The 44,058-nt window shown below is 58.5% G+C and carries 37 protein-coding genes and 1 pseudogene; 25 read left to right on the top strand and 13 right to left on the bottom strand.

What is annotated here, in order from left to right; translation table 11 throughout:
• From AUK77_RS07555 to AUK77_RS07540, 4 genes and pseudogenes are all read left to right on the top strand, one after another.
• Nucleotides 1–244: hypothetical protein (locus tag AUK77_RS07555; protein ID WP_296127793.1), on the top strand; the 244-nt coding region annotated here is incomplete at its 5' end.
• A gap of 470 nt (nucleotides 245–714) precedes the next feature.
• Nucleotides 715–1,491: pseudogene (locus tag AUK77_RS07550) on the top strand (radical SAM protein); the annotation flags it as partial.
• A 73-nt stretch (nucleotides 1,492–1,564) separates the two neighbouring features.
• A complete protein-coding gene (locus AUK77_RS07545; RefSeq protein WP_296127791.1) occupies nucleotides 1,565–2,167 on the top strand; it encodes a DUF4823 domain-containing protein in 603 nt (200 codons plus the stop codon).
• 3 nt (nucleotides 2,168–2,170) lie between these two features.
• On the top strand, nucleotides 2,171–2,737 hold the full coding sequence (locus tag AUK77_RS07540) for a DUF1285 domain-containing protein (RefSeq protein ID WP_296127789.1): 567 nt from the start codon (nucleotides 2,171–2,173) through the stop codon (nucleotides 2,735–2,737).
• 103 nt (nucleotides 2,738–2,840) lie between these two features.
• Here the strand turns inward: AUK77_RS07540 and AUK77_RS07535 are convergent, their stop codons facing one another.
• Nucleotides 2,841–4,505, bottom strand: coding sequence for an electron transfer flavoprotein-ubiquinone oxidoreductase (locus AUK77_RS07535; RefSeq protein WP_296127787.1), 1,665 nt, complete (start codon nucleotides 4,503–4,505; stop codon nucleotides 2,841–2,843).
• 320 nt (nucleotides 4,506–4,825) lie between these two features.
• Here AUK77_RS07535 and AUK77_RS07530 point away from each other — a divergent pair, with 320 nt between their 5' ends.
• From AUK77_RS07530 to AUK77_RS07485, 10 genes are all read left to right on the top strand, one after another.
• Nucleotides 4,826–5,575 carry an electron transfer flavoprotein subunit beta/FixA family protein gene (locus tag AUK77_RS07530; RefSeq protein WP_108486317.1) on the top strand — a complete coding sequence of 250 codons (750 nt, stop codon included), beginning with the start codon at nucleotides 4,826–4,828 and terminating at the stop codon, nucleotides 5,573–5,575.
• On the top strand, nucleotides 5,576–6,505 hold the full coding sequence (locus tag AUK77_RS07525) for an FAD-binding protein (protein ID WP_296127785.1): 930 nt from the start codon (nucleotides 5,576–5,578) through the stop codon (nucleotides 6,503–6,505).
• Between the two features lie 331 nt (nucleotides 6,506–6,836).
• On the top strand, nucleotides 6,837–7,664 hold the full coding sequence (locus AUK77_RS07520; RefSeq protein WP_296127782.1) for a transporter substrate-binding domain-containing protein: 828 nt from the start codon (nucleotides 6,837–6,839) through the stop codon (nucleotides 7,662–7,664).
• A gap of 30 nt (nucleotides 7,665–7,694) precedes the next feature.
• A complete protein-coding gene (locus AUK77_RS07515; RefSeq protein WP_296127794.1) occupies nucleotides 7,695–8,030 on the top strand; it encodes a DUF4398 domain-containing protein in 336 nt (111 codons plus the stop codon).
• A complete protein-coding gene (locus tag AUK77_RS07510) occupies nucleotides 8,027–8,839 on the top strand; it encodes an OmpA family protein (RefSeq protein WP_296127781.1) in 813 nt (270 codons plus the stop codon). The genes AUK77_RS07515 and AUK77_RS07510 overlap by 4 nt, the downstream gene beginning before the upstream one ends.
• Nucleotides 8,840–9,032: 193 nt before the next feature.
• Complete coding sequence (locus AUK77_RS07505; RefSeq protein ID WP_296127780.1) at nucleotides 9,033–10,472, top strand: PLP-dependent aminotransferase family protein; 1,440 nt, start codon at nucleotides 9,033–9,035, stop codon at nucleotides 10,470–10,472.
• A gap of 78 nt (nucleotides 10,473–10,550) precedes the next feature.
• Nucleotides 10,551–12,278 carry a VWA domain-containing protein gene (locus tag AUK77_RS07500; RefSeq protein ID WP_296127779.1) on the top strand — a complete coding sequence of 576 codons (1,728 nt, stop codon included), beginning with the start codon at nucleotides 10,551–10,553 and terminating at the stop codon, nucleotides 12,276–12,278.
• Nucleotides 12,279–12,857 carry an RNA polymerase sigma factor gene (locus tag AUK77_RS07495; RefSeq protein WP_296127778.1) on the top strand — a complete coding sequence of 193 codons (579 nt, stop codon included), beginning with the start codon at nucleotides 12,279–12,281 and terminating at the stop codon, nucleotides 12,855–12,857.
• Nucleotides 12,854–13,558: a hypothetical protein gene (locus AUK77_RS07490; protein WP_296127777.1), complete on the top strand. Its 705-nt coding sequence runs from the start codon at nucleotides 12,854–12,856 to the stop codon at nucleotides 13,556–13,558. The genes AUK77_RS07495 and AUK77_RS07490 overlap by 4 nt, the downstream gene beginning before the upstream one ends.
• 114 nt (nucleotides 13,559–13,672) lie before the next feature.
• On the top strand, nucleotides 13,673–14,152 hold the full coding sequence (locus AUK77_RS07485; protein WP_296127776.1) for a hypothetical protein: 480 nt from the start codon (nucleotides 13,673–13,675) through the stop codon (nucleotides 14,150–14,152).
• Nucleotides 14,153–14,182: 30 nt separating this feature from the next.
• Here the strand turns inward: AUK77_RS07485 and AUK77_RS07480 are convergent, their stop codons facing one another.
• The 8 genes from AUK77_RS07480 to AUK77_RS07445 all read right to left on the bottom strand — a co-directional run bounded on the left by AUK77_RS07480 (nucleotide 14,183) and on the right by AUK77_RS07445 (nucleotide 25,745).
• On the bottom strand, nucleotides 14,183–16,009 hold the full coding sequence (locus AUK77_RS07480; protein ID WP_296127775.1) for a long-chain-acyl-CoA synthetase: 1,827 nt from the start codon (nucleotides 16,007–16,009) through the stop codon (nucleotides 14,183–14,185).
• Between the two features lie 109 nt (nucleotides 16,010–16,118).
• Nucleotides 16,119–16,937, bottom strand: coding sequence for an NAD(P)-dependent oxidoreductase (locus tag AUK77_RS07475; protein WP_296127774.1), 819 nt, complete (start codon nucleotides 16,935–16,937; stop codon nucleotides 16,119–16,121).
• Between the two features lie 112 nt (nucleotides 16,938–17,049).
• Nucleotides 17,050–19,038 carry an acetyl/propionyl/methylcrotonyl-CoA carboxylase subunit alpha gene (locus AUK77_RS07470; RefSeq protein WP_296127773.1) on the bottom strand — a complete coding sequence of 663 codons (1,989 nt, stop codon included), beginning with the start codon at nucleotides 19,036–19,038 and terminating at the stop codon, nucleotides 17,050–17,052.
• A gap of 159 nt (nucleotides 19,039–19,197) precedes the next feature.
• A complete protein-coding gene (locus AUK77_RS07465) occupies nucleotides 19,198–19,995 on the bottom strand; it encodes an enoyl-CoA hydratase-related protein (protein WP_296127772.1) in 798 nt (265 codons plus the stop codon).
• A gap of 199 nt (nucleotides 19,996–20,194) precedes the next feature.
• On the bottom strand, nucleotides 20,195–21,352 hold the full coding sequence (atuD, locus tag AUK77_RS07460) for a citronellyl-CoA dehydrogenase (RefSeq protein WP_296127771.1): 1,158 nt from the start codon (nucleotides 21,350–21,352) through the stop codon (nucleotides 20,195–20,197).
• Between the two features lie 106 nt (nucleotides 21,353–21,458).
• Nucleotides 21,459–23,075, bottom strand: a complete 1,617-nt coding sequence (gene atuC / locus AUK77_RS07455) for a geranyl-CoA carboxylase subunit beta (RefSeq protein ID WP_296127770.1) — start codon at nucleotides 23,073–23,075, stop codon at nucleotides 21,459–21,461.
• Between the two features lie 4 nt (nucleotides 23,076–23,079).
• Complete coding sequence (locus tag AUK77_RS07450; protein WP_296127767.1) at nucleotides 23,080–23,943, bottom strand: SDR family oxidoreductase; 864 nt, start codon at nucleotides 23,941–23,943, stop codon at nucleotides 23,080–23,082.
• Between the two features lie 2 nt (nucleotides 23,944–23,945).
• Complete coding sequence (locus tag AUK77_RS07445; protein WP_296127764.1) at nucleotides 23,946–25,745, bottom strand: acyclic terpene utilization AtuA family protein; 1,800 nt, start codon at nucleotides 25,743–25,745, stop codon at nucleotides 23,946–23,948.
• Between the two features lie 213 nt (nucleotides 25,746–25,958).
• Between AUK77_RS07445 and AUK77_RS07440 the strand changes: the two genes are divergently transcribed.
• Both AUK77_RS07440 and AUK77_RS07435 read left to right on the top strand, forming a co-directional pair.
• On the top strand, nucleotides 25,959–26,582 hold the full coding sequence (locus AUK77_RS07440) for a TetR/AcrR family transcriptional regulator (RefSeq protein ID WP_296127763.1): 624 nt from the start codon (nucleotides 25,959–25,961) through the stop codon (nucleotides 26,580–26,582).
• Between the two features lie 85 nt (nucleotides 26,583–26,667).
• Nucleotides 26,668–27,450 carry a transporter substrate-binding domain-containing protein gene (locus AUK77_RS07435; RefSeq protein ID WP_296127760.1) on the top strand — a complete coding sequence of 261 codons (783 nt, stop codon included), beginning with the start codon at nucleotides 26,668–26,670 and terminating at the stop codon, nucleotides 27,448–27,450.
• An 8-nt stretch (nucleotides 27,451–27,458) separates the two neighbouring features.
• Here the strand turns inward: AUK77_RS07435 and AUK77_RS07430 are convergent, their stop codons facing one another.
• Entirely contained in the window at nucleotides 27,459–28,238 is a 780-nt protein-coding gene (locus AUK77_RS07430; protein ID WP_296127757.1) for a CPBP family intramembrane glutamic endopeptidase, read from the bottom strand.
• Nucleotides 28,225–28,389 (bottom strand): DUF2897 family protein, encoded by a 165-nt coding sequence (locus AUK77_RS07425; RefSeq protein ID WP_296127754.1) that lies wholly within the window; start codon nucleotides 28,387–28,389, stop codon nucleotides 28,225–28,227. The genes AUK77_RS07430 and AUK77_RS07425 overlap by 14 nt, the downstream gene beginning before the upstream one ends.
• A gap of 173 nt (nucleotides 28,390–28,562) precedes the next feature.
• Between AUK77_RS07425 and AUK77_RS07420 the strand changes: the two genes are divergently transcribed.
• Nucleotides 28,563–29,867 carry an ATP-binding protein gene (locus AUK77_RS07420; protein WP_296127751.1) on the top strand — a complete coding sequence of 435 codons (1,305 nt, stop codon included), beginning with the start codon at nucleotides 28,563–28,565 and terminating at the stop codon, nucleotides 29,865–29,867.
• Nucleotide 29,868: 1 nt separating this feature from the next.
• The gene (locus tag AUK77_RS07415; protein ID WP_296127749.1) at nucleotides 29,869–30,780 is read left to right on the top strand and encodes a response regulator; all 912 of its coding nucleotides are present in this window, start codon (nucleotides 29,869–29,871) and stop codon (nucleotides 30,778–30,780) included.
• Between the two features lie 170 nt (nucleotides 30,781–30,950).
• Here the strand turns inward: AUK77_RS07415 and AUK77_RS07410 are convergent, their stop codons facing one another.
• Nucleotides 30,951–32,297 (bottom strand): class II 3-deoxy-7-phosphoheptulonate synthase, encoded by a 1,347-nt coding sequence (locus AUK77_RS07410; RefSeq protein ID WP_296127747.1) that lies wholly within the window; start codon nucleotides 32,295–32,297, stop codon nucleotides 30,951–30,953.
• A gap of 279 nt (nucleotides 32,298–32,576) precedes the next feature.
• Between AUK77_RS07410 and AUK77_RS07405 the strand changes: the two genes are divergently transcribed.
• The 7 genes from AUK77_RS07405 (at nucleotide 32,577) to AUK77_RS07375 (ending at nucleotide 42,795) form a co-directional block, all read left to right on the top strand.
• Nucleotides 32,577–34,832 (top strand): AAA family ATPase, encoded by a 2,256-nt coding sequence (locus AUK77_RS07405; RefSeq protein ID WP_296127745.1) that lies wholly within the window; start codon nucleotides 32,577–32,579, stop codon nucleotides 34,830–34,832.
• Nucleotides 34,833–34,920: 88 nt separating this feature from the next.
• Complete coding sequence (locus AUK77_RS07400) at nucleotides 34,921–36,186, top strand: site-specific integrase (protein ID WP_296127741.1); 1,266 nt, start codon at nucleotides 34,921–34,923, stop codon at nucleotides 36,184–36,186.
• Complete coding sequence (locus AUK77_RS07395; RefSeq protein ID WP_296127738.1) at nucleotides 36,183–37,778, top strand: site-specific integrase; 1,596 nt, start codon at nucleotides 36,183–36,185, stop codon at nucleotides 37,776–37,778. Before AUK77_RS07400 ends, AUK77_RS07395 begins: the two co-directional genes overlap by 4 nt.
• Nucleotides 37,775–40,003 carry a hypothetical protein gene (locus AUK77_RS07390; protein ID WP_296127735.1) on the top strand — a complete coding sequence of 743 codons (2,229 nt, stop codon included), beginning with the start codon at nucleotides 37,775–37,777 and terminating at the stop codon, nucleotides 40,001–40,003. The genes AUK77_RS07395 and AUK77_RS07390 overlap by 4 nt, the downstream gene beginning before the upstream one ends.
• A 2-nt stretch (nucleotides 40,004–40,005) precedes the next feature.
• Nucleotides 40,006–40,404: a hypothetical protein gene (locus AUK77_RS07385; protein ID WP_296127733.1), complete on the top strand. Its 399-nt coding sequence runs from the start codon at nucleotides 40,006–40,008 to the stop codon at nucleotides 40,402–40,404.
• Between the two features lie 768 nt (nucleotides 40,405–41,172).
• Nucleotides 41,173–42,159, top strand: coding sequence for an ImmA/IrrE family metallo-endopeptidase (locus AUK77_RS07380; protein WP_296127731.1), 987 nt, complete (start codon nucleotides 41,173–41,175; stop codon nucleotides 42,157–42,159).
• Nucleotides 42,160–42,795, top strand: a complete 636-nt coding sequence (locus AUK77_RS07375) for a hypothetical protein (protein WP_296127728.1) — start codon at nucleotides 42,160–42,162, stop codon at nucleotides 42,793–42,795.
• Between the two features lie 255 nt (nucleotides 42,796–43,050).
• On the opposite strand, the gene AUK77_RS07370 is transcribed toward AUK77_RS07375, so the two are convergent.
• On the bottom strand, nucleotides 43,051–43,875 hold the full coding sequence (locus AUK77_RS07370; protein WP_296127726.1) for an inositol monophosphatase family protein: 825 nt from the start codon (nucleotides 43,873–43,875) through the stop codon (nucleotides 43,051–43,053).
• Between the last annotated feature and the right edge of the window lie 183 nt (nucleotides 43,876–44,058).

The raw sequence follows: 44,058 nt of genomic DNA, 5'->3' as shown, positions 1-44,058 counted from the left end.
CGAAGATCAATTTACGCCCACGCAAACGCCTGGGCTGGAAGACACCGTACGAAGTGTATGCAGGGGTGAGCGTTGCACTTATGGGTTGAATTCAGGATTTAAAAAGCAGATCATTATTTCAACGCATGATGAAAACTTCTTCGGCCTCCTCCAGCGAAAAATACCGGCGGAGATCGTTGGATCAAAATTCTTGCAGCTTGAAAAATTTGGCGTAGTGGTACCCGTAGAACCCTTCCTCAATTAGCGTTTGATTACAGAAGGGACGGCCTCGTCCCTTCTTCAAATGCCATTGCCTTGACGTTGATACCCAAGGCAGGCGATGTCAGTGTCACCAGTAGCCATTTAGGCACGGATTTAGTGCTGTTTTTCCCGATAGATTTATCTGAGTGAATGAGTCGTTCCCTCTTTCCTAGACACATGTCTAATGTCCGCTTCTGGCCGACCTGCGCCTGTCATTACCGGCAGAGAACGGCCAGAAGTGATCGGTTATGACCGGCAGAAACCGATCCCAATCGGCCAGTGACGACTGAGTGCCGAAAGCTATTAGGAAGGACGATCCGCTAGAAAGATGATACTGGCGTTAATTATATGACTATATTTTTAGGAGTATCTCTAAGTACACGACATAAAAATCATCCTAAATAAAAGCCATACGAATCAATGCAAGCCGCGTGATTAGTAACTATTTAGGATGATATGTGGGTAACTACCGCAGAAATGTACACCCAGCCGCAAAAGAAATTCCGCGCCCGCGATGAGGCGCAGGTGCTCGAAGAAATCCGCCTGACGGGCGAGCGCATGATTGTCCAGCGCGTCTTTCTGGCCGACGGTGATGCGTTGGTGATGCCCACGCGGCGGGTATTGACCATCCTCCAGGCGATTCGCCAGCACATGCCGGAAGTCGAGCGCGTATCGAGTTACTGCCTGCCGCGTAACCTGGCCAAGAAATCGGTGGCTGAGCTCAAGGAGCTGGCCGATGCCGGTCTGCGCATGGCTTATGTGGGGTGTGAGTCGGGCGACGATGAGGTGCTGGCGCTGGTCAATAAGGGTGAAACCTACGCGTCCAGCCTCAGTGCGCTGGATAAGCTCGGCGAGGCCGGTATAACACGCTCGGTGATGATCCTCAACGGTCTGGGCGGCACGGCATTGAGCGAGCAACACGCAGATAACTCGGCGCGGCTGATGAATGCATCACAACCAGAATTCCTTTCGACCCTGGTGGTGAGTTTTCCCACGGGCGAGGCGCGCTTTCGTCAGGGTTTTGCCGATTTCGAACCGTTGAACCAGCACCAACTGTTTGTCGAGGTTGAGCGTCTATTACAGGGGCTTGAGCTGCGTGACACGGTCTTTCGCAGCGATCACGCGTCCAACTACCTGGTTCTCAAGGGCAACTTAGGGGCTGATAAAACGCGACTCTTGGCACAGGTCAGGCAGGCTATCGAGCAGCCGCAGCAGGCTCATTTACGTCAGGAATGGCAGCGCGGTTTATGAACGGCTGTGTGGCGTGAAAGCTGCATTAGGGCTTTATCTGCCGGTTATCTGTCGCCGGCTGTGGGGAGGCACGATGCGTGGTGTGTTTTTGTTAATGGTTGCGGCGCTGCTCAGTGGCTGCATGAAAGCCAGTGATCTGGCCGATGGGGCGCTGTATCAGTTGGGCGATGTTGGCGTGCTCGATCACAGCGATACCCGCCGAGCCAGTCCTTGGCGTTTGCAGGCGGACTCCTTCATTTATATCGCCCAGGGGCACTTCGTGCCGCCGGGTGGCGCGTATCCAAGGCCCAATGTAGTGGCGGAGGAGGCGTATAAAGGCTTTGTCGAGTACTTCCCCTTGGTACGTCGCGCCAAAGCTCCGCTGGGGCTGGATGAGTCGCTGGCTGAGGCACGCGCAGCGGGCGCGCATTACTTGCTGTACAGCCGTTTTGCTTATGCCGATGACCGTATCGGCACGGTTGAAGAGTGGGAAGATCAGGAAGCGCTGGATCGTCTCGGCACTGATCGTGCGGTGATTCAGTTGATGCTGATTGAAACCAATACCCGTTTTCTCGTTGATACCGCGCGTATTCGTAGTCGCGGGGGCTTTTTGACGCTGTATGACGCTAAGCCGGATGACCTGATCGCGCCGGCGTTGCATGATTACGCCAGACGATTATTGGGCCTGGGGCATTGAGTGATGACGGATACCAATAAAGCGGGTGACCTGCTAGCGCAGATCCCGAAAGCTGAGGGTAAAGGGCTGCCGCCTGTGCATTTATGGCACCCGGCCTTCTGCGGCGATATCGACATGCGTATCGCGCGTGACGGCACCTGGTACTACATGGGTACGCCGATTGGCCGTAAGCCGATGGTTAAATTGTTCTCCACCATCATTCGCCGTGACGGCGACAAATATGTCTTGGTGACGCCGGTGGAAATGGTCGGCATCCAGGTCGACGATGCGCCTTTCGTGGCGGTCAGCCTGCAAGTGGAGGGGCAGGGCGAGCAGCAGTTGTTGCGCTTTACCAGCAATGTCGAAGAAGAAATCGTCGCGGGGGCTGAGCATCCCATCCGTGTGGCGATTGATCCGCAATCCGCTGAGCCTGCGCCGTATGTGCATGTGCGCAGTAACCTAGAGGCGCTTATCCATCGCAACGTGTTTTACCAGTTGGTTGAACTGGCTGTGACCCGCGAGATCGACGGGCAGAACTGGCTGGGTGTCTGGAGTGGCGGGGTGTTTTTCCCGATTGGTCTGGAGCCTTAACAACTCAGCCGCTCGTCGCAAGGCATAAGCAGCAAGCAGGTTTTAGGTCGATGACTTGTCGCTGATAACAAAAAGGCTCCCGAGGGAGCCTTTGTTTTGCGACTTACATGTTGGGGTAGTTAGGCCCGCCTGTGCCTTCCGGCGCTACCCAGGTGATGTTCTGGGAAGGGTCTTTGATGTCACAGGTTTTACAGTGCACGCAGTTCTGCGCGTTGATCTGGAACTTCTGCTCACCGTCTTCCTTGGTGACGATTTCATACACGCCAGCCGGGCAGTAGCGCTGCGCTGGTTCATCGTACAGCGGCAGGTTTTTGCCCAGCGGAATGCTCGCGTCGGTGAGCTTCAGGTGGCAGGGTTGTTCCTCTTCATGGTTGGTGTTGGAGAGGAATACCGAGCTGAGCTTGTCGAAGCTGAGTTTGCCATCGGGTTTCGGGTAAGCAATCTTCTGCGCTTCAGCGGCCGGCTTCAAGCAAGCGTAATCCGGCTTGGTGTCGTGCAGGGTGAAGGGCAGTTTGCCGCCGAAAATGTTCTGATCCAGCCAGTTGAAGCCAGCACCCATCAGCGGGCCGAACTTGTGCATCGCCGGGGCGAAGTTACGGGTGGTGAACAGTTCTTCGTACAACCAGCTGGCCTTGAACCCATCGACGTAACCGGTCAACTGATCGCCGCCTTCTTTACCCGCGAACAGGGCGTCTGCCACGGCTTCAGCCGCGAGCATGCCGGATTTCATCGCAGTGTGGCTGCCTTTGATCTTGGCTACGTTCATGGTGCCTAGGTCGCAACCAATCAGCGCGCCACCGTTGAAGACCATCTTCGGCAGCGAATTCAGGCCGCCTTTAGCCAATGCGCGGGCTCCGTAAGCGACACGCTTGCCGCCTTCCAGGTACTGAGCAATCACTGGGTGATGCTTATAACGCTGGAACTCATCAAACGGCGACAGGTGCGGGTTGCTGTAGGACAGGTCAACGATCAGGCCGACAACCACCTGGTTGTTTTCCAGGTGATAAAGGAAGGAGCCGCCGGTGTTTTCTTTGGCGACGAGATCCAGTGGCCAGCCGGCGGTGTGCACCACCAGGCCTTGCTCGTGCTTGGCTGGGTCGATATCCCAGATTTCCTTGATGCCGATGCCGTAATGCTGGGCGTCAGCTTCGGAGTCCAGGCCGAATTGCTTGATCAGTTGCTTGCCGATGTGGCCACGGCAGCCTTCAGCGAACAGGGTGTATTTGGCACGCAGTTCCATGCCGGGGGTGTAGTAACCCTCTTTCGGGTGACCTTCACGGTCAACGCCCAAGTCGCCAGTCAGAATGCCGTATACCGCACCGTTTTCGTTGATCAGTGCTTCTTGAGCAGCGAAGCCTGGGTAGATTTCTACGCCCAGATTCTCGGCTTGCTGGGCCAGCCAGCGGCACAGGTTGCCCAGCGAAATGATGTAGTTGCCATGGTTGTGCATGGTCTTGGGTACAAAGAAGTCCGGAACCTTGGTGGCTTTTTCGGCATTCTTCAGTACGTAGATGTCGTCGCGCTTGACCGGTGTGTTGAGCGGAGCACCCAGTTCTTTCCAGTCGGGGAACAGCTCGTTCAGTGCACGAGGTTCGAATACCGCGCCGGAAAGGATGTGCGCGCCGACTTCGGAGCCTTTTTCGACCACGCAAACGCTGATCTCTTTGCCCGCTTCAGCGGCTTTCTGTTTCAGTCGGCAGGCGGCGGACAGACCGGAAGGGCCAGCGCCGACGATGACGACGTCGAATTCCATAAACTCGCGTTCCACAGGCTATCTCCTACTCAAGGCTCTCTAATTTTATTTGACGATCAGGCTCGTTCCGTGAGCGATGCTGGCGCATTATATCTAGACCCTGCATTCGGTCCAATACAAACGTTTGTTTGAATTTTCTGTAGGGCTGTTAGAATCTTACTACATCGCTGACGATTGGCCGCTTCGTTGTATTGACCAGTCTAGGTCGTGCGGTCAAGATACGGTCGGTTTTGTGTCTGCCGTTACAGGTTGACTTCCGGTTCCGGCCGGTCTGCAGTTCCCGCCATGTTCGCTTCTGGCGACATTCTTATTCACCGGAGAGTAACGAGGAATCCATGAAGGTTCTTGTAGCTGTCAAACGAGTGGTCGACTACAACGTCAAAGTTCGCGTCAAAGCGGACAACAGCGGCGTTGATCTTGCCAACGTCAAGATGTCGATGAACCCTTTCTGCGAAATCGCCGTGGAAGAAGCTGTACGCCTGAAAGAAAAAGGCGTGGCGAGCGAGATCGTTGTCGTCACCATCGGCCCGGCCACTGCTCAAGAGCAGCTGCGTACGGCGCTGGCGCTGGGTGCTGACCGCGCCATCCTGGTTGAGTCAGCCGATGAGCTGAACTCGCTGGCTGTGGCCAAACTGCTCAAGGCAGTAGTCGATAAAGAGCAGCCTCAGCTGGTCATTATGGGCAAGCAAGCTATCGACAGCGACAACAATCAGACTGGCCAGATGCTGGGCGCACTGACTGGTTTCGGTCAGGGCACCTTCGCTTCCAAAGTTGAAGTGGCTGGTGACAAGGTTAACGTAACCCGCGAAATCGACGGCGGTCTGCAGACTGTTGCGTTGAGCCTGCCGGCTATCGTGACCACTGACCTGCGTCTGAACGAGCCGCGTTATGCGTCGCTGCCGAACATCATGAAAGCCAAGAAGAAGCCGCTGGAAACCGTTACTCCGGCTGATCTGGGCGTTTCTACCGCTTCCACCGTCAAAACCCTGAAAGTCGAAGCGCCTGCTACCCGCAGCGCCGGCATCAAGGTCAAGTCTGTGGCTGAACTGGTCGAGAAATTGAAGAACGAGGCGAAGGTAATCTAAATGACTATCCTGGTTATCGCTGAACACACCAATGCCGCCCTGGCTCCTGCCACGCTGAATACTGTGGCTGCTGCTGCGAAGATCGGTGGTGACATCCACGTTCTGGTTGCAGGTTCCGCTTGCGGCGCTGCCGCTGATGCTGCTGCCAAAATTGCTGGCGTTGCTAAAGTGCTGGTTGCTGACAACGCAGCCTTCGCTCACCAGCTGCCGGAAAACGTTGCGCCGCTGGTAGCTGAGCTGGGCAAGGGCTACAGCCACATCCTGGCTGCTGCTACCAGCAACGGTAAGAACATTCTGCCGCGCGTTGCTGCTGCGCTGGACGTTGATCAGATCTCGGAAATCATCGCTGTCGAAAGCGCTGATACCTTCAAGCGTCCGATCTACGCCGGTAACGCCATTGCCACCGTGCAGTCTTCCGCTGCCGTTAAAGTCATCACCGTGCGTGCCACTGGTTTTGATCCTGTTGCTGCTGAAGGCGGCTCTGCTGCTGTTGAAGCAGTCGGCGGCGCAGCTGATGCGGGCAAATCGACCTTCGTCGGTGAAGAACTGGCCAAGTCCGACCGTCCAGAACTGACCGCTGCCAAAATCGTCGTTTCCGGCGGTCGTGGCATGCAGAACGGCGACAACTTCAAGCACCTCTACGCACTGGCTGACAAGCTCGGCGCAGGCGTTGGCGCTTCGCGCGCTGCCGTTGACGCAGGCTTCGTACCTAACGATATGCAGGTCGGTCAGACCGGTAAAATCGTTGCACCACAGCTGTACATCGCTGTTGGTATCTCCGGCGCGATCCAGCACTTGGCTGGTATGAAAGACTCCAAAGTGATCGTTGCGATCAACAAGGACGAAGAAGCGCCGATCTTCCAGGTAGCTGATTACGGCTTGGTTGCTGACCTGTTTGAAGCAGTACCTGAGCTGGAAAAGCTGGTGTAAACCAGTTTTAAGCTCGTAAAAACCCGCTCATTGAGCGGGTTTTTTTATGCTTGGAATTTGGCAGTCAAACACTAATCAAGGCGTGTTGGCGCTCAGATAATCAACTCGGTGCGCTTGTGCGCAATGACAAGCCGCGCCAACGTCATCTGGACAATGAGTGTTAATATCTCCTGCAGGATTTCTGGCTGTATGCCAAATCACTTAGGTACTCCGCGAGTGTTAATGACCGTCTTGTGTCACAGTCAGCATTAGCGCCTGACAGTCCGACGAAGAGCCATTTTTCCGCGTTAACGTGCGTCCGCCCATCCAAGGTTAAGTCGAGAATTCGCCCATGCTTGAGCGTGTTTTATCCCGTTTGCTGTTGCCACTGTTTTGTCTGCTACTTATTCCCGGTTTTGCCTCGGCTGCGGGCAAGTGCGAACGGCTGGTGGCGACCGGCAATCCCGAATACCCACCCTATTTGTGGCGTGATCCAAAGAACCCCCAGCAATTAATCGGTGCTAACGCGGATTTGTTGCAGCACCTGGCCAAAGAGCTGGGTGTGGTCGTGGATATCATCTATACCGGCCCTTGGTCGCGCGCGCAGGATGAAGCCCGCACCGGGCGTGTTGATTTAATCGCGGGGGCTTTTCTGACCCTGCCGCGACTGGAAACCATGGATTATGTTCACCCTGCGTTCTACATCACCCCAAGTGTGGTGTGGGTGCACCGAGGGGCGGAATTTCCCTATGCGGGTTGGGATGACCTGCGCAGCCGTACCGGCGATACGCTGGTCAATAACAGTTTTGGTCAGCAGTTTGATGCTTATGCCAAGAGCCAGTTGACCCTGGAAGGTGTGTCCAGCCTCACTCAGGCTTTCCAGAAGCTGTTGCTGGGTCGCACTGACTACGTGCTGTACGAGCGTTATCCGGGCCAGGCGTTGGCCGACAGCCTGGGCTTGCAGGATGACCTGTTGGTGCTGGACCCGCCTATTTCAAGCGAAGGGTTGCACCTGACCGTGTCGCACAATTCAGCCTGTAACGATGCCTGGCTGCGTGGGCGGCTGGCCAAAGCCATGAACGAAGCACTGGCTGCTGATTTGCCGAGCGTCTTGCTCGAACGCAATGTGCAGCGCTGGAAAGATCAACAACTCACGCCTGCCACTGACGTGCAGCAGTAGGGACAATCCGTGAACTACCGACTTATCTGTATGGCCTTGTTGCCGCTCCTTCTCAGTGCTTGTGCCTCTGACCCGGTGCCTGATGAACAACTGCGCCTGACTGAACAAGCGCTCAGCCAGGCGCAAGCTGTGGGTGTCTCTCCTGAGCATTCAGCTTCATTGCGTCTAGCCCAGGAAAAGCTCGCGTTGGCCCAAGCGGCGATGCAGGACGAGGATTTTAAGCGGGCGCGGGTGTATGCCGAACAGGCCGAGTTGGACGCGCGCCTTGCCGAGGCCGAACACCTGACCGCCAAAAGCCAGCAACAATTGGTTGAGTTAAACAATGTGATCAATCGGCTGCGTAAACAGCTGGGGGGCTTGCAATGAGCCCTCTACAGTCCGGCGCTTGTCTTGCCCTGGCCACGCTGCTGCTAACGGGCTGCGCGTCCAGTAATCACCCCGCTGATCAAGCCCTGCAGGCCGCCCATGGCTCCTTTCAGAAAGCCCGAGAGGACGCCGACATCTTGCGCAGCGCACCCAAAGACCTGATTCGTGCGGGCGAGTCATTGGCCCGTGCAGATCGCTTGGCGAGCTATTGGGGTAGCAAAGAAGATGTCGCGCATTTTGCTTACCTGAGCCTGCAATACAGCTCCATTGCCCAGCAGAAGACTCAGCTCAATCTGAACCATGAGCGTGTTGCGAAACTCGAACTGGAGCGCCAGCGTTTGCAGTTAGCGCTGCGTGAGGCCAAGTTGCTGAGTGTGCAAGATCAAAGCAATTGGCTCGAAGAACAAATGGTCAGCCTTGCCACTACGCAAAGCGAGCGCGGTCTGGTCATGACCTTGGGTGATGTGTTGTTTGATGCCGGCCATGCGGACCTCAAAGCGTCGGCCAATCGCACCGTGTTGAAGTTGGTGCAGTTCCTTCAACTCAACCCACGACGCACCGTGCGTATCGAGGGTTATACCGATAGCCGGGGCGATGCACAGGAAAACCTCGAACTGTCCCGCGCTCGTGCGCAAGCCGTGGCCGATGTGCTGATTGACTTGGGGATTGATGCCAAGCGCATTGATATCAAGGGCTATGGCGAGAGCTTCCCGGTCACCGAGAATGCTTCTGCCAAAGGCCGTGCACAGAACCGTCGGGTGGAAATCGTGTTTTCCGACGAGCAAGGCAACCTCGGTTCGCCGCGCTAAGCCGTTTCAGCCAAGCCCCGGTTCGCCGGGGCTTTTTATTGCCTGCTGTTTAGCGGGTTGGTGATTTGGCCGCGCCGGATGAGACGATTCAGCCGCACACGGGCACTGTATTGGCCACAATTAAATAAACTGTGCCGGTGCAATTTCGTTGCTGTGGGCTACTGTAACGGTTCAGTCAGGCAGGAACGTGGTTATGACCAATCTGTTGCTTTATCAGCGCATTGCCCAACAACTGGCGGAAGATATTCGTCGCGGTGTGTATCAGCCCGGTGAGCGTGTGCCGTCTGTGCGCAAGATGAGTGCGCAGTTAAATGTCAGCCATGCCACGGTGCTGCAGGCTTACGCCAATCTGGAAGATCAAGGGCTGATCCGCGCCCGGCCGCAGTCCGGTTTCTATGTGCACCAGACGCCGGCCCTGACCGCGCCGACGCCGGATATTGCCCGTGTTGAGCGCCCAGGTCTGGTGACGCGCAGCAGCATCATCAATCAGGTGCTCACCGAGTCGCGCCGTGAGGGCGTCTTCCCTCTTGGTGCGGCGGTGCCGCATGTTGATTACTTACCGGTGCGTGCTTTGCACCAGCAGTTGGCCAAGGTCACGCGTTTTCACAGCGCCCGTGCCTTCAGCTACATGTTCAGCCCTGGCTTTGAGCCATTGCGCCGTCAGGTGGCGATTCGCATGCGCGATGCCGGTGTGGTGGTGGACCCCAGCGAAGTGGTGATCACCCACGGCTGTGTCGACGCCTTGCAGATGAGTCTGCGCGTACTGACCAAGCCGGGTGATTTGATCGCGGCCGAATCACCGACTTACTACGGCTTGCTGCAACTGGCTGATTTGCTTGGCCTGAAAGTGATCGAAATTCCCAGCGACCCAACCACCGGCATCAGCCTGGAAGCCTTGCAGTTGGCGGCCAACCAATGGCCGATCAAGGCGCTGGTGCTGACTGCGCGGCTGAGCAACCCACTGGGCGGCACCATCCCTGAAGAGCGCCAGCGCCAGTTGCTGCGCTTGGCCGGTGACTACGACATACAGATTGTTGAAGACGATATTTACGGCGAGTTGATGTTTGAGCAAGGCCCGACCAAAGCGCTCAAGTCTTATGACCGCGACGGCCGAGTGGTGTATTGCTCCAGCTTTTCCAAAACGCTGTCGCCGGGGGTGCGCATCGGCTGGATTATCGCCGGTAAGTATCAGGACGAAATCCAGCGCTTGCAGACGTTCACGACCCATTCAGCGTGCAGCGTCACGCAGATGGCGGTGGCGGCGTATCTGGAGAACGGTGGTTATGACCGCCACCTGCGCTTTATCCGCCAGGAATACCGCAAGAACCTCAGCGCGTTCCAGCTGGCGGTGCAGCAGTTCTTCCCCGAGGGCACGCAGATGACCCGGCCCAAGGGCGGCTTTATTCTGTGGGTCAGCCTGCCGGCACGGGTCAACACCAAAGACTTGCACATGCGCGCATTGCAGCAAGGCATCAGCATCGCGCCGGGGCTGATTTTCAGTAATACCGAGCAGTTCAACCACTGCATCCGCTTGAACTGCGGCATCCCATGGAACCGCGAAGCCGAACGTGCGCTCATGACCCTCGGCATGCTGGCTGCGCAGTTGTGTCAGGAAAGCGCGTCGAATTTTTAACCCTTGCTTAACCCGATGGGTGTGAGTGCTGCGTCTACCTGAGCGAATGACTTGTTTGTCCGCTCAGGAGATGCCGCCATGCCCGTTCGTCCCCCCTTTAATTCCCGTCCGCTGTTGGCTGGCTTGGCGGCGACTGTGCTCGTCGCGTTGGGTGCCTGCAGTGCCGCAAAGTCCGAAGCGCCGGCGGCGGATAACGCTGCACCCACCTTGAGCGATCAAACGGCTGAGCGCGCGCAATTACATGAGCATCTGGCAGCCGCGCCAGTGGCTGAACCGGCTAAACGGGCTGCGCTCGGCCGCGTAGCCTCGCCCCATAGCGTCTATGCGCTGATGCCCATGCCCGCTGATGCCTGGCCAGCGGGCTACCGCGATGAGAACCGCGAGCAGTATCAGAAACTGGCGGATAACCCTGTGCATGCCGTGGCCGAGATGCCGGTATCGACCTTTAGCATTGATGTGGACACCGGCAGCTACGCCAATGTGCGGCGCTTGCTCAATGGCGGGCAACTGCCGCCGCCGGGTGCCGTACGCCTGGAAGAGCTGGTCAATTACTTCCCTTATGCCTATCCGCTGCCCAAGGGTGATGTGCCGTTCGGCGTGCACAGCGAATTGGCCATTACGCCGTGGAACCCGCATAGCCGCCTTTTGCGTATCGCCATCAAGGCGTCGGATCTGCGCGTCGAGGCGTTACCAGCCGCTAACTTGGTGTTTCTCGTCGATGTCTCCGGTTCGATGGATCGCCGCGAAGGCCTGCCCATGGTGCAAAGCACCCTGAAGCTGTTGGTCGAGCAACTGCGCGCTCAGGACAGCGTATCGCTGGTGGTGTATGCCGGCTCATCCAGCGTGGTGCTGGAGCCGACTGCTGGCAGTGAGAAAGCCAAGATTCGTGCCGCCATTGATCAGCTCACGGCGGGTGGCTCCACAGCCGGTGAGTCAGGCATTCAACTGGCCTACCAGCAGGCGCAGCAGGGCTTTATTGAAGGCGGCATCAACCGCATCCTGCTGGCCACTGACGGTGACTTCAACGTAGGCATCAGCGACTTCGACAGCCTTAAGCAACTGGCTGCCGATAAGCGCAAAACCGGTATTTCCCTGACCACCTTGGGCTTTGGCACCGACAACTACAACGAGCAATTGATGGAGCAGTTGGCCGATGCTGGCGATGGTAATTACGCCTACATCGACACCCTGCGCGAAGCCCGCAAGGTGTTGGTCGATCAGCTCAGTTCGACCCTGGCGACGGTCGCCAGTGACGTGAAAATTCAGGTCGAGTTCAACCCGGCGCAGGTTAGCGAGTACCGCCTGCTTGGGTATGAGAACCGCGCGCTCAAGCGTGAGGATTTCAGCAACGACAAAGTCGACGCCGGCGAAATCGGCGCAGGCCACACAGTCACCGCGCTCTATGAAGTGGTGCCGGTGGGCGGCAAGGGCTGGCTGGAGCCGCTGCGCTATCAAGCGGCGGTCAAGGGTGCGAAGCAGGACGGCGAACTGGCTTGGCTGCGAATCCGCTACAAAACACCGGGGCAGGGCGTTAGCCAGTTGCTGGAGCAAGCGATTCAGTCCGGCGATGTACCGACCATCGATCGTGCCAGTGAAGATTTGCGCTTTGCCGCAGCTGTGGCGGCCTTTGCTCAACAGCTTAAAGGCGCGACCTACACCGGCCGCTTTAGCCTGGCCGACAGTGCCGAGTTGGCGCGCACGGCCAAGGGGGAAGACCGCTTTGGTTTAGGCAGCGAGTTTGTGCAACTGGTGGAACTGGCGCAGAGCCTGCACACTTCGGCAGACCGTGAACGCAGGGCTGACTAATTGAACTTACCCGTGAACGACGACGCCGTTTTGTTACGGCGTTATCGCCAAGGCGATGCGGCCGCTTTTGCGCAGTTGTATGAGCGCCATCGCTTGGGCCTGTTTCGTTTTTTGCTCGGCTTGTGTGGCGATCACGCGCTGGCCGAGGAGGTGTTTCAGGACACCTGGATGAGCCTGATCCGCAGCCAAAGTGAACAGCGCGAGGCGGTGCTGTTTAAAACCTGGCTGTACCAGATTGGCCGTAACCGCCTGATCGATGCCTGGCGCAAGCACGGTCGGCATCAGGCTGAGCATGCTGAGTACGACGAACAGCTGCATGCCGTGCCCGACACGCAGCCCGGCCCTGAGCAGCAGCTTAGATTGAGTCGCGATCAGCAGCGCTTGCAGGCCGCCCTGGCGGACTTGCCGGCTGAGCAGCGCGAGGTGTTTCTGCTGCGCGCCCATGGCGATCTGGAACTGGCTGAGATTGCCGAGCTGACCCAGATGCCTGCTGAAACCGTGAAAAGCCGTTTGCGCTATGCCCTGCAGAAGTTACGTCGGCTGCTGGCTGACCCGGCCGCCGAGGAGTTGTCCGTATGAATCACGATCAACCTAAGCTCGATGAGCAGGAACAGCAGATGCTGGCGCATTTTCGTCAGCACAGTGGCGGCGAGCCCAGTGCACAACTGGATGCGCAGATTCTTGCGGCAGCCCATGCGGCCGTGGCGCAGGTGAGCAAAACGCAGGCCGCGCCCGGTTGGGCGGCGCGTGTACAGCACGGGTTGTTTGGCGCAGGTCGCCAACGCTGGTCGGTGGCGTTGGCGGGTGTGGCCTGCCTGGGCATTGGTGTGAGCCTGACCTGGCGCACGTTCGAGCAGGCACCGGATGCCTTTGATGCGGTGCCCCAGGCAGCGCCCATGGCACCGGCGGCGGCCCGCATGCATGCGCCGGTCATGCTGATGCCTGCGCCGGTGGAAGAGGCCGCTGTGTTGGCTGATGAGCCACCTGCGCACCTTTACAGCGGCGAAAGCGAACGGGCGGATAAGAAGCGCTTATCCGTAGTCGCGCCCCAGATATCCGCCGAGCCCGCGTCAGACGTTCAGGCTCCAGCCGCTGCTCAGGCTCCAGCGCCAACCACGATTAACGCAGAAGCGAACCTGCTACCTGAGTTGCAACGGCTGCTTAGGTTGCGCCGCGAGGGCGCGCGCGATGAAGCCAATGCGCTGCTGTTGCAGCTGATGGATGAACACCCGCATGTGGATATCGAGGCGCAGTTGCGCCTTTTACAGCCGCCCGAATAGGTGAGCGTGGCCACGCGCGAGTGGGCGGCGGCAACCTGCGGCATACATTGCCCGCTTGCCAGCCGCCATCAGCGCCGCCAGCATAGCGGCTTATTGGTTGGTATTTGAGTTGCTATGAGTCGTATCCGATGTTTCGCGCTGCTGTTGATCCTTTTCACCCTTGCCGCGTGCGAAAAAAATCCACCTGCCGCACCGCCTGCCCGTGTTGACCCGCCTGCGCAGCAGCCTGCCGCGCCTGTTGAAGAAACGTCGCCAGTAGATACGCCTGTGAGTGTGGACAGTGTGCCGCCTGCTGAACCGCCGCCCGCTAAAAAGCCCGCGCCCCAAGCTCCGGCCAAATCGCCTGCGCCAGCCGTTAAAAATACCCCACCTGCGCCGCTGGACTTAAGCTTGCACACCCACGTCTTCGATCCTTTGCAACCGTTGGAGCCTCTGCTCGACCTATCGACGCCGTTTTTGCCACCGTTGTTTGAGGAAAAGACCGAGCCCAGCAGCCCGTTTCAGTTGCACGGCAAGTTGATTACCAATGAGCGCGACGACGATTACTTCGAGTCGATTGAAGGGGCGCAGTTGCAGTTTGAGTTCCGGCAGTAGCAGGCGACTCTGGCCGCCTGCTCCGGCAGATCAGAAGCGATACGCCTGCTGGTTGATGGCGCTGAACAGCGTGTGATCAAGCGCGGTGAAGTGCTTGTCGCCGGGTAGACGAACCCACAGCGCTTCTGCAACTGCGCTTGGGTTGTAGGCGGTCTGCTTCAAATCGGCTTTTTTGTATTTGAAGGTGCCGGTGGTTTCCACCTCGCTGATCAGACGGATAAACACCGGCGCGGCATACTCCGGTAACTCGGCTTCCAGGTGCGCAGCCAGCGCGTAGGTATTCAGCTGGGTGCCCTCGCTCAGGCGCAGCGCTGCCATGCCGCAGCGGCCATTGGTACCGGGGATTTCCACGCCATACACCACCGCATCCTCAACGCCGGGGAGCGCGCCGAGGACGTTTTCCACTTCGGTGGTGGAGACGTTTTCGCCCTTCCAACGGAAGGTGTCGCCGAGCCGATCGACGAACTGTGCGTGCTTGCAGCCAATGTCGCGCATCAGGTCGCCGGTGTTAAACCAGGCATCGCCCTGTTTGAACACGTTGCGCAGAATCGCCGCCTCGCTTTTCGCCGGGTCGGTGTAGCCGTCGAAAGGCCACTTGGCGCTGATCTCGCTGATCAGCAAACCCGGTTCGCCTTTTTTGGCTTTTTGCAGAAAGCCTTTCTTGCCCCGAATGGCCTGATCGTTGTCCAGGTCGTAGCGCACGATGGCATAGGTGGCCGGAGTGAAACCGACGGTGTTGTCGAAGTTGAAGACGTTGGTAAAGCCGATGTTGCCCTCGCTAGAGGCATAGAACTCGGTGATTTGCTCAATCCCGAAACGCGCCTTGAACTCGCCCCAGATTGATGGCCGCAGGCCGTTACCGATCATGCAGCGCAGGCTGTTATTGCGCTCGGCGGCGCATTCGGGCTGGTTGAGCAGGTAGCGGCACAGTTCGCCGATGTAGCCGAAGCAGGTGGCCTGATAGCGCTGCACATCCGGCCAGAAGGCACTGGCGGAGAACTTGCGGCGCAAGGCGATAGCCGCCCCTCCGGCCAGGGCCGCGCTCCAGCAGACGGTGACGGCATTGTTGTGGTAGCAGGGCAGCGTCAGGTACAGCACGTCCTGATTGTTCAGGGTTAGGCCGGAATGGCCGAAGCCGCCGTAGGCTTTGATCCACTTGCCGTGGCTCATGATCGAGGCCTTGGGCAGGCCGGTGGTGCCGGAGGTGTAGATCAAAAAGCATGGGTCTTTCATCTGCACGCGCGAACTGTCGGGCAGGTTGTCACTGGCTTGCTTGCGCGCCAACTGCATCAGGTTGCCCCAGCCTGCCGGGGCGTTGCCTGCGTCTTGCAGGCAGTCTTGGTCGGCAATCCAGTGGCGCGGGGTGTCCGGTTTATCCAACAGGGCCGCGACGTCATCGAAGGCATTCAGCAGTTCGCTGCCGACCACGATACATCCCGGTTTGACCAGGTTGAGGCTGTGCGCCAGCACCTTGCCGCGCTGACTGGTGTTGACCAACGCGCCGACTGCGCCCAGCTTGCTCAGCGCAGCCAGAATGGCGAGTAGTTCCAGGCGGTTTTCCAGAATCACCGCGACCACGCTGCCATGGCGCACGCCTTCAGCCTTGAAGGCCCAGGCCAGGCGGTTGGCCCAAGTGTTGAACTGGTTGTAAGTCAGGCGACGGGTTTCATCCAGCAGCGCCGGCCGCTCGCCGTGTACCAGCGCGGCACGTTCCAGCGCCCAGGCCAGCGACAGCTGTTTTTCCCGGTTGCGAATACCGGCGTAATACAGCCCACGCAACATGCGCGGTACACGCGGCAGGTGCTGGGGCAGGCGGGTGAGAAAACGCAGCGGGGAAATCAGGTCGGCTTGACTCATGGCACTCGCGCTTCAAGGGGAATAGGGCGCGAAGACTCTAGAGCGCCCCAGTGCTCCCCGCTATGGCCCTGGTGCAGCAGGCGGCAGGCAGATCGGCAAATGAGCGGTGCTAATCGACAAACAAGTCAGTCATCAGCTTACCGGCAGGGTCGTAGCGGTAATGCTCAAAGTCGCTGACGCCATGCTCGCGCAGGATTTCTTCGTCGATCAGCAGACGCCCGCTGATGCTGCGTTCACTGCTGGACAGGATGGCGTGGGCAGCGTCAGCCATGACCGCTGGCAGCCGTGCCGCTTTCATCACCGCCGGGCCGCCGGCCTCGAACTCAATGGCGGCGGTGGCGATCACCGTTTTTGGCCACAGAGAATTCACGCTGATGCCGTACTTTTTGAACTCTTCGTGCATACCCAGGGTGAGCATGCTCATGCCGTATTTGGTGGTGGTGTAAGGGCCGTAGTGGGCGAACCATTTAGGGTCCAGGTTAAGCGGTGGCGACAGGCTGAGGATGTGCCCTTGGCTGTTTTTTAGGTAGGGCAGGGCCGCCTGGCTGCAGACCATCACCGCGCGGGTGTTGATCTGGAACATCAGGTCGAAGCGTTTGGGATCGAGCTTTTCCACGCCCACCAGCTTGATCGCACCCGCGTTGTTGATCAGCGCATCGATGCCGCCGAAATACTCGGCCGCTTGCGCCATGGCAGCCTTGATCGCGTGCTCATCACGCACATCAACCTGCAGGGCCAGGGCTTTGCCGCCAGCTTGCTCGACTTCGGCGGCCACCGAGTGAATGGTGCCGGGTAGCTTGGCGTGCGGCTCGGCACTTTTCGCCGCAATCACGATATTGGCCCCATCGCGCGCAGCGCGCAGGGCGATCTCCCGGCCGATGCCGCGGCTGGCACCGGTGATAAACAGGGTTTTGCCATGCAGTGACATGGGCGTGCTCCGTGTCTTGTTGTTATTCGCTTGAGGTGTGATGTGTAGGTTGGTGTTGAGTGCAACGAAGCCCAACGTTGGGCTTCGCAGGCTCAGCGCCAACCTACGGTTCTCAAATTTCGCTGGCTTCGATTTCCACCAACAGTTGGCGGTTTTTCACTTGATCGCCACGGCTGACGCCAATGCGGCGGACCACGCCGTTGATGCTGGCTTTCAGCGGATGCTCCATCTTCATCGCCTCCAGCACCACCAGCAGTTGGCCTTTGCTAACCGTGTCGCCTTCCTCAACCAGCACCTCGACAATTGCACCGTCCATGGGCGCTTTGACGCTGCCTGAACCGGCCCCGGCGGCGCTGCTGACCGGTTGGTGGGTGATGTCGGTGAAGTACAGGTTGCCCGCGTGGCCGTACAGCCAGATGTGTTCGCCATCCAGGTGATAGGCCAGACGCTGGCGAATGCCATCGCGCTCAACGGTGGCCCAGCGGCCGTCAGTGGCGAGCAACCTGAGGCTGACCTGTTGTTCGCCCACAGTGGCCAACAGGCTTGGCTGCGGGCCCTCTGTGCGCACGTCCAGCTCAACCGTCAGTGATTGTTCGCCGTGCTTGAGGACAAAGTGCCACGGCGCGCTGCCGGCATTGCGCCAGCCGGCCAGCCCCGGCTGATGGGCGCGGGCGTTGGCCGATTGCTGGAACAGCAATGCGGCAGCAACAGCCAGTTCGCCGACGGCAGGCGGCTGCGGCGACAGGCTTGGGTCGCTGGCAAAGTGCTCGGCGATAAACGCGGTGGTGGCGTTGCCTGCGGCAAATTCAGGGTGGCTGAGCAGGTTGGCGAGAAAGCGCTGGTTGCCGTTCACGCCCAGCAGCACGCAATCCTCGACAGCACGCACCAGCTTGCGCCGGGCTTCTTCGCGGGTGGCACCGTAGGCAATCACCTTGGCCAGCATGGGGTCGTAGAACGGGCTGACCACCTGGCCTTCAAGCAGGCCATGGTCGATGCGGATGCCGTCACGCAGCGCCGGTTCCCAGCGCAACGCGGTGCCGGTTTGCGGCAGGAAGTTATGGGCGGCGTCTTCGGCGTACAGGCGCACTTCCATGGCGTGGCCGGTCAGGCGAATTTCGTCTTGTTTGAGTGGCAGTGGCTGGCCTTCAGCGACGCGAATTTGCCAGGCGACCAGGTCTTGCCCGGTGATCAGTTCGGTGACCGGGTGTTCCACTTGCAGGCGGGTGTTCATCTCCAGAAAGAAGAATTCGCCGCTCTGATCGAGCAGAAACTCGACGGTGCCAGCGCCGACATAGTTGACCGAGGCAGCGGCCTTGACCGCCGCTTCGCCCATGGCTTGGCGCAGCTCGGGCGTCATCACCGGGCAGGGCGCTTCCTCAACCACTTTCTGGTGGCGGCGTTGCACCGAGCAGTCACGCTCGCCCAAATAGACGATGTGGCCGTGCTGGTCGCCAAACACCTGAATTTCCACATGGCGCGGCTGGATCACCGCACGCTCAAGGATCAGCTCACCGCTGCCAAAGGCGTTCTGCGCCTCCGAGCGCGCCGTGCGAATTTGCGCCAGCAACTCGCTGGATGCATGGACCAGACGCATGCCACGACCGCCGCCACCGGCGCTGGCCTTGATCATCAGCGGGTAGCCGATGCGCTCGGCCTCGCGGCTCAGGGTGTCGTCATCCTGAGCCGCCCCTTCGTAGCCGGGAATGCACGGCACGCCGGCTTCGAGCATGGCAATTTTCGACAGGCGCTTGCTGCCCATCAGGTGAATCGCTTCCACGGTCGGGCCGATAAACACGATGCCGGCGGCTTCGCAGGCGCGGGCGAAGTCGGCGTTTTCCGAGAGAAAGCCGTAGCCGGGGTGGATCGCATCCGCGCCGGTTTGCTGCGCGGCGCTAATGATGTTGTCGATCACCAGGTAGGACTGGTTGACCTGCGCCGGGCCGATGCAGACCGCCTCATCGGCAACGTGCACGTGGCGCGCATCGCTGTCGGCTGCGGAGTAAACAGCCACGGTGCGATAACCGAGGTCTTGGGCGGTGCGCATCACCCGGCAGGCGATTTCCCCACGGTTGGCGATCAGAATCTTATTGAAGGCGGGCATCTGGGTGCTCCTGCTTATGCGTAGCCCGGATGCAATCCGGGGTTGAGTTTCCCGGATTTCATCCGGGCTACGGTCTCGGGTTACGTAGCGTGGATCACGCTTTATCGATCCACCGTGCGGTGTTTCGGTGGATGTAAAAAACGACATCCACCCTGCGATCTACTGCGCCCACTTTGGTGGGCGTTTTTGCATAAAGGCCATGGTGCCTTCGATGCCTTCGGCTCCGGTGACGGCGGCGGCAAACTGCTCGGCGGCGCGGTCCAGCAGCGGGCCGAGGGCTTCGTGTTCAGCCGCCAGCAGCAGGGCTTTGGTTTGTGCGTTGGCCTGCGGCGCGCACTGGCGTACTTGGCTCAGCACCTGGTGCAAGCGGGCGTCGAGGTGCTCGCTGTCGACTTCGCTGAAATGCACCAGGCCCAGCCGTTCGGCCTCGCTGCCATTGAAGCGGGCGGCGGTCAGGGCCAGGCGGCGGGTCTGGGTCAGGCCGATGCGCTTGACCACAAAGGGCGCGATTTGCGCCGGGAGAATGCCCAGCGTGGTTTCTGGCAGGCCGAATTTGGCGTCCTGCTGGCAGAGGGCGATATCCGACACGCAGGCCAGGCCGAAGCCGCCGCCCAGCACCGCGCCTTCCAGCACGGCAATCAGCACCTGGGGTGCATGCTGCGCTTCTTCCAGCAAGCTGCCGAAGGCGCGATTAAGGGTGCGGTAGGCCTCAGCGCCAGCGGCGCGTGCACCGGCCATGTCCTTGATGTCGCCGCCGGCGCAGAAGTGCCCACCGGCCCCGCGCAGCACAATGGCGCGCACACTGGCGTCATGGCGCACACTTTCCAGTACCGCGCGCAGTTCCCCGACCATGGCCAGGCTCATCGCATTGCGGCTGTCCGGGCGGTTGAGGGTGACGTGCAGCACACCGGCGTCGAGGTTCAGCAGCAGGGTTTGGCAATCGGATAGAGCGGACATCAGGTAATCCTCTTACATGGCGCTGGATACGCAGGTCGTAGGGTGGGACGCGTTTTACCGACCCAACGAGCGGTGCCACGGTGGACGTAAACAGCGACGTCCACCCTACGGTTTCCGGTCTTAGCCCTTCTTGATGGCCTGCCATCCCTGGCGGCCACCCTCCGGGCCGTCGCTGTGCGACGTTAAAAATAGCTCCCGGCTATTTTTTCTTGCCCGGCAGAATGCCCATCAGCTTGCAGATAATGCCCAGCATGATTTCGTCGGCACCGCCGCCGATGCTCACCAGGCGCACGTCGCGGTAGGCACGTGACACCGGGTTGTCCCACATAAAGCCCATACCGCCCCAATATTGCAGGCAGCTGTCGGTCACTTCCCGGCCCAGACGACCGGCCTTGAGCTTGGCCATGGAGGCCAGGTTGGTCACGTCGCGGCCACGCACGTATTGCTCGGTGGCTTGGTAGACCAGGGCGCGCAGGCACTCGATTTCGGTCTGCAGCTCGGCCATGCGGAAGTGAATGACCTGGTTGTCGATCAGCGCATTGCCAAAGGTTTTGCGCTCTTTGCAGTACTCGATGGTGGTGTTGATGCAGTGCTCCAGGCCTTTGATCATGTTGGCCGCGCCGAACAGACGTTCTTCCTGGAACTGCAGCATCTGCATCATGAAGCCGGCACCTTCGTGGCCGATGCGGTAGCGCTGCGGCACGCGCACGTTGTCGAAGAACACCTGGGCGGTCTCCGAACTGCGCATGCCGAGTTTGTCCAGGTGCGGGCTGACGGTGATGCCGGGGGTGTTCATCGGCACCATGATCAGCGACTTGTTGACGTGGGGCTTGTCGTCGCTGGTGTTGGCCAGCAGGCAGATAAAGTCGGCGCTCGGCGAGTTGGTGATCCACATCTTGCTGCCGTTGATCACATAGTCGCTGCCGTCTTTTTTGGCCGTGGTTTTCAGGCCCGCCACATCGGAACCGGCACCGACTTCGGAGACGCCAATGCAACCGACCATTTCGCCACTGATGGCTGGCTTGAGGAACTGCTCGCGCAGCTCATCCGAACCAAAGCGGGCCAGGGCCGGGGTGCACATGTCGGTTTGCACGCCGATGGACATCGGAATGCCGCCGCAGTGGATGGTGCCGAACTCTTCCGCGGCAACGATCGAGTAGCTGTAGTCCAGGCCCATGCCGCCGAATTTCTCCGGTTTGGAGATGCCCAGCAGGCCGAGGTCGCCGGCTTGTTTGAAGATTTCATGGATGGGGAAGCGGCCGTCCTTTTCCCACTGCGCCACATGCGGGTTGATTTCCTTGTCGACAAAGTTACGCACCGTGCGACGCAGTTCTTCGTGTTCCTGGGTGATGATCATTGTTGTTTTCCTCAGAAAGTCGGGTGGTGTTCGTTCTGTAGGAGCCAGCAAGCTGGCGATCAGGTCAGCAGAAGCGTATCGCCAGCAAGCTGGCTCCTACACGATGTCAAAGTCGGGCAACACCGAAACTGTTGGCTTTCAGTGGCCGCCTGGCCGCTTCAGCACAGATATCCAGCAAGTAGCCCAGCAGTTTGCGGGTATCGCGTGGGTCAATCAGACCGTCATCCCACAGGCTGGCTGTGCCGTAGAGTGCGGTGGATTGGCTGTCGAGTTTTTGCGCAGTGACTTGCTCAAGCATGTCGAGCATTTTCGGATCGGCTTCCTTGCCTTCCTTGAGGTGTTTGTCCTCGGTGACGATACGCAGCACCTTGCCCGCCTGCGCGCCGCCCATGACGGCGGTTTTGCTGTTGGGCCAGGCGAAGATAAAGCGTGGATCCAGACCCCGGCCGCACATGGCGTAGTTGCCGGCCCCGTAGGAGCCGCCGACGACGATGGTCAGCTTGGGCACGGTGGCGTTGGCCACGGCCTGAATCATCTTCGAGCCGTGCTTGATCACGCCGTTTTGTTCCGACTCGGTGCCGACCATAAAGCCGGTGGTGTTGTGGAAGAACAGGATCGGCGTATTGCTCTGCTCGCACAGCTGAATAAATTGCGCGGCTTTGGCTGCGCCACGCGGGGTGATCGGGCCGTTGTTGCCGATGATGCCGCAGCTGTGGCCTTCGATCTGCAAATGACCGCAGACGGTCTGGCTGTCGAACTCGTTTTTGAAATCGAGAAACTCCGAGCCGTCGGCAATACGGGCGATGATCTCGCGCACGTCATAGGGCTTTTTCGCATCCGCCGGGACGATGCCGAGCAACTCATCCGCCGAATACAGCGGCTCACGCCAGGCTTTTGTGGTGCTGGCGGGCAACTGTGCATTCCACGGCAACATGCCGACAATCTCGCGCGCCAGGCGCACGCCATCGGCATCGTTTTCCGCCAGGTATTCAGCCGTACCGGCGATTTGTGCGTGCATTTCAGCGCCGCCCAGTTGCTCGTCGGTGGCGATTTCGCCTGTGGCTGCCTTGAGCAGGGGCGGGCCGGCGAGGAACATCTTGGCCTTGCCGCGCACCACCACCACGTAATCCGACAGGCCCGGCTGGTAAGCCCCGCCCGCCGTGCTGGAGCCATGCACCACCGTCACTTGCGGAATGCCGGCCGCCGACAGGCGCGCCTGATTGGCAAAGGCGCGCGCACCTTCCACAAAAATCTCGGCGGCGTAGGTGAGGTTGGCACCGCCGCTTTCGGCCAAGGTCACCACCGGCAATTTGTTCTCGAAGGCGATTTGTTGCAAACGCAGGGATTTACGCAACCCGCTCGGGGAGATGGTGCCGCCCTTGATGGCGCTGTTGTTGGCGATCACCAGGCAACGCACCCCGGCGATGTAGCCGATCCCGGCAATGATGCCGCCGCCGGCCTGGGTGCCGTCTTTGTCATCGTGCAGCTTGTAACCGGCCAGTGACGCCAATTCCAGAAAGGGCGCGCCGCTGTCGACCAGCAGGTTGAGGCGCTCGCGCGGCAGCAGTTGGCCGCGTTTGGTGAACTTGGCTTTGGCTTCAGCGGCCTTGTTCAGGCAGTTCTGCTCCACATCACGGAAACTGGCCACGGCGGCCAGCATGGCCTCGCGGTTTTTCGCGAAGTCTGCGCCATGCACATCGATGTCGGACTGAATGACGGGCATCGCCTTACTCCTTCAATACTGCAGGCACATAGGCCCGGTGGAAGCCGTTATAGGATTCGCTGTTTTTCGCCTTGCCCAGGGTCCAGGCCCGCGTGCCCTGACTGGCCGCGCCGTCGATGCGGATGGTGTTGCCGCTGATAAAGTTGGCCCCCGGCGTGAGCAGGAAGACGATGGCGGACGCCACCTCCGACTCACTGCCGATGCGTTGCAGTGGCACGTGATCCTTGAGCGAGCGGATCATGGTCTTCATGGATTCGGGGTAAGTGTCCATGCCGCTGGAGGCGATCCAGCCTGGTGCCACGGCATTGACCCGCACCCCGGCATGGCCCCATTCGTAGGCGGCGGTTTTGGTGAAGTTCTCCATGCCGGCGCGTGCGGCACCCGAGTGGCCCATGCCGGGCATGCCGCCCCACATGTCGGCGAGCATGTTGACGATTGAGCCGCCGTGTTTGCTCATGCTCTGCAGGAAGACTTCCTTGGCGATGAGAAAGCCGCCGACCAGGTTGGTGCGCACCACGGTTTCGAAGCCTTTCTGGTTGATGCCGATCAGCGGCGCGGGGAATTGGCCACCGGCATTGTTGACCAGGTGATGAATCTGCCCGCGTTCGGCGACCACGCTTTTGACCATGGCCTTGACCGCGTCTTCGTCACGGATGTCGCACACCTGAAAACTGGCTTGGCCGCCGTCCTCAATAATCTCGCTGCAGGTGGCTTCAAGCTTTTCCAGCTTGCGCCCCACCAGCACCACGTGAGCACCCAGGTGCGCCAGTTCATGGGCGGTGCAACGGCCGATGCCGCTGCCGCCGCCGGTGACCATGATGGTCTGGCCGCTAAACAGGCCGGGTTTAAACACCGAGTCGTAGCTCATTGTTATTGTCCTTGTTCGAGGCTAGCGGCCAGCGCCTTGGGCACCGGTATCGGGAATTCCAATAGCTGTTGGGCGAATGCCTTGCCTTGCGGGTCGATGCGCAAGGAGGCAACGCCGCCGCCGCCCAGGGCGTTCTCCAATAAAAAATTCAGGCTGTGGCTACCCGGCAGATACCAGCGGCTCACGCGGCCGGTTTTCTCATCCAGTGTGTGCTGCATCCATTCGGCCACGGCGGCCTCCGTCAGCGCAGCGGCGATCCACGCCAAGTATTCGGGCTTTCTGGCCATCACGCCGATATTGCTGTGGTTGCCTTTGTCACCGGAGCGGGCCACGGCCAGCTTGATCAGCGGCACGCTGGTATCTGCCTGACCGCTTGGCTGCGGCGCAGCGATATCGGCGGCAATCTGTGCGCTGTCCAGCACGTCAATCTGCGGCAGGCTGACGGGGGTATGCTCACCGTTGAGCTCCACCGACAATGCACAGGCATTTTTATCCGCGAGAAAGCTGAACAGGCGAATCACTGGATACACCGTCGGGCGACCGCCGACGATGCCGGTCAGGCCCGGTGCCATGCCGGTGGCGGCCTGAGCGATCTCACGGGAGAAGAGAATCAAGGCTTCTTTCTTGGCGTGGCGCACGGCGATTTTCAGCACGATTTCGCGAGTGTCCGCACGCTGGCCGCGGCTGCCGTAAGTCGCTTCGCTGCCGAGCAGCTCAATGCTGACTTCTTTGTAGGCTCCCCAGCCGCGCTCAGCGAACATTTCTTCGGTTTTATTGATGATCGCCTGGCTGACGCGTTGGGCTTTCTTCACCGCATCGATACCGGCCAGCAAGCAACTGGCGGTGCAACGAAAACCATCCGGGTGGGTGGCGCTGACCTTGTACTGATTGGTCGGCGGCAGGCCGCGTGCGCCTTTAAGTTCCACGCGGTTTTCGCCCACCTGAGTCAGTTGCACCTGGGTGAAATCACACAGCACATCGGGCAGGTAATACGCCCGTGGATCGCCGATTTCATAAAGCATCTGCTCGCCCACGGTAAAGGGCGTCACCAGGCCGCCAGAGCCGTGCGGCTTGGTCACCACAAAGCCACCATCGGCGGCCACTTCCACCACCGGGAAGCCGATGTGTTCGTAGTCCGGCACGCTGTCCCAGTCGGTAAAGTTGCCGCCCGTACACTGCGCGCCGCATTCAATAATGTGCCCGGCCAAGGCGGCCTGAGCCAGCTGGTCATAGTCGCTCCAGCGCCAGCCGAATTCATGCACCAGTGCGGCGCTGACCACGGCGCTGTCCACCACGCGGCCGGTGATGACGATGTCGGCGCCCAGCTTCAGGGCTTCGACAATGCCGGGCGCGCCCAAGTAAGCGTTGACCGAGACGCAGAAGGGCGGCAACGGCGCGCCGCTGAACATCTCCACGGTGCCGGCTTTGGCCAGTTCACCGAGTTTGGGTTGCAGGTTGTCACCGTGCAGCACGGCGATTTTTAGATCTACACCAGCCTGTGCGCAGGCCGCTGCCAATGCCGCAGCGCAGGCGCTGGGGTTAACCCCGCCGGCGTTGCTGATCACGCGGATGTTCTTCGCAGCGATCTCACCCAAAAGCGGCGCGAGTGTCTCGACAAAATCTGTGGCGTAGCCAGCGTCCGGTTTTTTCATCCGTGCGCCAGCCATGATCGACATGGTTACTTCAGCCAGGTAGTCGAATACCAGGTAATCCAGCTCAGTGCCTTTTACCAACTGGGCGGCGGCGGTGCTGGTGTCGCCCCAGAAGGCGGAGGCGCAGCCGATGCGTACGGTCTTGGTCATTGGAGTTATCCGCAACACAGGAATAAGGTGATTCGAAGGCTACCAAGCAAGCGCTTGGTTGAAAAGCCCTGCGCTGAATCTTTCTAATCAAAAGTGTGGCCAAGCGCTTGCTTGGGTGGCGCCTGAAGCATAAATTTCACTAATAACGACAAGCACTTGGCTCAAGCACGCAATGTTTGGGGCCAGGCAATAAAAAGCCGGAGAGTATTTAGCGTGGATGATCAACAAGCGCAGGCGGTGATGCGTGCCCTGGTGGCCAGTGGGCAGATCACCGATCCCGACAGCGCACGCGGCAAACTGCTGCAAACCGCAGCCCATCTGTTCCGCAGTAAAGGCTATGAGCGCACCACGGTGCGTGACCTGGCCAGTGCGGTGGGTATTCAGTCGGGGAGCATCTTTCATCACTTCAAAAGCAAGGACGAAATCCTGCGTTCGGTGATGGAAGAAACCATTCGCTACAACACCGCCCTGATGCACGCGGCGCTGGCTGAAGCCACGGATTTGCGCGGCCGTGTGCTGGCGCTGATCCGCTGCGAGCTGCAATCAATCATGGGCGGTACGGGTGAGGCCATGGCGGTGCTGGTGTATGAATGGCGCTCGCTGTCCGAGGAAGGGCAGGCGTTTATCCTCGATTTGCGCGATACCTATGAGCAGCTGTGGCTGCAGGTTTTGGCTGAAGCCAAGGCGGCCGGCTATTTCAAGGCGGACCCCTTTATTCTCAGGCGTTTGCTGACGGGTGCGCTGAGCTGGACTAATACCTGGTTCCGCCCCGAAGGGCCGATGACCCTCGATCAATTAGCCGAAGAGGCCCTATCTTTGGTCGTGAAGGAGTCCTGATTGATCTCGGCTAAGCTGGCGCAGTGACTGCATGTTGCAGAGGGTGGGTCGCCACTTAGGCCTTTTAACGTTGTGAGGGTGCCGTGTGATCAGGCTTTTCCGAGTACTGCTGCTGGGACTGATATCGCTGGCCTGCGCCGCAACCGCCGCACAAGAGGTGCGTGTGGGTGCTTACCATTTTCCGCCTTATGTGCTCAAACCAGAGAGCGAGCAGCCGACAGGGCTGCTACCCGAGTTGCTGCAGGCTCTCAACCTGGCACAGGACGACTACCGGTTTAACCTGGTCGCGACCTCGACCATGCGACGTTACCGCGATCTGCAAAGCGGGCGCTTTGATCTGATTCTGTTTGAGTCACCCAGTTGGGGCTGGCAGGACACCGCCCATGACGCGCTCAACCTGAATATTGAAGACGCCGAAGTGTATGTCGCGCGTTTAAAACCGGGGCGTGATGAAGGGTATTTCGATGATTTCACCGGCAAGCGCATGGCCCTCTACAACGGCTACCACTATGGCTTTGCCGGCTTTAACTCGAATCAGGCGTTTCTCACGGAAACCTTCAATGCGTTGCTGACCTATTCCCACGACAGCAACGTGGGCATGTTGCTGCGCGACCGGGCCGATGTGGCGGTGGTCACGCGTTCCTACTTGCAGGCTTATTTGCAACGTTACCCGGGTAAGGCCCGTTCCCTGCTGGTGTCAAAGCGGGTTGATCAGGTCTATCGGCATCAGGCGTTGTTCCGCCCGGAGTCGCCAATTGCGGTGGCCGCATTCGCCGATTTATTGCAACTGCTTAACCGGGATCGACAGTTAGACACGTTGCTTGAGCGCTACCATGTTGAGGGTGCAGTTGGCGTGCCCACTGATTGAGCCCGCTGTCAGCTGATACGCAGTGGATAACTGAGCAGCAACAGGTGCAGCAGGTTGACGGCTAGGTGTAAGGCTATCGCCAGGCTGATGCGGCCACTGAAGTGGAAAATCAGCCCATAACCCAACCCGGCGATGCCTGCCACCAGCGCAAACAACGGGCTAAAGGGTATGTGCACCAGGGCGAACAATAGGCTTGTCAGGCCGATACCGGCCCAGGCCCCCAGCCAACTGACCAAGCGGGTTTGCAGCAAACCGCGAAACAGCAGTTCTTCCGCAAGCACCGCCACGCCTAAATTAACGGCGAGCCACAACCACAACTGCTCAGGCCACTTCGGTTGCCAGGCCACCAAGCCCAGTGCCAGGGCCAGTAATGGCACGCTCAACAGGGTGAGCCCAGCCGTTAGCCAAACGCGGTCATTCAGTGTGCGGCTCGGTGTTTTTTCGCCCAGCCACCAAGCCAGCAGAGCAAGCCCCACCAGCAGTTTGTCCCACGACAGGCGCAGGGCATACGGCGCGGCGTCGTCGCTAATCTGTCGAGCCGGCCACAACGGTGTTGGCGTAAAACCGGGCAGCAGATGAGCAGCCAGAGCCAAGCAGCCCAGCAAGCTCACCGTGGCCCAAACACCCTCGGCCATTCGCGCTTGCGCAAACAGCAGCCAGCCAATCAATACCACCCCGGCCAGTAAGCCCGGCAGTTGAATAAAACCCAGGCTAAAACCGGCAGCCAGGCCGCTGATGGGCAGCAGTAAGCGCAGCTGTAACGCTAATTGCGGGTTAGCGCTCGTCATCCTTGGCTTGTTGCTCCAGCTCTCGTTGATGGATTTGCTGCAGTTGCTCTTTGCTCAACTTCAGCGGTTTGGCGGTGCGCAGCAACATCAGTAAACCGCTGATGAGTGAACCCAGCACAAACACAATTAACAACACGATGTACCAGCTCATGGGTTCATCCTTGTATGAGTGAGCGCGCACCATAGCCGCCCAGACGATCAATGCCTATGGCCGCAGTGGGCGAACAGATATCCGGCAGGATGGCAAAGTAATGTGATCACTGTCACGTGGCAGCAACTTGGCGCTGGTTGAATGGCGGCTTTCCAATGCACAGGGAGTCTGCCATGACCACAGCCAGCGCTCTAGCGCGCTTGCTCAAGCCGGTTGCAGCGTTGTCGGCACAGATGAGCATCGCGGATGTTGCCGATCGCCTGCTGACGCCAGAGCACAAAGCGTTTCTTTCCCTGCCCATTGTCGATGACGACGGCCGGCCCTTGGGGCTGGTCAGCCGCACGGCCTTGCAGGACATCTTTATGCAGCGTTTTGGTCGCGACCTGCGCGGTCGTCACGCGGTGCAAGAGGTGATGAACCCTGCGCCGCTGGTGGTTAGCCTGCAAACCAGCCTGGAAGAAGCGGCCAAGCAGATCACCGGACAACTGCAATACCCCATCACCGAAGACTTTATCCTGGTCGATGCCCAGGGCGTGTATCGCGGCTTGGGTACGGTGCTGGATTTGCTCAAAGCCATGGAATCACGCATTGCCCAGCGCAATCAGGTGCTGCGCAAGGCGTTGGTGGAGTTGAAGGAGTCGCAGACGCAGCTGGTGCAGTCGGAAAAAATGGCCTCGCTGGGGCAAATGGTGGCGGGTGTGGCCCACGAGCTGAACACCCCGCTGGGCTATGTGAAAAACAACGTGCAACTGCTGCGCGAGCTCAGCACCCCCTTGTTTGATCTGGCCGACGCCCAGGCTGCTCTGGCTGATTGCCTGAATGATCCAAACTGTGATGACGCGCGCCTGCACAGCGCCTTGCAAGCCGCTGCCGATGCGCGCGATTTGGCCTCTCCTGAATTGCTCATGGAAGACTTCGGCCAACTGTTCAGCGACACCCTGTATGGCCTGGAGCAGATTGCCGAGTTGGTGGTCGGGCTCAAGGACTTCGCGCGGCTTGATCGCGCCATGAGTGAAGAAGTGGACCTCAACGACTGCATTCGCAGTGCGCTGGTGATTGCCCGCAACGGCATCAAGGACAAAGCCGACATCGTCCTGCAACTGGGAGATTTGCCGCGCATTCCCTGTGCCCCCTCGCAGATCAACCAGGTGTTGCTCAACCTGCTGAATAATGCGGCGCAGGCCATCGACGGCTTTGGCCAGATTCTGCTGAAAACCTGGGCCGATGACAGCGCCGTGTTTGTCTCCCTGCAAGATTCCGGGCGCGGCATGTCGCCAGAGGTGCTGGCGCGGATTTTCGATCCGTTTTTCACCACCAAACCGGTCGGGCAGGGCACCGGCTTGGGGCTGTCGATCAGCTACAAAATCATTCAGGACCACGGTGGCCAAATCCGTGCGGCGTCCGAACCCGGGCGCGGCACCCGTTTCTTGATTCGACTGCCGCGCCCGCAGGCGCTGCCCTTACAGCGGAGTGCCTGAGATGAGCGAGCCGATTCGAATTCTGTTTGTCGACGACGAAGAGCGCATTCTGCGCAGCCTGGCCCTGCAGTTTCGCCGTGAATACCAGGTGCTGACCGAGAGCGATCCGCGCCGGGCGTTGGAGCGGCTGAAAACCGAACCAGTGCACATCATCGTCAGTGATCAGCGCATGCCGCAAATGAGCGGTGCCGAACTGCTCGCCCAGGCGCAGCAGATTGCCCCCGATACCCTGCGTATTTTGCTGACCGGTTACAGCGACTTGGATGCGGCGGTGGAAGCCCTCAACAGCGGCGGCATCTTCCGCTACCTGACCAAACCCTGGGATCAGCAGGAGATGGCCTTCACCCTGCGTCAGGCCGCACAGATTGCCGCACGTCAGGCGCAGACCGTGCGTGTGCAAGCCTCCGTACCCGCGTCAGCGCTGACGGTGCTGTTGCTGGACAACGATGCACCGACCTTGGACGTGGTGGCTGAGTTCTGCGTGGCCGGTGCTCATCGCCTGCTGCGTGCGACCTCACTGCGTGAGGCGGTGGAATTGCTCAATGCACAGCCGGTTGATCTGCTGGTCAGCGATCTGCAACTGGGCGGCGAGGATACCGCGCCGTTACTGAAGAGCCTGGCCCAGGCCCATCCGCGCTTGCTCAGCTTGGTGGTGACGCCGTTCAGCGACACCCAGGCGTTGCTCAAGCTGATTAACGAAGCGCAGATTTTCCGTTATTTGCCCAAACCGATTCGCCGGGGGCTGTTTGAAAAGGGCCTGCAGGCCGCTGCCGAGCAGGTGCAGCTGTGGCGCGCACAACCGGCGCAGGTGGTCACACGCCTGCCACAAGCGCCGCGTGATGAGCGTGAACGGGAGAAAGTGGGCAGCCTGATGGGCATGCTCGGGCGCTTGCGTGAGCGCTTGATTGCGTAGGCCCGTGCCAGCCATGCGCGGCAAGCTCAGCCACTACGCCCAAGTGGAGCGCTACGAGTAATCTGCCGCTGCTGTGGGAGGGGCTTTAGCCGCGACTGAGTGCTAAAGCGCTGAAGGCATCGCGGCTAAAGCGCCGCGCGGCTCCTCCCACAGAGTCTGCTAATCCTCTTCTAGCGCCTTACCTGCTTGAGTGTTTCAGCGATCAGGAAGGCCAGTTCCAGAGACTGGTCGGCGTTCATCCGTGGGTCGCAGTGGGTGTGGTAGCGGTCCGACAGGCCGTCTTCAGTGATCGGCCGTGCGCCGCCGATGCATTCGGTGACGTTCTGCCCGGTCATCTCGATGTGAATCCCCCCGGCGTAGCTGCCCTCGGCCTGGTGCACGGCGAAGAATTGCTTAACTTCGGCAAGGATCTGCGCAAAGTCGCGGGTCTTGTAACCGCTGGACGCCTTGATGGTGTTGCCGTGCATCGGGTCTGAGCTCCACAGCACCTGGCGCCCTTCGCGTTGCACGGTCTGGATCAGGCGCGGAAGACCGGCTTCCACTTTATCTGCACCCATGCGCACGATCAGGTTGAGGCGGCCGGGATCGTTGTCCGGGTTGAGGATGTCGATCAGGCGGATCAGCTCTTCGCTGTTCATGCTCGGGCCGACTTTCACCCCAATCGGGTTGCCCACGCCGCGCAAGAACTCAACGTGCGCGCCATCCAACTGACGGGTGCGGTCGCCGATCCACAGCATGTGGGCGGAGCAGGCATAGTCGCCGCCAGTCAGGCTGTCGCGACGGACGAAGGCTTGTTCGTAGTTCAGCAGCAACGCTTCATGGGCGGTGAAAAAGCTGGTTTCGCGCACCTGGGCTGCGCTGTCCATGCCGCAGGCGCGCATAAACATCAGGGTTTCGTCGATGCGGTCGGCCAGTTGGTTGTACTTCTCGCCCAAGGCTGAGTTTTCAATGAACTCCAGGTTCCATTTGTGCACCTGATGCAGATCGGCAAAACCGCCCTGGGCAAAGGCACGCAGCAGGTTCAGCGACGCGGTGGATTGGTGGTAGGCCTGCAGCAGGCGCTCCGGGTCTGGCACGCGGCTGGCGGCGTCAAAGCCGATGCCGTTGACGATGTCGCCACGGTAGGCGGGCAAGGTCACACCGTCGATGGTTTCATCGTTAGCCGAGCGCGGTTTGGCGAACTGACCGGCCATGCGTCCAACCTTGACCACTGGGGAGCCGGCAGCGAAGGTCATGACGATGGCCATCTGCAGCAACACCTTGAAGGTGTCGCGGATCTTCGCCGCGCTGAACTCGGCAAAACTCTCGGCGCAATCGCCACCCTGCAGCAGAAACGCGCGGCCCTGAGTGACCTCGGCAAACTGGCGGCGCAGTTCGCGGGCTTCACCGGCAAACACCAGCGGCGGATAACCGGCCAGGGTCTGCTCGACCTGCGCCAGGTGCGCGGCGTTCGGGTACTGCGGTTGTTGCTGGATCGGCTTGGCTCTCCAGCTATCAGGGCTCCAGGGTTGCGACATTACGGCTCTCGGCTTAAGTCAAATCAGGCGGACGGGCATGGTAACCGATAAGCCAGACGCTTCAAGTCGATAGGCGCAATAGACGCACTGCATGAGGCTGGCTCCGAGGGAGGCATTGCAATCAGGTTGTTTGCCGGCTGTTATCGCGTTGGGCAAACCTTTGGCTAGGGATGCCCGAACTTTGACGTGCTTCACGCTCTTTGTTCAGGCGCGGGCTAGCATCCACCGCCAGGCGCGGCGCTCGTTCGCGCGAGAATAATAAAAATTAGGGTCTGCCCAATGGACCGAATCCAACCGTGCGCTTCGACGGCCACCGGCGTGCTGCGCCAGGATCTTCTGGACCTGCTGATACGCAGTGACGCGTTCACCCTCACGCTGTTGCTGGCACCGGCCGGCTCTGGCAAGTCCACCTTGCTGCAGCATTGGCGAGCTCGCTGCATGGCCAGGCAGGTGTTCTACCCGCTGCAGGCGCGAGACAACGAACCGCTGTATTTTTTCCGCCGCCTGGCCGACAGCATTCGCGCACAGGTGAGCGATTTTGATACCTCATGGTTTAACCCACTGGCGGTGGCGTCCAGCTTATCGCCCCGGCTGCTGGGCGAATTACTGGCCGATGCCCTGGCGCGGGTAGAAGGGCCGCTGTTTATCGCCTTCGATGATTTTCAGTGGATTGAGTCACCGAGCATCCTTGAGGTCATGGCGGTGTTGCTGGAGCAGTTGTCCGGCCATGTGCACCTGATCATTGCCAGCCGCAATCACCCGGGATTTGCCCTGAGCCAGCTGAAACTGGACAACCGCCTGCTGTGCATCAATCAACATGACTTGCGTCTGTCACCCGAGCAGGTGCAGCAGCTCAACTGCCACTTGGGCGGGAAGGCGCTGCCTGCCGATTATCTCGACACCTTGCTGGGGATGACCGAAGGCTGGGTGGCCGGGGTGAAGATGGCCCTGTTGGCCTATGCGCGTTTTGGTACGCAGGCCTTGCAACGCTTTAATGGCAGCCAGCCGGAAATCGTCGATTACTTTGGCCATGTGGTGCTGCGTCAGTTGCCGCCACAGTTGCGTGAGTTTCTCCTGTGTTGCGGGCTGTTTGAGCGTTTTGACGGTGCGTTCTGTGATGACGTGCTGCAGCGCACGGGCTCGGCCTTGTTGCTGGAAGAGTTGGCCGAGCGGCAATTGTTTTTGCTGCCCGTGGAGAACCAGTCAGGCAGTTATCGCTTCCATGCCCTGTTGCAGGATTTTCTCAGCCGGCGCTTGTTGATCGAGGCGTACGCACGTCTGGAACCGTTGCACAGCCGGGCGGCGCATTATTTTCTCCGCCGGGGTGAGTTCGAGCAGGCGCTGCAACATGCCCATCAGTGCGCCGATCAGGTTTTTTTTCTGGAGCTGTTGGAGCACAGCTGCGCGGCTTGGGTGCGCTGCGGGCAATTTGGCGACATCCTGCGTTGGTTAGAGCCGCTACCTGAAGTGCAGTTGTTGGCTCAGCCGAAATTGCTTGGCTGGCTGATTGCAGCGCTGTCGTTGTCACGGCGTTTTCATCAGGCGCATTACCACTTGGAACTGCTGGATAACCTGCTGCACAACAGGCCCGATACCCCCCTCGATCCGGCCACGCGGCAGTTCCTTGCGTTATTGCTCGGCCTGTTTGAGCAGGACAAAGATTTCGTCCCGCCGCCCGCCTGGCGCGAGCTCCTGGGGCCGGGGCAGGATGTGGAAATCCGCGCCTGTACCCTGGCGGTCATTGCCTATCAGCATTTGCTGGCTGCCCGCCTGCAAGACGCCATTCGCTTTGCCAGTGAGTCCAAACAACTGTTGCGCCAATGCGGGCATAGTTTTTTGGAGAGTTACACCGACCTGATCATCGCGCTCTGCCACCGTAACGCCGGGCGGGCGACCCATGCCCGCAAACAGGTGTGTCTGGATTACCAGCAGGCCGATCAGGCCTCGCCGGCCTGGGTGAACCGTGCCACTGCCATGGTGGTGGTGCTGTATGAGCAAAACCAGTTGGCCGAGGCGCAGCAGTTGTGTGATGAGCTGATGGCGATGGTCAACTCGTCCTCGGCCACCGAGGCGATTGCCACGGTTTACATCACCCTGTCACGGCTGCTGCATCGGCGTCAGCAGCAGGCGCGAGCCAGTCGGTTGCTGGATCAGTTGTCGTGCATTTTGCAGCTGGGCAACTACGCACGCTTTGTCAGTCAGGTGGCACAGGAGCGCATGCGTCAGGCGCTGCTTAGCGGTAAAAGTGCGGCCATGGAGGCGGTCGCCGAGCGCTTTGAGTTGCCCGCGCGGCTGCAGGCCGGTGAGTGGGAAACGGTACGTGCCTATGATGAAAGCTGGGAGCGTCTGGGGCTGACCTGCGTTTATTGGTTACAGGCACGCGGTGCGCAGGCGCAAGCGGCGCGCATCCTCAAGGTGCTTGGCGCATCGTTGCAGCGCAAGAGCCTGTTTTGCCTGCTTTGTCACTTTTGGACATGGTTTGATTCGCCTTTAATCCTGTTTTTTCAGTGCTTTATGGTAGCGGCAAGCGCTTAAATTCTGGAAAGCAAAACGTTAGGTTTTGCGTTGACCTTAACTTGTTCCTGACTATACTTAGAAAAGTTATTTTTTATGAGAGAGCAATATGGGTTTCCAGGTCATAGAGCAGGTGGTGAATGGTGCTCGTAGAAAGCTGCTGGTGCAAGACTACATCCCGGTTTACTACCCCAACCTCTACATGACCATGGAACACTCGGGCAGAGCACTGGAAACAACAAAGAAGTACCTTGAGCATCTGGTTGTGCTTGAGCAGTTTCTGGCTTTTTCCTCTATTGATCTGATTTCTCGCATCGAACAGCGCCCTGCCAGCCAATACCTGACAGACAGTGAGCTTTCCAGATTTGTGTCGGACGCGGGGTTTAGTAAGGAAACCTTGGCCATGAGGTATGCGGGGATGCGTTTGCATCCGACTGCCTACAAATCCGTTGGCAAAGTCCATGCGCGGCAGCGAATCGAGGCGGTACGCGATTATCTGGCCTTCCTCTATGACAAGTTGGGTGATCACTCATCACGATATGAGGCGGTTGACGATGTGAAGAAGCGCATCAACCGCAAGATCAAAGCGGCCAGCCCTGCGTGGAAAAAAACGCGAACGGACGAAATGAAGGGGCTTACGAGTCAGGAGCGAACTCGCTTGCTGGAAATAATGCATCCGGATAGCGCCGAGAATCCCTTTTCAGATGAGGCCATCAGGCTGCGTAACTACATCATTTTGCTCTTGGGTCTCGACATGGGGCTGCGCCGCTCTGAGATGCTGCTGATTAAGACCAGCGATATTCACTGGCACAGTCGTCAACTAGCGGTGGTCAACCTAGAGGATGAGAGCCTCGATCCACGAACGATGGCCCCGCAATTCAAAACCCACGAGCGCATGCTGGTGATGACCGATGACTTGTATGACGCAATCACTGAGTACGAATCGAAATATCGCCACAGAAAGCACCGTAGCGGCGCATCGCGAGCGAGAAGGCATCCGTTTTTGCTGGTGGCGCACAAGCGAAATGAGGGCGGACCTCTGACCATCAAGGCAGTGGATGGTGTTCTGTCCAGGGTACGAGAAATAGCGCCAGAACTGGCTCATGTGCACCCGCATATTCTGAGGCATGATGCGGTCTACACGATGCTGGAAAGCATGCGTGAGGAACTAGCAGCGCTGACGCCGGAGGATCGCACCACGCAAGTTCAAAAGGTCCTCACATGGATGTTCGGCTGGAGTCCCGAGTCGAACATGCCCGGTCTCTACGGCGCCAAGTTCTGGAAGGAAGAGGCAGACAAAGCGATACAGAAACGGGCCGAGCGGTTTACGGTCAGCCGTCATGTGGCCAGCTCGACAAAAGGAGATTCAGAGTGAAAGTCTCCGTCGTAGCCCTTCAGGCACCCACGAAGGACAGCCTCGATGCGTGGTTGCACACGCCTCGCCTGGCGAAATGTGGGGAGGTGTTCACGCCCGCCGAACCGATGTGGAGACCGGATAAATCGGCTAATTCATCAGCCAACTGGGAAGCGGCTATTGCCTGCGTCTCGCCGGATTGGCAGCCCTGGTTGCACGCCGCCCTGGCGTACCGAATGGCCGATGTGTCAGCGAGCACGGTTGCTAACAACACCAGTGTGTTGTCGCGGGCTGCTCAGGCCGGGATAGACCCGCTTAACGAGAATCACCTGATCGCTCTGCGGGAGCGCTTAAGCATGTCTGAGCTTTGTATCATCGCCGCTTTCATGGCGTTTTGGCACGACTGCGAATCCCTCGAACAGCGCCCGTCGCGAGCCCTGATCGATGCCTACCAAGCACTGCCCAGGAAAAAGCGATCCAGCAAAGATGCGATCCTCAGCCTGGACCCTGAACAAGGCCCGTACACGCAGGTGGAACAGGACGCTCTGCATCAATGGATACATGAGCAGTTTTGTCACGGGCAGTTAGATTGCGAGCAATACCTGTACCTCCGCATATTGATGATTTACGGGCTGCGAGGCTATCAGGCGCGAGGGATAGTTTTTGGTGATTTCACAAAGGGAGATCAGGGCTGCAAGGTCAGAATACCCTTTGCAAAGCAGCGAGGCGATGAGGGCGTTTGGCGAGTAAAGTACGAAATATTCAGTCTGGATGATGACCTCTACAGCTTGGTGCAGACCTACAAGAAAATGGTTCTGGCGCAACTCTGGCAAACTTATCCAGACGGTACCGACTGGGATGTAGCCATTGAGAATTTGCCCCTCTTTCGTCGGAAGCTGGATGCCGAAGCAGGAACGAGGGAGGTGATGAATCCCCCTGTTTTGCTCGACAGCCCTCTTCAAAAAGGCCTCGAAGACGCGCCGCAGGCGATCTTTCATGCCGGAGCAAACACGATCCGTTCTTGGCTTGCGCGCATAGAGCATATGAAGGGCTGTCCGATTTCGCCTCGCACCCATCAGCCGCTGATTTTGACGCGGGGTCACCGATTCAGGCACACCCTCGGCACGGACCTGTCTAATGCGGGGATGAGTGAGTGGGCGATGGCCCGCGCATTGATGCACAAGGGTACTCAAACAGTGCGAAAGTACCGACAGGTGTCGGCAGAGTTGCTGGCGTTGATCGACGCGAAGATGACCGACCATCTGGCCTTAGTTGTGAATGCGTTCACCGGGATCATCGTCACAGATCGCACCTCAGCGAAAAACGGGGAACTAGCGGATCGACTAATCGAGGATCTGGCGGTGTGCGGTGCTGATGCTGCCTGCCATCTCGATGCGCCGTTTACCTGTTACGCCTGCGGAAAGTTTCAGCCACTTCTGGACGCGGACCACAGTTCGGTCCTTAAGCGATTGGAACGTCGTCGGGAGCAAACAATTGCTACGGACAAAACCACCGGCGTGCTCTGGGATCGGGCCATTTTGGCTTGCCGCAAGGTGATTCTGGATTGTGAGGCCATGCGCCGATCATCGGGTTCTGGAAGGACAGAAGAATGACCGAAGCGTTTGATTCTGAACCGACGAATAACATTGTCGATTTTAAGCCCAGGAGCCAATTGGCTGTGGAGGCTCAGCTCGCGGCGTTTATCGAATGGGCAAAACAGACCCTGCCCAAAGGCATTCCCAATCGAGTGCACGCGAGTATTCGCTGGGAAGACGACAGTTGGCACCCGCATGGCGTCCACTCCTGTAGCTTCACGACACTTGGATCGACCAAAACCGCCCAAAAGGCGATGCAGGCACCCTTCACGGATTTTGCAAAAGCCATAATGGTGTATCGAAAGGTGTATTTGCAGAAAAAGACTATTAAAGAGTGGTTGTTCGCCCTGAAGGCGCTGGAAACCGCCCTGTTCGAGTTGACCGGCACGCGGGATGTGACGCGGGTGTCCGCCGCTGTCTGTAATAAAGCGTGCGACTACATGAACCGTCACTGGACAAAAGGCAATACTGCATACAGCCACGGTAAGGCAATTGAGGCCGTCATCACATTGATGCGGGCCAAAAAACTGTTCAAGTCGGATTTTCGGTGGACCTCTCCGCTGACACGGAGGCAGAGTGGCACGCTCAAGCAGCAAAAAGCGGATCGGGAAAGTAAGCTCCCCAAAACTGAAGCGATCAAGGCCCTCGGGGAAGTTTTCAATAACGAATTGACCCGCCCCCTCGATATCGTTGTGACATCCGCCTGTGCGCTGTTGCTAAGCGCACCTAGTCGCGTGGGTGAATTGGCGGATATTGAATTGGATTGCCTAGTATTCAAAGAGGATACCCAAGGCAACCAGCGCATGTTCTTACGCTGGTACGCGGAAAAGAAAAACCAGGTGACGCTGAAGCCCGTCATTACGCCTGAGATGGAGCCGGTCGTCGAGCGGGCCATCACGTTACTGAAACCGATCACCGATGAGGCGCGGGCTTACGCCGCCTGGCTGGAGGATCATCCAGATGAGTTTCCGCCCCATGAAGGACTTCCATCCAAGGGGCCTGATGAACCGCTCACCTACGCAGAAGCTTGTGCCGCGCTGAAACTCAGCGTTCATGAGAGAAGCAACCCGCGAGCCGTATTCAATAACAATTTGAAAGGCATGGAGAAGCAAACGGCACTCAGCCCCGTCGCCCGAGCCCTATTGGCCGAGATCCGAGACGGTTGGGATTCCAGCGCGGGGAAGCGCATATTTGTTAAGGGCAGGATAGAGAGCTTTGAATTTGACGACCGGTGTGTGACCACGCTGCGCAAGCTCAATGTACTGTTGCGGGAGAAGTATCTTCCAAAGGATTTTCCATACACCACGCCTTACACTGAGGGCAAAGCTCGGGTGAAGTACCGTGATGCGTTGTTCACCGTACGCACGGGAGCACTGGTTGAAGACTCAGGTAAGGTTGCTGCGACACACGGGTTTGGCGTGGAGATCGCGGCGACCCCTAATCGAATGTCTGTGCAATTAGGCGGTTCAAACGACCCGAATAAGAAAAGCTTGTTCGAGCGCCATGGTTACCCCGGCGTCACGGTCAACACGCATGCGTTTCGGCACGAATTGAACACGCAGATGCACCGGGCAGGCCTTTCGCAGCTCTTGATTGATGCTTTCTCCGGGCGCACGTCGATGGGGTCGGTCTACAACCATGAAACCGTCGAGGAACGCACCCAAAGGGTTGCGGATTACCACCCACAAACGAAGCACAGCACCGCTGCTCAGCGTCTGGAAAAGGTCAAAACCAATCAGCCGCTGAACCTGATTGAGGTGAGGGAACTGCGCGAGGGTGAGCAGGACCGCATTATCCATCTAACCCCTTACGGCGTTTGTGTGCATGACTTTGCTTCCGAGCCCTGCCCGAAAATGGGTGCCTGTTTGGACTGCGGGCGGCTCGGTTGCGTCAAAGGGGATGACGTAAAGCTGAGCAATCTTAAGGAAGAACGCGACGACCTTAAACGTCGTCTCGATAAAGCCCTGGATGCGCAGTCTCGGGGCGTGTTTGGGGCATCGGAGTCGGCCAAAAAACTGGGTGAGAAGCTCTTTAAGTGCGAGGCGCTCATCCATACGCTGGAAAACCCCGAACTCGAAAACGGTGCCATCGTGTGGAACGCCGATAACGGTTGGACGCTGACCAAGAACGCCGCCGCAATGTCGGGGCTGATCGAAGTCAAAGTCATTGAAGAGAACCAGGCGCAAGAGGCGTTGCCATCGCTGGATGACGTCTTGGCCTTGCTGGATGAGATCGAGGGTTAACGATGGGGCATTTAACGCCAAAGGATGAGAAGCGCATCATTAAGCTGATTGAGGAATGGTCAGAGCCGAAGCTGACCTGGCCCTTGCTCGTTGAGGCCTGCAAAGAAAAACTGGGGATCAGTCGTGCTCGCCAGTCCCTGATGAATCTACCTGCCGTGGATTTAGCAATGAAGAATGCCAAGGCGGGATTGAGGGCTCAGAAGCTGAAGCCGGGCTGGATTGCCGATATTCAGGCAGCCAACGAGCGCATTGAGGAACTGAAAGCGACCAATCAGAAGCTGTCGGCTGTTCTTCGAGATATGTATGAGCGGTTTTTGATCTGGCAAGCCAATGCGGATATGCATGGGCTAACGCAATCAATGCTGGAGCGTCCGGTTTCACAGCTTCAAAAGAAGACCTGATCCGGTGTTCAGAAACTTAAACCCGGAAAAGGCTCATGGGATGGCAGCTACGTCCTGAAATTCGAGCCTTCGGACAAGATCCATCACAAGACTGGCAGGAAGGCTGCCAGAAGTTGCCCAACTTGCCCCGTGATATTTGCCGCCGTTTTTGAACGGACTAACCTGTGAGCAGACGGCGCAGACCAGGCCTCCAGAACGGATTCTATAATCCTCTATAATTTGACTATAAAAGCCTATAAAGCCCTTTGTAGAGCAGCCCGCTCTATCTCTCAACGGGTCCGTGTGCGCGACGTTGCCTATGGCGAGCATGTGTCCGGTATCTGGGGATTGAGGTCGATGACGCCCTGGAGATGGCGGAACAGACCGAGGTTTGACCATACATAGCGACGGTCGAAGTTAGGCCGTCGCTAACCGGCCATAAACAGCCACTCGCTCAAGGCGTTCGCCCCAAGCCAGTCGTGATGCCTCCCGAAAGGAAGGGGTTCGCGGCCTACGTAACGCAAAGGTCTTTCCGCTGTCAAACTTTGGCGTCTCAGCGATTGTCCAGCCCGCGCCCCTCCGTCTCGGTGCTCGTCATTTGCTTCAGATCGTGAGCGCCAGAACATGTCACCCGGCTGAATACCACCTTTTTTGGTAACTTGTCAGAGTCGTTTGACCTGTGGATAACTTGAGTTTTTGGTGCTAGATCTATATGATGCGGTGGCATTTTTGCTGCCTTTGTGTCCAACACATTGCAGCTAAGTCAAGCTAGGCCAAGGAGGAGAGGTTATGACTAACATTCAGCACCTTTACTCCGCCCTCGGGAGGCAAGGCCTCACGAGGCAAAAGCTTGCACATATTCTCCCAGAATGGTGGTCCCCAGAGATTGAGGCAACTCCATCAGGTGCCCAGCAGGCCAAGCTCTACTTGGCTAAAGCCCTCAGCTTGCGCATCCGCCCAATCAGTGAAACACCACCACGCATTGAGTTTGACCTTCCAACAGAGAAGCGCTTCAAGAGGTCAGCCAAAACTACCGATGCTGATATTGAAGTTGCTGTAGCACTTGCACAAAGCGCCTCTCGCATAGCTATTTCCGCCCTGGATCGGGAGTATCTCTTACCCCCCCCTTCTGCTGCCGACATACGTGCGCATATTTTGGGAAAAGGAAATGACTGGGTAGGTCTTTCTCAGCTAATTGACTATTGCTGGGATATTGGAATTCCAGTGCTCCATCTTGCCACCCCTCTTCTTGGTAAAAAGAAGATGGACGGCATTGCAATGTCAATTAAAGGCCGGCCATCAATCGTACTGTCAAATAAGCGCGTAAGTGGCTTTCTGCTTTTCCATCTAGCTCATGAGCTTGGACATATAGCGTTGGGACACGTTGCGGCTAACGGCGCAATTGTTGATGACGAGATTAAAAATAGCGACGCCGACGCAGAACGTGATCCTCAAGAGGTGGAGGCAGATCGCTTTGCAATTGAGCTTCTGACAGGGAACGCAGACGGTAGACTCACCCTTCAGAGCATGATGAAAGCGTCGCGACTTGCGGAGCTTGCTATTCGGTATGGCCGTGAGCACCGTATAGACCCGACACATGTTGTCTTGAACTGCGCCCATAACAACAACAAACTTTTCCCCCTTTGCGTGAGCGCCGCTAACCTCATTGCTGGCGACAGAAGTGACCAGCAGACTGTAACGCAGGCCGCGTGCGATAATCTGGCCGACGGCCTGAACCCGGATAGCGAGCATCTGTTGCGGAATCTTATTGCTTAAATGATTCTGCTAACCGATAACGATATATTAATAAAGCTCTCACAGTGCAATCTTACCAATGAGGCTTTAGCAGTCTTTGAGTGCGCGCTTCCCGACTGTCATGTTCTTGATTTCGTTAAGCACTCTCTATATCTAAATGATGCAGATAAGTGCATTGCCAAGCGTGTCGGCAGCGTCGAGGCATACGAGAGACTCTACGAGTTAGTGCAGGGGTGCACAGAGCTTGGAGCTGCAGATGAAGATATTGATTTCCTAGAAGAGCTTTCTCAGATGGAAAATATAGATGCAGGTGAGCAGGCGCTTTTGCTGCATGCTCACGACTTGCATGACAAAGGAGCGCCATTCTGGCTGGCCACAGGAGATAAAAGGGCTCTTATGGGAGTACATAATTCTGAGTCCGTCACCGCCAAGAGTATTCTTCGGCAACGAGTAGAGTGCACAGAGTCTCTGGTATTAAAAATTATGAATATATATGGATTCGATGCCGTAAATCATAAAATAGCCGGCGCAGCCCGAGTAACTGCTCGATTTGACAGTGTCCTGCGCATGGCATTCGGGACTGGACGCGACATCAACCATGCCAGAGGCTGTCTGCAGAGCTACTTGAATCCTATAACCAGCTTCATCCGCCCGTAGCCCCCAACCAGCCGGCATGAAAAGAGAGAATTATTCGCCGGTTAGTCCAACAGAGGATGGTCAAGGTCGCTTCCATCGCACATAAGCGCCAAGCCTGGCCAATAAATCTACAGGCAGCGTGAGATGCGGAAGTCGAGTAGCTGTTATTGGCCGACTCCAGCCTGTTGCGACCGGCGACTCCAGGCCAGAAGATGCCGGGCGAGAGTCTACGAGACTGGGGGAGGTTCAGCCAGACGGTTGAACCATATTCACAACTCAAGGCACAACACCACTGCCTTTCAACGAATCCCACGGCCGGCCGAGCAACTCCATGCACGCCGCTTGCGCACCACCGAAGCAGAAATTCAAACCTCGGCTAAAGGCTTGTGGTGATGCGTATCGCACCGGCTCACCTTTCTCATTCCAAATATCACCATTGACAGCCCGCAGCAGAGCATGGCCCGCAACCAGGTCATGGGGGGAAACGCTGTATAGCGATACGGCAGCAACACCGTCGCCTGCTGCAACACGCGCCAGACGGTAAGCAATGCTTGGCATCGGATGAAAAATGGCCGGATGGCAAAGCACCGCATTCTGCTTGTCTTTTTGGGTAGCCCCGTAGCTAACCATTACCTCTGCTCCCGTTGCCAAGGTCACCGATTGCAGGTCATTCACTATTGGGCGACCATTTCTAAGCAGGGCCGGCATACCTTCAGCCCAAGCAATGCAGTCTGGGCCTCTAGCCGTGACAGGGGCGTGCACCACGCCTAGCACGGGCGTTAAGTTGTGCAGCAGTCCAATAGAAACGGCAGAGCCAGCACGCCGTTCCAGGAAGTCAGCTGTGCCGTCATCCGGGTCAACAATCCAACAAAATGGATGGGCTGATAGCTCGCAGCCTGTTTCTTCTCCGACAAAATCACAATCAAGGATTTGCTTAAGTCGGCGTCGCAAAAGTAACTCGATCTCAACATCGACGTCAGCCTTAAAGCCACTGCCCCTTGGGCCGTCTGGTCTATTAAGCTCTGACTCGATAAGTCGACCTGCGTCGTAAGCAAGCTGCATGACGGGCTCAAGAAGGTCGCCGAGCTGCAGTCCTGTCATCAGCTCGTTTCCCAGTAATTCCCCTGGCTGACCAAGCCAAAATCCTCAGAGGAAAACGGCTGTTCATCATCGAACATGCCATTGACTGCGGATTCCACGCTGACTCGGACACCCATTCCACGCACATCCGGACAGTGATTCCACGCTGATCCGGACACTCATTCCACGAGCATCCGGACACCG

Origin of the sequence: Pseudomonas sp. Ga0074129, from assembly GCA_001465025.1 — a bacterium.
Taxonomy (GTDB): domain Bacteria; phylum Pseudomonadota; class Gammaproteobacteria; order Pseudomonadales; family Pseudomonadaceae; genus Aquipseudomonas.
The sequence above is the reverse complement of the archived record's forward strand: the minus strand, read 5'-3'. Positions and strand labels throughout refer to the sequence as shown.

Coding starts and splice junctions, on each gene's coding strand:
- AUK77_RS07545 (WP_296127791.1), top strand. CDS start 1,565: ATGCGTGGTGTGTTTTTGTTAATGGTTGCGGCGCTGCTCAGTGGCTGC.
- AUK77_RS07540 (WP_296127789.1), top strand. CDS start 2,171: ATGACGGATACCAATAAAGCGGGTGACCTGCTAGCGCAGATCCCGAAA.
- AUK77_RS07530 (WP_108486317.1), top strand. CDS start 4,826: ATGAAGGTTCTTGTAGCTGTCAAACGAGTGGTCGACTACAACGTCAAA.
- AUK77_RS07525 (WP_296127785.1), top strand. CDS start 5,576: ATGACTATCCTGGTTATCGCTGAACACACCAATGCCGCCCTGGCTCCT.
- AUK77_RS07520 (WP_296127782.1), top strand. CDS start 6,837: ATGCTTGAGCGTGTTTTATCCCGTTTGCTGTTGCCACTGTTTTGTCTG.
- AUK77_RS07515 (WP_296127794.1), top strand. CDS start 7,695: ATGGCCTTGTTGCCGCTCCTTCTCAGTGCTTGTGCCTCTGACCCGGTG.
- AUK77_RS07510 (WP_296127781.1), top strand. CDS start 8,027: ATGAGCCCTCTACAGTCCGGCGCTTGTCTTGCCCTGGCCACGCTGCTG.
- AUK77_RS07505 (WP_296127780.1), top strand. CDS start 9,033: ATGACCAATCTGTTGCTTTATCAGCGCATTGCCCAACAACTGGCGGAA.
- AUK77_RS07500 (WP_296127779.1), top strand. CDS start 10,551: ATGCCCGTTCGTCCCCCCTTTAATTCCCGTCCGCTGTTGGCTGGCTTG.
- AUK77_RS07490 (WP_296127777.1), top strand. CDS start 12,854: ATGAATCACGATCAACCTAAGCTCGATGAGCAGGAACAGCAGATGCTG.
- AUK77_RS07485 (WP_296127776.1), top strand. CDS start 13,673: ATGAGTCGTATCCGATGTTTCGCGCTGCTGTTGATCCTTTTCACCCTT.
- AUK77_RS07480 (WP_296127775.1), bottom strand. CDS start 16,009: ATGAGTCAAGCCGACCTGATTTCCCCGCTGCGTTTTCTCACCCGCCTG.
- AUK77_RS07475 (WP_296127774.1), bottom strand. CDS start 16,937: ATGTCACTGCATGGCAAAACCCTGTTTATCACCGGTGCCAGCCGCGGC.
- AUK77_RS07470 (WP_296127773.1), bottom strand. CDS start 19,038: ATGCCCGCCTTCAATAAGATTCTGATCGCCAACCGTGGGGAAATCGCC.
- AUK77_RS07465 (WP_296127772.1), bottom strand. CDS start 19,995: ATGTCCGCTCTATCCGATTGCCAAACCCTGCTGCTGAACCTCGACGCC.
- atuD (WP_296127771.1), bottom strand. CDS start 21,352: ATGATCATCACCCAGGAACACGAAGAACTGCGTCGCACGGTGCGTAAC.
- atuC (WP_296127770.1), bottom strand. CDS start 23,075: ATGCCCGTCATTCAGTCCGACATCGATGTGCATGGCGCAGACTTCGCG.
- AUK77_RS07450 (WP_296127767.1), bottom strand. CDS start 23,943: ATGAGCTACGACTCGGTGTTTAAACCCGGCCTGTTTAGCGGCCAGACC.
- AUK77_RS07445 (WP_296127764.1), bottom strand. CDS start 25,745: ATGACCAAGACCGTACGCATCGGCTGCGCCTCCGCCTTCTGGGGCGAC.
- AUK77_RS07430 (WP_296127757.1), bottom strand. CDS start 28,238: ATGACGAGCGCTAACCCGCAATTAGCGTTACAGCTGCGCTTACTGCTG.
- AUK77_RS07425 (WP_296127754.1), bottom strand. CDS start 28,389: ATGAGCTGGTACATCGTGTTGTTAATTGTGTTTGTGCTGGGTTCACTC.
- AUK77_RS07420 (WP_296127751.1), top strand. CDS start 28,563: ATGACCACAGCCAGCGCTCTAGCGCGCTTGCTCAAGCCGGTTGCAGCG.
- AUK77_RS07415 (WP_296127749.1), top strand. CDS start 29,869: ATGAGCGAGCCGATTCGAATTCTGTTTGTCGACGACGAAGAGCGCATT.
- AUK77_RS07410 (WP_296127747.1), bottom strand. CDS start 32,297: ATGTCGCAACCCTGGAGCCCTGATAGCTGGAGAGCCAAGCCGATCCAG.
- AUK77_RS07405 (WP_296127745.1), top strand. CDS start 32,577: ATGGACCGAATCCAACCGTGCGCTTCGACGGCCACCGGCGTGCTGCGC.
- AUK77_RS07400 (WP_296127741.1), top strand. CDS start 34,921: ATGGGTTTCCAGGTCATAGAGCAGGTGGTGAATGGTGCTCGTAGAAAG.
- AUK77_RS07390 (WP_296127735.1), top strand. CDS start 37,775: ATGACCGAAGCGTTTGATTCTGAACCGACGAATAACATTGTCGATTTT.
- AUK77_RS07385 (WP_296127733.1), top strand. CDS start 40,006: ATGGGGCATTTAACGCCAAAGGATGAGAAGCGCATCATTAAGCTGATT.
- AUK77_RS07380 (WP_296127731.1), top strand. CDS start 41,173: ATGACTAACATTCAGCACCTTTACTCCGCCCTCGGGAGGCAAGGCCTC.
- AUK77_RS07375 (WP_296127728.1), top strand. CDS start 42,160: ATGATTCTGCTAACCGATAACGATATATTAATAAAGCTCTCACAGTGC.
- AUK77_RS07370 (WP_296127726.1), bottom strand. CDS start 43,875: ATGACAGGACTGCAGCTCGGCGACCTTCTTGAGCCCGTCATGCAGCTT.